Annotated in this window: 57 protein-coding genes and 3 tRNA genes (2 of these 60 only partly in view); 16 read left to right on the top strand and 44 right to left on the bottom strand. The window is 72.6% G+C overall.

Annotated elements, in window-relative coordinates; all coding sequences use genetic code 11:
• Positions 1-539, top strand: the end of a protein-coding gene (locus DV701_RS16790; protein ID WP_114930022.1) for a pyridoxal phosphate-dependent aminotransferase. Its footprint begins 694 nt before the window's first position; only the last 539 of its 1233 coding nucleotides appear in the window; its start codon lies beyond the left edge, outside the window; the stop codon is at positions 537-539.
• A 177-nt stretch (positions 540-716) separates the two neighbouring features.
• Here DV701_RS16790 and argG read toward each other — a convergent pair whose 3' ends face one another.
• A complete protein-coding gene (gene argG / locus DV701_RS16785) occupies positions 717-2171 on the bottom strand; it encodes an argininosuccinate synthase (RefSeq protein ID WP_114930021.1) in 1455 nt (484 codons plus the stop codon).
• A 388-nt stretch (positions 2172-2559) separates the two neighbouring features.
• Here argG and DV701_RS16780 point away from each other — a divergent pair, with 388 nt between their 5' ends.
• On the top strand, positions 2560-3060 hold the full coding sequence (locus DV701_RS16780; RefSeq protein ID WP_114930018.1) for a hypothetical protein: 501 nt from the start codon (positions 2560-2562) through the stop codon (positions 3058-3060).
• An 81-nt stretch (positions 3061-3141) separates the two neighbouring features.
• Here DV701_RS16780 and DV701_RS16775 read toward each other — a convergent pair whose 3' ends face one another.
• From DV701_RS16775 to DV701_RS16730, 10 genes are all read right to left on the bottom strand, one after another.
• Positions 3142-3798 carry a hypothetical protein gene (locus tag DV701_RS16775; protein WP_162803108.1) on the bottom strand — a complete coding sequence of 219 codons (657 nt, stop codon included), beginning with the start codon at positions 3796-3798 and terminating at the stop codon, positions 3142-3144.
• Positions 3795-4895: an ABC transporter permease gene (locus DV701_RS16770; protein WP_114930014.1), complete on the bottom strand. Its 1101-nt coding sequence runs from the start codon at positions 4893-4895 to the stop codon at positions 3795-3797. The genes DV701_RS16775 and DV701_RS16770 overlap by 4 nt, the downstream gene beginning before the upstream one ends.
• The gene (locus tag DV701_RS16765; RefSeq protein ID WP_114930012.1) at positions 4892-5557 is read right to left on the bottom strand and encodes an ABC transporter ATP-binding protein; all 666 of its coding nucleotides are present in this window, start codon (positions 5555-5557) and stop codon (positions 4892-4894) included. The genes DV701_RS16770 and DV701_RS16765 overlap by 4 nt, the downstream gene beginning before the upstream one ends.
• 3 nt (positions 5558-5560) lie before the next feature.
• Positions 5561-6712: a peptidoglycan-binding domain-containing protein gene (locus tag DV701_RS16760; RefSeq protein WP_114930010.1), complete on the bottom strand. Its 1152-nt coding sequence runs from the start codon at positions 6710-6712 to the stop codon at positions 5561-5563.
• Positions 6713-7215: 503 nt separating this feature from the next.
• On the bottom strand, positions 7216-8583 hold the full coding sequence (locus tag DV701_RS16755; RefSeq protein WP_114928255.1) for an IS1380 family transposase: 1368 nt from the start codon (positions 8581-8583) through the stop codon (positions 7216-7218).
• A gap of 126 nt (positions 8584-8709) precedes the next feature.
• On the bottom strand, positions 8710-9168 hold the full coding sequence (locus tag DV701_RS16750) for a hypothetical protein (RefSeq protein ID WP_114930008.1): 459 nt from the start codon (positions 9166-9168) through the stop codon (positions 8710-8712).
• Between the two features lie 803 nt (positions 9169-9971).
• Positions 9972-10679: an ABC transporter permease gene (locus DV701_RS16745; protein ID WP_114930006.1), complete on the bottom strand. Its 708-nt coding sequence runs from the start codon at positions 10677-10679 to the stop codon at positions 9972-9974.
• Positions 10676-11599: an ABC transporter ATP-binding protein gene (locus tag DV701_RS16740; protein ID WP_114930004.1), complete on the bottom strand. Its 924-nt coding sequence runs from the start codon at positions 11597-11599 to the stop codon at positions 10676-10678. Before DV701_RS16740 ends, DV701_RS16745 begins: the two co-directional genes overlap by 4 nt.
• Complete coding sequence (locus DV701_RS16735) at positions 11596-12477, bottom strand: ABC transporter permease (RefSeq protein ID WP_114930002.1); 882 nt, start codon at positions 12475-12477, stop codon at positions 11596-11598. Before DV701_RS16735 ends, DV701_RS16740 begins: the two co-directional genes overlap by 4 nt.
• Positions 12474-13412, bottom strand: a complete 939-nt coding sequence (locus DV701_RS16730) for an ABC transporter ATP-binding protein (RefSeq protein ID WP_114931311.1) — start codon at positions 13410-13412, stop codon at positions 12474-12476. Before DV701_RS16730 ends, DV701_RS16735 begins: the two co-directional genes overlap by 4 nt.
• A gap of 94 nt (positions 13413-13506) precedes the next feature.
• On the opposite strand from DV701_RS16730, the gene DV701_RS16725 reads away from it, so the two are divergent.
• Entirely contained in the window at positions 13507-14568 is a 1062-nt protein-coding gene (locus tag DV701_RS16725; protein ID WP_114930000.1) for an adenosine deaminase, read from the top strand.
• A 62-nt stretch (positions 14569-14630) separates the two neighbouring features.
• Here DV701_RS16725 and DV701_RS16720 read toward each other — a convergent pair whose 3' ends face one another.
• The 10 genes from DV701_RS16720 to DV701_RS16675 form a co-directional block, all read right to left on the bottom strand.
• Complete coding sequence (locus DV701_RS16720; RefSeq protein WP_114929998.1) at positions 14631-15068, bottom strand: hypothetical protein; 438 nt, start codon at positions 15066-15068, stop codon at positions 14631-14633.
• A 433-nt stretch (positions 15069-15501) separates the two neighbouring features.
• On the bottom strand, positions 15502-16596 hold the full coding sequence (locus tag DV701_RS16715) for a UDP-N-acetylmuramate dehydrogenase (RefSeq protein WP_114929996.1): 1095 nt from the start codon (positions 16594-16596) through the stop codon (positions 15502-15504).
• Positions 16593-17003: a MaoC/PaaZ C-terminal domain-containing protein gene (locus tag DV701_RS16710; RefSeq protein WP_114929994.1), complete on the bottom strand. Its 411-nt coding sequence runs from the start codon at positions 17001-17003 to the stop codon at positions 16593-16595. The genes DV701_RS16715 and DV701_RS16710 overlap by 4 nt, the downstream gene beginning before the upstream one ends.
• Complete coding sequence (locus DV701_RS16705) at positions 17003-17449, bottom strand: FAS1-like dehydratase domain-containing protein (protein ID WP_114929992.1); 447 nt, start codon at positions 17447-17449, stop codon at positions 17003-17005. Before DV701_RS16705 ends, DV701_RS16710 begins: the two co-directional genes overlap by 1 nt.
• 115 nt (positions 17450-17564) lie before the next feature.
• Positions 17565-17735, bottom strand: coding sequence for a 50S ribosomal protein L33 (gene rpmG, locus DV701_RS16700; RefSeq protein WP_114929990.1), 171 nt, complete (start codon positions 17733-17735; stop codon positions 17565-17567).
• 45 nt (positions 17736-17780) lie between these two features.
• Positions 17781-17854, bottom strand: a tRNA-Met gene (locus tag DV701_RS16695).
• Between the two features lie 34 nt (positions 17855-17888).
• A tRNA-Thr gene (locus DV701_RS16690) sits at positions 17889-17961 on the bottom strand.
• A 111-nt stretch (positions 17962-18072) separates the two neighbouring features.
• Positions 18073-18972 carry a MaoC/PaaZ C-terminal domain-containing protein gene (locus tag DV701_RS16685; protein WP_162803107.1) on the bottom strand — a complete coding sequence of 300 codons (900 nt, stop codon included), beginning with the start codon at positions 18970-18972 and terminating at the stop codon, positions 18073-18075.
• A 2-nt stretch (positions 18973-18974) separates the two neighbouring features.
• A complete protein-coding gene (locus tag DV701_RS16680; protein ID WP_114929985.1) occupies positions 18975-20393 on the bottom strand; it encodes a 3-oxoacyl-ACP reductase in 1419 nt (472 codons plus the stop codon).
• A 2-nt stretch (positions 20394-20395) separates the two neighbouring features.
• Complete coding sequence (locus DV701_RS16675) at positions 20396-21688, bottom strand: acetyl-CoA C-acetyltransferase (protein ID WP_114929983.1); 1293 nt, start codon at positions 21686-21688, stop codon at positions 20396-20398.
• A gap of 104 nt (positions 21689-21792) precedes the next feature.
• Between DV701_RS16675 and DV701_RS16670 the strand changes: the two genes are divergently transcribed.
• Positions 21793-22521, top strand: coding sequence for a TetR/AcrR family transcriptional regulator (locus DV701_RS16670; protein WP_114929981.1), 729 nt, complete (start codon positions 21793-21795; stop codon positions 22519-22521).
• A gap of 43 nt (positions 22522-22564) precedes the next feature.
• The gene (locus DV701_RS16665; protein WP_114929979.1) at positions 22565-24595 is read left to right on the top strand and encodes an acyl-CoA dehydrogenase family protein; all 2031 of its coding nucleotides are present in this window, start codon (positions 22565-22567) and stop codon (positions 24593-24595) included.
• 374 nt (positions 24596-24969) lie between these two features.
• On the opposite strand, the gene DV701_RS16660 is transcribed toward DV701_RS16665, so the two are convergent.
• The 3 genes from DV701_RS16660 to DV701_RS16650 are packed head-to-tail and all read right to left on the bottom strand — an operon-like array spanning position 24970 to position 27169.
• On the bottom strand, positions 24970-25770 hold the full coding sequence (locus DV701_RS16660; RefSeq protein WP_114929977.1) for a sulfite exporter TauE/SafE family protein: 801 nt from the start codon (positions 25768-25770) through the stop codon (positions 24970-24972).
• 17 nt (positions 25771-25787) lie between these two features.
• On the bottom strand, positions 25788-26387 hold the full coding sequence (locus DV701_RS16655) for a DinB family protein (RefSeq protein ID WP_114929975.1): 600 nt from the start codon (positions 26385-26387) through the stop codon (positions 25788-25790).
• On the bottom strand, positions 26384-27169 hold the full coding sequence (locus tag DV701_RS16650) for an alpha/beta fold hydrolase (protein ID WP_114929973.1): 786 nt from the start codon (positions 27167-27169) through the stop codon (positions 26384-26386). The genes DV701_RS16655 and DV701_RS16650 overlap by 4 nt, the downstream gene beginning before the upstream one ends.
• A 62-nt stretch (positions 27170-27231) precedes the next feature.
• Here DV701_RS16650 and DV701_RS16645 point away from each other — a divergent pair, with 62 nt between their 5' ends.
• Positions 27232-28188, top strand: coding sequence for a helix-turn-helix transcriptional regulator (locus DV701_RS16645; protein WP_114929971.1), 957 nt, complete (start codon positions 27232-27234; stop codon positions 28186-28188).
• Between the two features lie 123 nt (positions 28189-28311).
• Here DV701_RS16645 and rocD read toward each other — a convergent pair whose 3' ends face one another.
• The 5 genes from rocD to DV701_RS16620 all read right to left on the bottom strand — a co-directional run bounded on the left by rocD (position 28312) and on the right by DV701_RS16620 (position 32729).
• Positions 28312-29535: an ornithine--oxo-acid transaminase gene (gene rocD, locus DV701_RS16640; RefSeq protein WP_114929969.1), complete on the bottom strand. Its 1224-nt coding sequence runs from the start codon at positions 29533-29535 to the stop codon at positions 28312-28314.
• A gap of 144 nt (positions 29536-29679) precedes the next feature.
• Positions 29680-30138, bottom strand: coding sequence for a hypothetical protein (locus tag DV701_RS16635; RefSeq protein ID WP_162803106.1), 459 nt, complete (start codon positions 30136-30138; stop codon positions 29680-29682).
• 283 nt (positions 30139-30421) lie between these two features.
• Positions 30422-30751: a hypothetical protein gene (locus DV701_RS16630; protein WP_114929965.1), complete on the bottom strand. Its 330-nt coding sequence runs from the start codon at positions 30749-30751 to the stop codon at positions 30422-30424.
• Positions 30752-30827: 76 nt separating this feature from the next.
• Positions 30828-32168 (bottom strand): MFS transporter, encoded by a 1341-nt coding sequence (locus tag DV701_RS16625; RefSeq protein WP_202863571.1) that lies wholly within the window; start codon positions 32166-32168, stop codon positions 30828-30830.
• 63 nt (positions 32169-32231) lie between these two features.
• On the bottom strand, positions 32232-32729 hold the full coding sequence (locus tag DV701_RS16620) for a YajQ family cyclic di-GMP-binding protein (protein ID WP_114929961.1): 498 nt from the start codon (positions 32727-32729) through the stop codon (positions 32232-32234).
• 82 nt (positions 32730-32811) lie between these two features.
• Here DV701_RS16620 and DV701_RS16615 point away from each other — a divergent pair.
• From DV701_RS16615 to folP, 4 genes are all read left to right on the top strand, one after another.
• Positions 32812-32894 (top strand) — tRNA-Tyr (locus DV701_RS16615).
• Positions 32895-33061: 167 nt separating this feature from the next.
• The gene (locus DV701_RS16610; protein WP_114929959.1) at positions 33062-33604 is read left to right on the top strand and encodes an RNA polymerase sigma factor; all 543 of its coding nucleotides are present in this window, start codon (positions 33062-33064) and stop codon (positions 33602-33604) included.
• A 73-nt stretch (positions 33605-33677) separates the two neighbouring features.
• The gene (locus DV701_RS16605) at positions 33678-35129 is read left to right on the top strand and encodes a hypothetical protein (protein WP_114929957.1); all 1452 of its coding nucleotides are present in this window, start codon (positions 33678-33680) and stop codon (positions 35127-35129) included.
• A gap of 65 nt (positions 35130-35194) precedes the next feature.
• A complete protein-coding gene (gene folP / locus DV701_RS16600) occupies positions 35195-36133 on the top strand; it encodes a dihydropteroate synthase (RefSeq protein ID WP_114929955.1) in 939 nt (312 codons plus the stop codon).
• A gap of 12 nt (positions 36134-36145) precedes the next feature.
• On the opposite strand, the gene htpX is transcribed toward folP, so the two are convergent.
• Both htpX and DV701_RS16590 read right to left on the bottom strand, forming a co-directional pair.
• A complete protein-coding gene (htpX, locus tag DV701_RS16595; RefSeq protein ID WP_114929953.1) occupies positions 36146-37021 on the bottom strand; it encodes a zinc metalloprotease HtpX in 876 nt (291 codons plus the stop codon).
• Positions 37022-37062: 41 nt separating this feature from the next.
• Positions 37063-37491 carry a hypothetical protein gene (locus DV701_RS16590; protein ID WP_162803105.1) on the bottom strand — a complete coding sequence of 143 codons (429 nt, stop codon included), beginning with the start codon at positions 37489-37491 and terminating at the stop codon, positions 37063-37065.
• 86 nt (positions 37492-37577) lie between these two features.
• Here DV701_RS16590 and DV701_RS16585 point away from each other — a divergent pair, with 86 nt between their 5' ends.
• Positions 37578-39461 (top strand): sensor histidine kinase, encoded by a 1884-nt coding sequence (locus DV701_RS16585; protein WP_162803104.1) that lies wholly within the window; start codon positions 37578-37580, stop codon positions 39459-39461.
• Positions 39458-40120, top strand: coding sequence for a response regulator (locus tag DV701_RS16580; protein ID WP_114929947.1), 663 nt, complete (start codon positions 39458-39460; stop codon positions 40118-40120). Before DV701_RS16585 ends, DV701_RS16580 begins: the two co-directional genes overlap by 4 nt.
• Positions 40121-40171: 51 nt before the next feature.
• On the opposite strand, the gene DV701_RS16575 is transcribed toward DV701_RS16580, so the two are convergent.
• The 8 genes from DV701_RS16575 to DV701_RS18370 form a co-directional block, all read right to left on the bottom strand.
• A complete protein-coding gene (locus tag DV701_RS16575) occupies positions 40172-41680 on the bottom strand; it encodes a proton-conducting transporter transmembrane domain-containing protein (protein ID WP_114929945.1) in 1509 nt (502 codons plus the stop codon).
• Entirely contained in the window at positions 41677-43284 is a 1608-nt protein-coding gene (locus tag DV701_RS16570) for a complex I subunit 4 family protein (protein ID WP_228255093.1), read from the bottom strand. Before DV701_RS16570 ends, DV701_RS16575 begins: the two co-directional genes overlap by 4 nt.
• Positions 43281-45317, bottom strand: a complete 2037-nt coding sequence (locus tag DV701_RS16565; protein WP_228255092.1) for an NADH-quinone oxidoreductase subunit 5 family protein — start codon at positions 45315-45317, stop codon at positions 43281-43283. The genes DV701_RS16570 and DV701_RS16565 overlap by 4 nt, the downstream gene beginning before the upstream one ends.
• Positions 45314-45649, bottom strand: a complete 336-nt coding sequence (gene nuoK, locus DV701_RS16560) for an NADH-quinone oxidoreductase subunit NuoK (RefSeq protein ID WP_114929943.1) — start codon at positions 45647-45649, stop codon at positions 45314-45316. The genes DV701_RS16565 and nuoK overlap by 4 nt, the downstream gene beginning before the upstream one ends.
• On the bottom strand, positions 45646-46155 hold the full coding sequence (locus tag DV701_RS16555) for an NADH-quinone oxidoreductase subunit J family protein (protein WP_114929941.1): 510 nt from the start codon (positions 46153-46155) through the stop codon (positions 45646-45648). The genes nuoK and DV701_RS16555 overlap by 4 nt, the downstream gene beginning before the upstream one ends.
• Positions 46152-46700 carry a 4Fe-4S binding protein gene (locus tag DV701_RS16550; protein WP_114929939.1) on the bottom strand — a complete coding sequence of 183 codons (549 nt, stop codon included), beginning with the start codon at positions 46698-46700 and terminating at the stop codon, positions 46152-46154. The genes DV701_RS16555 and DV701_RS16550 overlap by 4 nt, the downstream gene beginning before the upstream one ends.
• On the bottom strand, positions 46697-47671 hold the full coding sequence (gene nuoH, locus DV701_RS16545) for an NADH-quinone oxidoreductase subunit NuoH (protein WP_114931304.1): 975 nt from the start codon (positions 47669-47671) through the stop codon (positions 46697-46699). Before nuoH ends, DV701_RS16550 begins: the two co-directional genes overlap by 4 nt.
• 101 nt (positions 47672-47772) lie before the next feature.
• Positions 47773-47934, bottom strand: a complete 162-nt coding sequence (locus DV701_RS18370) for a hypothetical protein (protein ID WP_162803103.1) — start codon at positions 47932-47934, stop codon at positions 47773-47775.
• Positions 47935-48061: 127 nt separating this feature from the next.
• Here DV701_RS18370 and DV701_RS16540 point away from each other — a divergent pair, with 127 nt between their 5' ends.
• Together DV701_RS16540 and DV701_RS16535 are read left to right on the top strand one after the other, a co-directional pair.
• Positions 48062-48586 (top strand): hypothetical protein, encoded by a 525-nt coding sequence (locus DV701_RS16540; protein ID WP_114929937.1) that lies wholly within the window; start codon positions 48062-48064, stop codon positions 48584-48586.
• 15 nt (positions 48587-48601) lie between these two features.
• A complete protein-coding gene (locus DV701_RS16535; protein ID WP_114929935.1) occupies positions 48602-49456 on the top strand; it encodes a DUF4097 family beta strand repeat-containing protein in 855 nt (284 codons plus the stop codon).
• Between the two features lie 103 nt (positions 49457-49559).
• Here the strand turns inward: DV701_RS16535 and DV701_RS16530 are convergent, their stop codons facing one another.
• Both DV701_RS16530 and DV701_RS16525 read right to left on the bottom strand, forming a co-directional pair.
• Entirely contained in the window at positions 49560-49967 is a 408-nt protein-coding gene (locus DV701_RS16530; protein ID WP_114929933.1) for a VOC family protein, read from the bottom strand.
• Between the two features lie 70 nt (positions 49968-50037).
• A complete protein-coding gene (locus DV701_RS16525) occupies positions 50038-50598 on the bottom strand; it encodes an NADH-quinone oxidoreductase subunit C (protein WP_114931301.1) in 561 nt (186 codons plus the stop codon).
• Between the two features lie 72 nt (positions 50599-50670).
• Here DV701_RS16525 and DV701_RS16520 point away from each other — a divergent pair, with 72 nt between their 5' ends.
• Entirely contained in the window at positions 50671-51963 is a 1293-nt protein-coding gene (locus DV701_RS16520) for a glycoside hydrolase family 1 protein (RefSeq protein ID WP_114929931.1), read from the top strand.
• Positions 51960-53213 (top strand): MFS transporter, encoded by a 1254-nt coding sequence (locus DV701_RS16515; protein WP_202863570.1) that lies wholly within the window; start codon positions 51960-51962, stop codon positions 53211-53213. Before DV701_RS16520 ends, DV701_RS16515 begins: the two co-directional genes overlap by 4 nt.
• Here the strand turns inward: DV701_RS16515 and DV701_RS16510 are convergent.
• The 3 genes in view from DV701_RS16510 to DV701_RS16500 are tightly spaced (at most 52 nt apart) and all read right to left on the bottom strand, a layout consistent with a single transcriptional unit that may run on beyond the window.
• Entirely contained in the window at positions 53144-53824 is a 681-nt protein-coding gene (locus DV701_RS16510) for an NADH-quinone oxidoreductase subunit B (RefSeq protein ID WP_114929929.1), read from the bottom strand. The two genes, DV701_RS16515 and DV701_RS16510, sit on opposite strands and share 70 nt — an antisense overlap.
• Position 53825: 1 nt before the next feature.
• Positions 53826-54182 carry an NADH-quinone oxidoreductase subunit A gene (locus DV701_RS16505; RefSeq protein ID WP_114929927.1) on the bottom strand — a complete coding sequence of 119 codons (357 nt, stop codon included), beginning with the start codon at positions 54180-54182 and terminating at the stop codon, positions 53826-53828.
• Positions 54183-54234: 52 nt separating this feature from the next.
• Positions 54235-55416, bottom strand: partial view of a class I SAM-dependent methyltransferase gene (locus DV701_RS16500; protein ID WP_114929925.1) — the 3' portion only. The gene runs 102 nt beyond the window's last position; only the last 1182 of its 1284 coding nucleotides appear in the window; the start codon falls outside the window, past its right edge; its stop codon occupies positions 54235-54237.

The raw sequence follows: 55416 nt of genomic DNA, 5'->3' as shown, positions 1-55416 counted from the left end.
CGGTGGTCGTGCCCGAGCTGGCCGACACCTGCGTGGTGCTCAACGGGGTGGCCAAGACCTACGCGATGACCGGCTGGCGGGTCGGCTGGATGATCGGTCCGAAGGATGTCATCAAGGCCGCGACCAACCTGCAGAGCCACGCCACCTCCAACGTCGCCAACGTCTCGCAGCGGGCGGCGGTCGCGGCCCTCGAGGGGCCGCTGGACGCCGTGGACCAGATGCGCGCCGCGTTCGACCGGCGCCGCAAGCTCATCGTCGAGATGCTCAACGGGATCGAGGGCGTGCACTGCCCGGTGCCGCAGGGGGCGTTCTACGCCTACCCCTCGGTCGAGGGTGTCCTCGGCAAGGAGATCCGCGGCCAGCGGCCCCGGACCTCGGCCGAGCTGGCCGCGCTCATCCTCGACGAGGTCGAGGTGGCCGTCGTGCCCGGCGAGGCGTTCGGGCCGAGCGGCTACCTGCGGCTGTCCTACGCGCTGGGCGACGAGGACATCCAGGAGGGCGTCGGCCGGATCCAGAAGCTCCTGGGCGAGGCTCGCTGAAGGCCCCGGGACCTCCCGCAGAACGAAGAGCGTCCCGCAGAACAGCGTCCCGTGGAAGTGCTGCGTGCTGCAGCACTTCTGCGGGACGCTCTTCCACGGGGCGCAGCCCCACGGGCACCCGGCACGCGGCCTGTCCCCTGAAGCAGTCCGCGCGCCCGGTCGTCCGTGGCAAGCCCGTCAGTCGGTGCCGAACTCCATGGCCGCCCAGTCCAGGGCCTCCTCGTCGTCCTCGGTCGGGCCGACGCCGCCGGCGATCCGCTCGGCGCCGCCCTCCTCGAGCGCACCGACCAGCTTGGTCGTCGCCATGCCCAGGGCCGAGACGCCTGCGGAGTCGCCGTTGCCGAGCAGGCCCATCGCGACGTACTGCTCCAGCCGGGCGCGGGAGTCGGCGATGTCCAGGTTGCGCATGGTCAGCTGCCCGATCCGGTCCGTGGGACCGAAGGCGGCGTTGGCGACACGCTCCATCGACAGCTTGTCGGGGTGGTAGGAGAACCCGTCGCCGGCGGTCGACACGACCGAGTAGTCCTCGCCGCGCCGCAGCCGCAGGGTGACCGAGCCGGTGACCGCCGAGGACACCCAGCGCTGCAGCGACTCGCGGATCATCAGCGCCTGCGGGTCGAGCCAGCGACCTTCGTACATGAGGCGGCCCAGCGCCCGCCCCTGCTCGTGGTAGGAGGCGATCGTGTCCTCGTTGTGGACCGCGTTGACCAGCCGCTCGTAGACGATGTGCAGCAGGGCCATGCCGGGCGCCTCGTAGATCCCGCGGGACTTGGCCTCGATGATGCGGTTCTCGATCTGGTCGGACATGCCCAGGCCGTGCCGGCCGCCGATCTCGTTGGCCTTCATCACCAGCGCGACGGGGTCGGCGCCGAAGTCGTCACCGTCGATCGCGACCGGCCGACCGGCCCGGAAGGTGACGGTGACGTCCTCGGGCTCGATCTGCACCGAGGGGTCCCAGAACTTGACGCCCATGATCGGCTCGACGATCTCCATACCCGTGTCCAGGTGCTCCAGGGCCTTGGCCTCGTGGGTGGCGCCCCAGATGTTGGCATCGGTGGAGTAGGCCTTCTCCTTGCTCGCGCGGTAGGGCAGGTCGCGCTCGGTGAGCCACTGGCTCATCTCGTCGCGCCCGCCGAGCTCCTCGACGAAGGCCTCGTCGAGCCACGGCTTGTAGATGCGCAGCTGGGGGTTGGCGAGCAGGCCGTAGCGGTAGAAGCGCTCGATGTCGTTGCCCTTGTAGGTGGACCCGTCGCCCCAGATGTGGACGTCGTCGGCCTTCATCGCCTGGATGAGCATGGTGCCGGTGACGGCGCGGCCCAGCGGCGTGGTGTTGAAGTAGGTGCGGCCCCCGGACCGGATGTGGAAGGCGCCGCACGCGAGCGCGACCAGGCCCTCCTCGACGAGCGCCGGGCGGCAGTCGACCAGACGCGCGATCTGCGCGCCGTACTCCTGCGCGCGCCCGGGGACGCCGTCGATGTCGGGCTCGTCGTACTGACCGATGTGGGCCGTGTAGGTGCAGGGCACGGCGCCCTTCTCTCGCATCCACGCGACCGCCACCGAGGTGTCGAGACCGCCCGAGAAGGCGATCCCGACGCGTTCACCGACAGGGATGCTCGTCAAGACCTTGGACATGCGGACCAGTGTATGCGGTCATCTGCATAAATATTCAATCCGCTGGTCAGATGGGGTTGAGAGGGCCCCTCCTCGCGGTCCTGCCACTCCCGCACGAGGGCGATCAAGCCCAGGTCCGGCCGGAGGTCCAGGACCGTGACGACGGCTCACGGCTCCAGCAAGGATCTCGACGCTCTCACCGGAACGTACGCGGGCACTTCAGCTGAGTCTCGTCGAGCCCTTGACCCCCCTCATTCCTTTACGCTGCCTGCATCACGACGTGACCTCAGGGGCTCGCGCAGAGGGGCGCTGGCCCGAGGCATCGTCAGGGATGAGAAGGGAAGGGGCCATGAGCTCAGGACCGTCGGCTCAGAGAACTACTTCCTGGCCGAGGCACTCCGGTCGGCGGTTGCTCTGGCTGCTGGTGGCGCTGGGTGTGACGGCCTGTTCCCCGGCGAGCGACGATCCGCTGGCAACGGTCGACCGGCAGGCCGAGCAGGCCCTGGCCAGGGAGTTCTTCGCAGAGGTCGCCGACTGCATGACCGAGGACGGCTATCCGGCAGAGGTCATCGACGACGGGGACGGTGGGGTCGAGTTCGCTTCGCCTCCCGGCCAGGAGGCCGCGGCGGAGAGGGCCTACGCGTCCTGCGCCGAGGAGCACGGCGGCGAGCCCACGTCCGCGCCACTCACCGACGACGAGATCGCGGGGGTCTACGAAGAGCTGCTCCGGGTGCAGGAGTGCCTGGAGGTCGAGGGATACACCACCCCCGACCCGCCGAGCCTGCCGACCTTCGTCGAGCAGTACCGCAAGGCCGGACACGACCAGGAGATCGTGGCGTGGAGCCCCTACCCCGTCGCGGGCGGCATCGTGGACGTCGGGGCGCTGCAGGCCTGTCCAGGCGAGGAGTAGCACCTACCGCGCAGGTCTCCCCGCGCGTCATCGCTCAGTCGAAGGTTCGCCGGCCGCGGCTGTCCCTGCCCTGACGACGGCTCACTGCTCCAGCATCTCCAGCGGCATGTCCTGGGGGCACTGCTCCTCGACCTGCGTGAAGTCCTCGTCCTGGGCCTGCGACTGACGGAAGACCTCCTCGTTCGGGATCCACTGCGACCCTCCCGAGGCGAGGAAGGTCTCCAGCGTCGGCGGCTCGGAGATCTCGTAGCCCAGCGCCTCGACGCACGGCACGTAGGTCGTCGTGAGGTAGGTGTACCACCGCCTCAGGTGCTCCTCCGGCGACAGGCTGCGGTACCTCTCAGCCACCGGGTAGGACGCGTTGCAGATGTACCGGTCCAGGTCGAACGCCTCCTGCTGCTCCGGCGGGATGCCTTCGGTCACGATGCCGTCGCCGTCGAAGGTCGACGGCCAGCCGTGCTCGGCGTAGCACTCGGCGATGAGCCGCAGCCCGTCGTCGTCCTGCGCAATCTCCTGGACGATCTCGACGGGCGGCGGGTCCTCGATCCCGTGGATCTCGGCCAGCTCGGTGAGGTACTCCTCACGCGTCGCCGGCCCGTCCCACTCCCCGGGCGTCACGGCCGGGTCGCTCGGCGCGGCCGGCGGTTCTGTCCCGCTGCACCCGGTCACCAGCAGCGCCACCACGACCGTCAGGTATGCCGTGCGCCTCGCCACGTCCCGTGCGCCTGCGCCCCTCATGGGGTCCTGAGCACCCTGACGGGGTCGCGGGTGGCGGCGTAGAGGGCGGGCAGGACGGCGGCGACGACCGCGGCGAGCAGGGCCAGGACGGCGGTGCCGGTGGTGAAGTCCCAGGGCGGGACGGCGCCGAGGCGGCCGGTGATCGCCATACCCGCGGCGACACCGACCGCCGCACCGAGCAGGGCGGGGATGAGGGTGCGCAGGACGACGAGGGCGACGATGGTGGCACGGGTGGCGCCCAGCGCGCGGCGCCGGCCGAGGTCGGCGCGGCGCACGAGGACGTCGGCCAGGGTCACGATCGCCACCAGCAGCGCCCCGGCACCGAGCACGCCGAGCAGCAGGGTGCGCCCGAAACTGGCCAGGTCACCGGTCACCTGCTCCTGCAGCTGCGCCAGCGACACCGGCGAGGTGATCGTCACCGAGTCCGGGGCCGGGGGGTCGATGAGCCGCAGCACCTGCGCCTGAGCGACCTGGGCGACGTCGGCCTCGGTGAGCACGACGTGCACCGCATCGAGGGCCCGGCCCTCCGGCGCGACGTAGAGCACCCCGGAGGCGTAGTCGCCGAACGGGTCCCTCGGCTCGAAGCTCCCGACGACCGACCAGTCGTCGACCACCGTGGTGGAGGCCTGCGCGACCCACCCGACCGGGTCGTCCAGCCCCAGCCGGGTCATCGCCTCTTCGGTGACGACCGCCTCCCCCGGACCCGGCCAACGACCGGCGGTCAGCGTCGCGACCGCGGACAGGTCGCCGTGCACGCCCCACGCCGGCACCCGGGTCGCGCCCTGCCCGACGACCCCGTTGACCACGTCCACCGGGATCAGCGTGCCGACCGCCCGCTCGGAGGTCGACAGGCCCGCGACCTGGTCCACGACCGTCGCCGAGATCAGGTCGTCCCCGCGCGCGTCGGCCACCACCAGCACCCGCGACCCGGCCGAGTCCAGCCGCTCCAGCAGCTGCGCCTCGGCCGCCGCCGTGCGCCCCACCGTCGCGATCGTCGCCGCGCACATCGTCGCCACCAGCAGAAGCACCAGGCTCGAGGGCACCTTCGCCGCCCACGCCGTCGCCAGCGCCTCCCGCCAGAACAGCCACGGCCTCACAGCGCCAGCACCTCGTCGGCGTGCTCGAGCACGAAGGGGTCGTGCGTGGCCACCACCACCGTGCGCGGTATGCCGTCACCCTCGCCGTGGGTGCCGTGGCCGCCCGCCGCCGCGGACAGCGCCCGGAGCACGCCCTCGGCGTTGTCGCGGTCCAGGTTGCCGGTCGGCTCGTCGGCCAGCACCACGACCGGGTCGGTCACCAGCGCCCGGCACACCGCGACCCGCTGCGCCTGCCCGCCGGACACCTCGCCGGGCCGGTGGTCCGCCCGGGCACCGACGCCCATCTGCTCCAGCAGCACCCGGCCCCGCTCCCGCGCCCGGCCCAGCCGCCACCCGGCATAAAGGGCCGGCTCGACCACCGAGTCGAGCACGGTGCGGGTCGGGTCCAGCGCCGAGTCCTGGAAGACGAAGCCGATCCGGTGCGCCCGCACCCGGGAGCGCAGCGCGTCGGGCGCCGAGGACACCTCCTGCCCGGACAGCAGCACGTGCCCGCGGGTCGGCGTGAGCATCAGGCCCAGCACGTACAGCAGCGTCGACTTGCCCCGCCCCGACGGACCCGTCACCGCCGTCACCGCACCCGGGACGAACTCGTGGCACAGCCCGCCGAAGAGCTCCTCCCCGCCGCGCTCGTAGGCGAAGCTCAGGTCCTCCACCGCCAGCACGGCTCATCCCTCCTGGGTCGAGGCGGAGTCGTCTCCCTGCCCGGGCTCCGGCTCCGGCTGGGCCGGGGCGGGTTGCACCCCCTGGGTGCCGCCGAGGACCTGGACCCTGGTGCCGGGCTCGACCCCGTCGACCACGGCCACGCCCTGCCCGGACCCGCGCACGCCCACCTCGACCTCCCCGTCCTCGGTCACCAGGTATGCGGTGCCGTCGGGCCTCGTGCGCACCGCCGCCGCGGGCACCGTCGTGCCCTCCACCCTCGGCACGATCACCACGTCCGAGCGCAACGTCACCTGCGCGTCGTTGGGCAGCACCCCGCACTCCTCCCCGCACACCTCGCCGCCGCCGGGGGCGGTGAGGGTGAACGTGGTCGACCCGAACTCGTCCAGCTCCGACCCCGCGATCACCGCGGTCCACCTGTGGTCCTCGAACGTGATCTCCACGCTCGCCTCCGCCGGGATCAGCCGCGCCTGCTCCTGCGTCACCACCAGCACGAACTCGCGCTCACCCGTCGGCGCCAGGACCGAGTCCTCACCGCCGCCCAGGCTCCTGCCCACCACGATGCCCTCGCCGAGCTGCACCACCGCCGGCAGGTCACTGACCGCGACCAGCTCACCCAGGGCCACGACACCCGTCTGTTCCAGGCCCTGGTCCTTCTGCCACGCCTTGACCGCACGCTCCGTGTTCCACCCGAAGTCACCGTCCGGCTCCCCGCCCAGGTGACCCTCCTCGATCAGCAGCCGTTGCAAGGGCCTGACGTCCTCGCCCTTCACTCCCCGGGCCAGGTCCCGCCAGAACGGCGCGTCCGCCTCCACCACCCGCACCGGCGTCTCCCCCACCACATACACCACGTCGCCCTCGGCGACCTCCCCCGTCGAGACGCTCGTCACCACCCCGGGCAGGGCGTTCTGCGCCACCGGCACCGCCGGCTGCCGCAACGTCGTCGACAACGGCAACGACCGCCCCACCGACCCGCTGCTCGCCTCCGCCCACACCACCTCCGCAGCAGCCTGCTCCCCCGACGCCTCAGGCACCTGCGAGGTCAACGTCGCCCTCGAGGCCCACCACCCCGCACCGGCAGCAGCAGCCACCAGCAGCAGCACCAGCACCACACCCAGCACCCTGCGCGCCGGTGAGACCTTCACGGCGTCAGCCACGCCCCAGACCTCTCGTCGTCGAACGTCAGCAGGCTACAACACGCGGGCCGTGGCCGACGCCGAGTTTCGTCTGGCCACTGATCCGGCTCAGCCCTGATGACGATCCGGCCGCTCAATCTTGCTCACCGATCTAGATCGGCTCTCCTGAGTCGAAGCTTTGGTGAGTGTGCTGGTCAGGCCGCTCCGACGGGGGTGAGGGTGACGTCGTAGCCGAGGTCGCGGAGCTGGCGCAGGGCGCGGTTGTTGGCACGTTCGGGGTGTTGGCGGGTGTATCAGGCACCGCGTGCCCAGACACCTCGTCCTAGACGCCACCGCCACCATGACCACCTTCACGGTAGAATGGCGCGTTGTCTCAACCTCGATCCGCCGAGCGGGTTTTGTGAACGTCGTCCGGAATGTCGGAGAGCGGCCTGAGAGGTGGATCCGGGTTCGGGGCAGGGGGAATTCGCCGGTCTGCCCGGCTTTTCCACGTGGGTCGTTCCTCGAAGGGGCAGAAAGCGGGGTCAGGAGGGGGCGTAGGCGGCGTCGAAGAGGCCTTGCCAGGCGTCCTGCCAGGGCCAGTTCGTGGGCAGGTGCAGGTGGAGTCGCCTGGCGCGGTTGGCGATGCGGGCGGGGATCTTGATCAGCTCCTCCCGGATCGTCGCCGGGCGGGCTCGGGCGTGCGCGACCGAGGCCAGGACGCCGGCGGCGCGGGTCAGGTTGAACGCGATCGCGGCCAGCACCGTCCACGCACCGTTGGCGCAGAAGGACCCGCTGGGGGCGTGGGCGAGCGGACCGGACTTCAGATCCGCGATGACCTGCTCGACGATCGCGTGATCGCGGTGGCAGGCCTCCGCGGCCAGCATCGACAGGGGTGAGTCGGTGAACACGGCGTGGTAGCGGTAGGTGGCGAACAGCTCGTCCTGCCCTGCCTTGACCGCCTTGGGGTTGAGGCGTTTGACCCGGCGCACGATCAGCCGGGCGGTGACGTGCTCGGCCTTCTTCCGGGAGGTGAACGCGGTGTACTCGACCTCGGCCACCTGCGCATCGGAGATCCACCGTTGCTCTTGTTCGTCCCAGATCGCGTCGGTGTACTTGATGTCCACCCACGCCTGCTCGGGGATGCGGGAGATCGCGGCGGTCACGGCCGGGTCCATCCGGGCGGTCAGGGAGAACCGCGCGCCGGCCCGGCGGGCCGCGGCGACGACGTCGTGGTTGTAGTAGGCGGAGTCCGCCCGCACGGTCAGTGCGCCGGTGGCACCCGCCCGGCGGGCGGTGGCTACGGCGTCGGCGATCAACCGGGCCGCGCCGTGCGCCGAGGAGCTGTTGCCCTTGCGCAGCCTCGTGGCTGCGAGCACCGGTGCCGTCGTGGGGGTGGACAGGGTCGCGACCTGCACGTTCAGGCCCTTGACGCCGGTGTAGCCATACCCGGTGCCCTGCTTGGCGTACCCGTGGGTGGCGCGGATCGTGTCGTCGACGTCCAGGTAGGCGACCGCCCGGGCGCCGGCCAGCAGGCCCGGGACGACGGCGGCCAGGTTCACCAGGACACGGGAGGCGACGGCGTCCAGCTGGCGGACGTGGCCGAAGGTGTAGGCGCGCAGGTGGGTACCCAGCGTGGTCGGGGCCCGGTGCCCGGCGAAGACCCGGCCCATCCCGCCGTGCCGCACCAGGTCCATGTCCTCGATGCTGTCGGCACCGGCGACCATGCCCGCGACCAGGGAGCCGATCTTGAGGTCGGCGTTGGCGCCGGCCGAGCCGGCCACGGTGACGTGCTCGGCGACCAGGTCGGGCAGCCCGGCCTTCTCGGCCAGGCCCATCACCGGGACCAGGCCCGCCGTGCCGATCAGGTTCGGGTCATCGAAAACGGCGGAGATGTTGTGGCAGACTCGCACTATCGGGTGCTCCTGTTACCTGGTCGATCGGAACTGTCGCAAGTCCCATCGTCCCAGGTCACAGGGGCATTCGTGCGTTACGACCCGGCTTGGTCACCAATCACATCGGCGGATCGAGGCTCAATCCTATCTACCGGTGAAGATCTCCATCGGCAGTTCTCCACCACAGGCCTCGATCGCTTCCGGCGAGGCTTCACGACTCGGTGTCCAAAGATAACCCTGCTGCGTGTATTTTTCGACGAAAGTCTTGAGGGAGGGGGCCTCGATCGTTGAATATCCCGCCTGATGGAGGCACGGGATCTGCTCGTCGACGAAAAACGCGTGAAGTCTTGACAGCAGCGCCTCGTCGTATGGCTGGTAGTAGATTGGCTTCAGGGGATAGCGGGCCTCGCAGGTGTAGGCCGCCAGGCGATAGGCGTCTTCTTGCTCGCTGGGATACTCGGCCCCTAGGCTGCGCCCGCCGTCCTCACTCCGGGCTTCGAACCCGAACTCCGTCAGACACTCAACCATCACCCCGCCGTACTCGTCAGGGTTGATCTCGCGAACGACCTGGACATCAGGGGCAGCCTTCCCGTGCAGCCACACCTGGGCCTTCGCCGCCAGGTATTCTTCGCGGGTACGGTAACCGGCCTGTGAAGGGGTCCTGTCCGGTTGGCTCGACGCTGCAGTCTCTTCGCCTGGGGCCTCAGCGCTGGCACTGCCCGTTGGACCCGCAGTGCCTAAGGTGGGCCCGGGCTCCGACCTTTCATCGCCACCGGCGCACCCGGCGAGGGCCAGAGCGAGCACGACCGTCGTCAGCGGTGCTGCCTGCCGAGCAACGAGCGCCCCTAGAGAGGGTTGCGAGCGCACGACGGCTTGACGCCGCTGAACCATCCCTGAGTCTCAACGGTCCAGAGATCCACAGCGCGGTAGAAAATTGTGCTGCCGAAAGTGACGGCGGAGGGAGTCGATCTCGTCTTCGTCTGCCCACTCGTGCTGCGGTAGAAGTGGATGTGATTCTCGGACGAGGTCGTCGTGGTCGACATGGAGACGTTGTAGCCTGATGCACACGTCCGCGATCCAGTCCGATAGTCGTAAGCCTGTGCGGGGGCAGCAAGCCCGACGGCGAGCAACACAGCGAGTGCTGCACCTGTGATCTGCCGCTTCACGATGTCTCCTCCTCGAAAAGGCCGTCCCAAGAGCATGGCCGACGGCTCTGCGGGGTGTCAAGGGAGGAAGAGACTCATCTAACCTCGATCTTGCACTGGGCTCGGATGGCCAGCGGTGCCGACATACGCCGGCCTCGACCCGGAGAGCGAACCTGCACTACCCGTCGGCACCACGCAGCGGCACCCGCCGGCAGCACGCAGCAGCCTTGAAGCCTACCGGCCATCCGTGGGTGTGTCGGCCTACTCGTCGCCGCGCAGCTGGAAGTTCGCCAGCCGCCACCCGGCGAACGCGACGCCCGCCACGAGCACGACGGCCCCGGCGACCGCGGCATAGGTCAGCCCCATGTCGACCGGCATGTCCACGCCACCCACCACCTCGGCGATCCGCCGGGTGAAGGACTGCACCGACACGTAGCGCACACCCGACAGCAGCGAGCCCAGCGCCCGCTCCAGGATCAGCGCGTAGACCAGACCGGCGATCATCCCGTGCCGGGTCGCCGCCGACATCGCCGTGAACAACGCCGTGTAGAGCACCGCCCCGATCGCGCCGGCCACCGCCGAGGCGAGGATCCACCGGCCGCTCACGCCGCCCACCCACGCGGCGAGGGCCAGACCACCACCCCCCAGGACGACCGCCACACCGGCCGCGGTCACCCACTTGCTGGTGGCCACCACATACCTCGAGAGCGGCGTCGAGAGCAGGTAGACGACCGAGCCGTCGTCGATCTCCGGGCCGAGCACCCCGTTGGCCGCGAGCAACGCGACCAGCGGCACCACCACCGCCAGGCCGACCTCGACGAGCACCCCGCGCGCGCCGATCGGCTCCCCGGTGAGCAGCCGCACCACGACCGCCAGGAGCACCAGCACCACCGGCAGCGCGATCAGGACCAGACCGCGCCGCTGGCCGACGAGGGCGCGCAGGGCCAACCTGCTGATCGTGGGGTTCACGACTGCACCAGGTAGGTGAAGACCGACTCCAGCGACTCATCCGTCGGGCGCAGCTCGCGCACCGTGATCCCGGCGTCGCGAGCCAGGGCGGGCAGGGCACGGGCGAAGTCGCCCATGTCGGTCACCTCCACGTGGACCTCCTCGGTGCCGGTCGGCGCCGCGAGGGCCACGCTGCGCACGCTGGGCTGCCCCATGAGGGCGGCGGCGAGGCGGCGGTCGTCGCTGCTGCGGACCGTGTAGTGGGTGGGGCGGTCGGTCATCAGCCGCCGGATCGCGCCGAAGTCGCCGCTGGCCGCGTGCCGGCCGGAGACGACGACCTCGACGTGCCGGGCGATGTGCTCGACCTCCTCCAGGATGTGACTGGAGAACAGGACCGTGCGTCCCTGCTCGCCCATCCGCGTGAGCAGCTCCATCAGGTGCATCCGCTGCCGCGGGTCGACGCCGTTGAACGGCTCGTCCAGCAGCAGCACCCCGGGCTCGTGGACCAGGGCGCTGGCCAGCTTGGCCCGCTGCCGCATCCCCTTGGAGTAGGTGCTGATCGGCCGATCGGCGGCCTCGACGAGCGCGACCTCCTCCAGCGCGGCCTGCGTCGCGCCGCGGGGGTCGCGCAGCCTGTGCAGCTCGGCGCTGGCCGCGACGAACTGCCGTCCGGTCAGGTAGGAGAAGCTCACCTCCCGCTCGGGCACCAGACCGAGCTCCTTGTATGCGGTCACGTTGCGCCACACGCTCGCTCCCCCGAGCGTCACCGCCCCTGCGGAGGGCTCAAGGAAGCCGGCCATCATCGAGATGAGCGTGGACTTGCCCGCGCCGTTGGGGCCGAGCAGGCCGGTGACGCCGGGGCCGATCGCCATCGAGACGTCGTTGACGGCGACGACGTTGCCGTACCAGCGGCTGACGTCGGTCAGGACCAGGTCGGTCATCGCGACCCCTTCCTCTGGTAGCGGCGGACCAGCGCCAGGAGCGCGAGGCCGGCGGCGGCGAGCGCGACGACGAGCATCAGGACGCCGGTGGTCACGTCGTCCGGCGGCGCCTCGAAGGAGCTGGTGGCGTCGCCGAGGGCGTGCTGCAGGCCGTCGACGAGGACGAAGGGCGAGAGGAGCCCGAGCCAGGCGGAGGCCTGCTCGGCCCCCTGCTCGACGCCGACCTCCTGCAGCACGGCGGTGAGGCCGTAGCCGAAGAACAGGACGACGATCGAGCCGCCGATCGCCAGCCCGCGCCGCTGCGTCAGGCTCGCCACGGTCGCGCCGACGGTGGCGAGGAGCACGGCCAGCAGAGCCGCGCCGGCCAGGGCGACGAGCAGCTTGGGCAGCTGGTCGCCGAAGTCCGCCCCGGCCGAGAGCCCGCCGACGAACATCACCAGCAGCGGGGTGACGACGAAGGCCAGGACGGCCAGGAGCAGGGAGGCCCAGCGCACCAGGGCGAACGTCGCAGCGCCCAGCGGCCGGGCCAGGTAGAGGCTGATCGCCCCCGAGCGCAGGTCGCGGGTGAAGAGCACCGGTGCCTGCGCGGCGACGAAGAGGATGACGAACATCGAGGTCATCTGCTGGTAGCCGGCGTAGTTGAGCAGCTCGGCGTCCAGGCCCATCACGCTCATGATGCCCACGAAGACGATCGCCGGCACCAGGGTCATGCCGAGCAGCACGAAGGGCAGGATCTTGGCCCTGCCGGAGCGGCCGAAGCCGAAGGTCGCCAGGGTCCCGTGCCAGAGCAGGCTGCGGCCGATGGCACCCTGGCCGGCGCGCGGTCCGTCGTAGGTGCGGTAGCCGATGTCGTGGATGACACCCGTGCGCTCGGTCATGCCGGAACCTCCTCGCGGAAGACGTCCTCGAGCCGGCCGGTCTGCGGCTGGATCCGCACCAGGCCGAGCCCGAGGTCGGCGGCGGTGTCGCGGACGAGGTCGCGCAGGTCGTCGGGCCGGCCGTCGAGCGGGTCGACCTCGATGAGGCCGCCCACCGGGCGAGCGGTGAGCCCGCGCGCCGCGAGCGCCTCCCCCATGGCCCTCTGCGCGTCCGCCCCGTGGGCACCCAGGACCTCGACGAGGACCGTGCCGGTGTCGGCCATGAACGCCTGGGTGGCCTCCGAGCGCAGCAGGTGCCCGCCGTCGAGCACGACGACGTGGTCGCTGATCCGCTCCAGCTCACCGAGCAGGTGGGAAGTGACGAGGACGGGTATGCCGAAGTCGTGCCCGATCCTGCGCACCAGCGCGAGCATGTCGTCGCGGGCGGCGGGGTCCAGTCCGTTGGTCGGCTCGTCGAGCATGACCAGCCGCGGGTCGTGGACGAGGGCCTGGGCGAGCTTGGCGCGCTGCTTCATGCCGGTGGAGTAGGTGCCCATGAGCCGGTAGCGCTCCTCCGCCAGCCCCACGTGCCGCAGGACGTCGGCCGCGCGCTCGCGGGCGGCGGCCGGCGGCAGCCCGGAGACCCGCGCCATGTGGACGACGAAGTCGATGGCCCGCATGTCCGGCGGCAGGCAGTCGTGCTCTGGCATATAGCCCACGAGCGTGCGGATCTGCGTCCCGCCCGTCCGGATGTCGTGCCCGAGGACCGTGGCCTCGCCGGAGGTGGGCGAGAGCAGGCCGAGGAGCACCTTGATGAGGGTCGACTTGCCGGCGCCGTTGGCACCGACGAGGCCGGTGACGCCCTCGTCGACGTCGACGGTCAGGCTGTCGAGCGCCGCGGGCGAGCTCGCCCCGCCGTAGCGCTTCGTGAGCGTCTGGGTGTGGATGACTGGCACGACGACCACAGTAGGTGCCGCCGGACGCGACCCGCACGGGCGCTATCCCCCGGAGCGCGCGGCGGTCAGCCCCCGGCGGTATACATGTCTCTCGATGGCTACCACCCTGTCGCCCGGAGCGCCGGGCCGCGACCTGCGGGACCTGCCCAAGGCCCACCTGCACCTGCACTTCACCGGCTCGATGCGGGTGAGCACCGTGCGCGAGATGGCTGACCAGCACGGCATGCGGCTGCCGCCGGCGTTCACCACGCGCTGGCCGCCGGAGCTCTCCGGGATCGACGAGCGCGGCTGGTTCCGCTTCCAGCGCCTCTACGACGCAGCCCGCGCCTGCGTGCGCGGCGAGACCGACATGCGCCGGATCGTGCGGGAGGCGGCCGAGGACGACGCGGCCGAGGGCTCGCGCTGGCTGGAGATCCAGGTGGACCCGACGTCCTACGCCCCGTTCGTCGCCGGGATCACGCCGGCGCTTGAGATCGTCCTGGACGAGGCGCGGGCCGCGGCCGCGGCGACCGGGACACGGGTGGCGGTCGTCGTCGCCGCGAGCCGGATGCGTCATCCGCTCGAGGCACGCACGCTGGCCCGGCTGGCCGCCCGCTACGCGGGCGACGGCGCGGGCACGGTGGTCGGCTTCGGGTTGTCCAACGACGAACGACGGGGCACGACGAGCGAGTTCGCCCCGGCCTTCCGGATCGCCGCCAGGGCCGGTCTGGCGAGCGTGCCGCACGCGGGCGAGCTGCTCGGCGCCGACCATGTCGACGAGGCGCTGGAGCACCTGGGCCCCGACCGGCTCGGCCACGGCGTGCGTGCGGCCGAGGACCCGGAGGTGCTGCGTCGGGTCGTCCAGGAGCAGGTCACCCTGGAGGTGTGCCCCACGAGCAACGTGGCCCTCGGCGTCTACCCCACCCTGGCCGACGTGCCCCTACGCCGTCTGGTGGACGCCGGTGCCCGGGTGGCGCTCGGCGCCGACGACCCGCTGCTCTTCGGCAGCCGGCTGGTCGACCAGTACCTCAGCGCCCGCGTCGACCATGCCATGTCCGACGCCGAGCTGGCCGACCTGGCCCGCAGCTCGGTGGAGGGGTCCTTCGCCCCCGCGGCGGTCAAGCAGGAGATCCTCGCCGAGATCGACGCCTGGCTGGCAGCAGCAGTGACCCCGTAGACGGTCCCGTGAGAGTGGAGACATGGTCGCCACTTCCACGGAACCTCCGTACTTCCGCACGCTCAGCGGTCGGTGGCGTACAGATCAGGCTCTGGGCAGGTGGTCCTGGGGAGCCCTCCGGCCCGCTCGGGCGACTCGTAGGGCGACCAGGTCGGCTCGCCGCTCCGATAGACGCCGATGTAGGCCTCGAGACTGGGCGGCTGGACCGGGTCATAGCCCTGAGCCTTCAGGCACTCGTACGAGGCGACGTACTCGCCGTAGAGCCACTCCAGCTCGGCGTCGCTCAGCGGCAGAGCCGCCACGCCTGGATCGACCTGTTCGTCGCAAGCCTCGGACGCGGCCTGGTAGGCGGCCTGCTGGTCCGGGTTGACCTTCACCCGGATGTTGCCATCACTCTGAAGATCGGCTGGGAACCCAGCGTCCTGCAGGCATTGAACACGAGCCTCCTGCTCGGCACGGGCGGCGTCGGCGCGTGCCCTCCGGGACTCGTCGACGTTCATGCCCTCCAGAGACGAGGTGGAGGCTGGCGCCGGCTCCGTCGAACCGCTGCAAGCAGTGAGGGCCACGCTGAGCAGAAACAGTCCGGCTCTGAGCAGTCGCGGTGACCTTGTGTACTTCACGATGTCGGACGGAGTGCTATGGCGTTCCGTCACCGCAGTATGCGTACGTATCCGCTTCGTCCAGGTAGGGATTGCCGGTCGCGGCGATTCTCTTCCTCATCATGTCCTCCTTGACGAACGATGATGACACCACATGCACTAAAGGACGGAATCGCAACAGGGTTCATCCGAACGCCAGCGTTCCGCGGCGCGCCGGGACGAAGGACGCGGCGACCGTGACACCCGGGTGGACGCCCGGGAACCTCGCGGGTGCACCGGTTGCGCGCGCCTCGGAGCTGGTCCTCCTCCTGGTTCTACAGCTCCAGCCCGAGTTCTACAGCTCCAGCCCGACGAGCACCGGCTCGTTGACCAGCCGCACTCCGAAGGCCTCGGCGACGCCGTCGCGGACATCGCGCGCGACGGCGAGCACATCCTCTGCCCGGGCGGTGCCACGGTTGGTCAGCGCCAGCGTGTGCTTGGTCGAGAGCCCCGCCGGCCGGCCGTCGAGGGTCGCGTAGCCCTTGGCGAAGCCGGCCCGCTCGATGAGCCAGGCGGCCGACGTCTTGACCTTGCCCTCGCCCCCGCCGGCAAACTCCGGAGGCGTCGGCCCGTCCGGGCCGAGTCGGGCGGCGGCGCGCTCCCGCACCGCGGCCATCTGCCCGCTCGTGAGGATCGGGTTGGTGAAGAACGACCCGCAGCTCCACGTGTCGTGGTCGGCCGCGTCGAGCACCATCCCCCGGTCGCGCCGCTGCTGCAGCACCGCCTCGCGGGCGTCGCGCAGCGGCACACGGGTGCCGAGCTCGACGCCTAGACCGGTGGCGAGCGCGGCATACCTGACCGGCTGCGACAGCTCGCTGGGGCGCAGCGAGAAGGTCACCGTGAGCACCACGAAGCGCGGCGTCACCTCCCCCGCGCCGAGCATCGACCCCTTGAGGACCGAGTGCCGGTAGGAGAACTCCAGGTCGGTCGGGAACATCGTGCGCACGCGTCCCTCGAGCCGGTCCCAGACCCGCACCCGGGCGATCGTCTGGGCGACCTCCTGGCCGTAGGCACCGACGTTCTGCACCGGGGTGGCGCCGGTCGCGCCCGGGATGCCGGAGAGCGCCTCGATGCCGGACCAGCCCTGCTCGACGGCGCGGACCACGACGTCGTCCCACGTCTCCCCCGCCGCGACGGTGACGGTCACGCCTCCGCACGCGGACGCCGAGGGCACCTCGATCCCGGCGGTGCGCACGAGCACGACGGTGCCCGGGAAGCCCTCGTCGGACACCAGCAGGTTGGAGGCGCCACCGACGACGAGCAGCGGCTCGCCGGCCCGGTCGACCTCCTGCACGGCCTCGACGAGCTCTTCCTCGGTGGTCACGCTCACCAGGCGACGCGGTGGCCCGCCGACGCGGATCGTGGTGAGCTCGGCGAGGGTTCGCGTCATGCGCGGACCACGGCCTGGCAGCGACCGAGGACCTTCTCTCCACCGCACGTGGCGCTGATCTCCAGGGTTTGGGTGCCGGCGGCCTCGTCCGACTTCTTGACCGCGCCCTCGACCTGGACCTCGACGGTCGCACCCTCGGGCACGACGACCATGCCGGTGAACCTGGTGGCGCAGGACAGGATCCGCCCGGGGTCCCCGCCGACGTAGGCGGTGACGACGTCCAGCGCCGCGCCCATCGTCCACATGCCGTGCGCGATGACGTCGTCGAGGCCGACGGAGCGGGCGAACTCCTCGTCCTGGTGGATCGGGTTCTGGTCGCCGGAGGCGTCGGCGTAGGCGACGAGCCGGGACCGGTCGACGGTGACGGTGCGGCTCAGCGCCTCCGGGTAGGTGATCGGCCCGCTCATCAGCCCTCCCCCCTCACGACGATGGTGGAGTTGACGGTGGTGACCGGACGTCCGCCTTCGTCGGAGAGCTCGACCCGGGTGGACACCATGCCGTGGCCGCCGGCCTCGCGCATCCGGTCCACGTGCAGGACGCCGGTCAGGACGTCGCCGGCGACGATCGGCCGGTGGTGGGTGAAGCCCTCCTCGCCGTGGACGACCCGGGAGAAGTCGATGCCCGCCTCCGGGTCCTGCACGAGCTGCGCCTCGCACCGCTGCGCCAGGCGCACCGCGAAGGTCGGCGGGGCGACGACGTCGGCGTAGCCGAGGGTCTGCGCCGCCTGCGGGTCGCGGTGGGCCTCGACGGTCGAGCCGATCGCACCGGCGAAGTCGACGACCTCCTGGCGGGTGATCGGGAACGGCCCGGCGGGCGGGTACTCCCGGCCGGCGAAGTCGGTGTTGAGCGGCATGCGGCTCAGCCTAACGCCGGGGCGCGAGCCGCCAGCGCCCGACGGGACAGGGCCCCGGCGACGACGAAGGACCGCCACCCGGCTCGGGTGACGGTCCTGCGCGGGAGGTCTGGCCTCAGCGGGTCTCGCGGTGGATCGTGTGCCGGCCGTCGCGCGGGCAGAACTTGAGCAGCTCCATCCGGTCGGGGTTGTTCCGGCGGTTCTTCTTGGTGATGTAGTTGCGCTCCTTGCACTCCGTGCACGCCAGAGTGATCTTGGGGCGGACGTCGGCGCTCTTGGTGGCCACTGGTGCAACCTACTCTCGAAATGGTGGTGGTACGACGGTGCTCGGTAGCGGGAGCGGGGCTCGATCCCGCGACCTCACGATTATGAGTCGTGCGCTCTAACCAGCTGAGCTATCCCGCCTCGGGAGGACGACCCTGGAGGGCCGGCCTGCCAGAGCCCCCAAACGGAATCGAACCGTTGACCTTCTCCTTACCATGGAGACGCTCTACCGACTGAGCTATAGGGGCGGGCCGTGGTCCTGCCGGTCCGCACGGGACCCGCAGGCAGCGAGAAGCAACTTTACATGAGGGTGCCGGGCTGGACCAAAACGGTGCTCCCGGCACCCCCACGGTGGCCGTTCAGACCTGGCTGACCTGCACGGACATGTGGAAACGGGAGCCGTCGCGGGAGGTCACGGCCAGCGCCATACCCTCCGCCCGGTCCCCGCGGAGCACGACGGTGGAAGGGAGCAGCACAGGCTGGACGAAGCGCACGTCGGCCCGGAACGCGCCGGGCAGCCGCGGCGCGACCGCCGCCAGCGCGCGGGCGTGCGTCCACATCCCGTGCGCGATCGCCCGCGGGAAGCCGAAGGCCTTCGCCGCGAGGGCCGACAGGTGGATCGGGTTGGCGTCCCCGGCGACCGCGGCGTACCGCCGGCCCAGGTCGGACGGCAGCCGCCAGGTCGCCAGCTCCTGCTCCGGTATGGCCGGCCCGGTCCGGACCGCGGACGCCTCGCCACGGTCCGTGGCCGGCTGCGCGCCGCCGACCTGCCCCGAGCCGTCCTTGTCCCTGGCCAGGTAGGTCGAGCGACCCTGCCAGACGACCTCCTCGCCGACCCTGGCCTCACCGACGAGATCGACGGTGTGGCCCCTGCGGTGCGGGGCGAGGTGCTCGGCCCAGGAGCTCAGCACGAGCTCCTCGGCGACGCGGACCGGGCGGTGCTGGGTCATCGAGTTGGCGACGTGCACCATCCCGAGCATCGGGAAGGGGAAGTCGCGCCCGGCCATCAGGCGGGCCTGCAGCGGGAAGGTGAGCACGTGCAGCCAGGTGACCGGCACGGCGTCACCGAGCACCCCGCCGGTCAGGTCGCAGTAGTCGGCCAGCCGGCGCACGTCCTGCTCCACCCCGGCCAGCACCAGCCGGTGCCGCGGCAGCGAGCCGGAGGCACCCGGCCGGCCCAGACCGGTCGCCACGCCCCGGGCGAGGGTGGCCGGCAGGCTCGGCGCGGCGTCGAGCAGCCGCACGTCGAGGTCGCTCACGCTCACGCCCCGATCTGGCTCTGGCCGCAGACCCGCAGCACCTGGCCGCTGACCGCGCCGGAGGCCGGCGCCGCGAGGTAGCCGATCGCCTCGGCCACGTCGACCGGGCGCCCGCCCTGCTGCAGCGAGTTGATGCGGCGGGCGACCTCGCGGGTGGCCATCGGCATCTTGCCGGTCATCTCGGTCTCGATGAAGCCCGGCGCCACGGCGTTGACCGTGATGCCCCGGGCGGCGAGCGCCGGGTCGGCCGCCATGGCGCGGACCAGGCCGATCACGCCCGCCTTGGAGGCGGCGTAGTTGGCCTGCCCCCGGTTGCCGGCGATCCCGGAGGTCGAGGCGACGCCGACGATGCTGCCGCCGTCGTCGAGACCGCCGGGCAGCGCCGGGTCGAGCAGGACGGCGTTGATCCGGGTCTGCGCGGCGAGGTTGACCTCGAGCACGCTGCCCCAACGCTCCTCGTCGGTGTTGACGAGCAGCTTGTCGCGGGTGATGCCGGCGTTGTGCACGACCGTGTGGATCCGGGCCGCCTCGCCGAAGCGCTGGGCCACGTGCGCGGCGATCCGCTCCCCCGCGTCGGGCGCGGTGATGTCGAGCTGGAGCGCCTGCCCGCCGATCCGGTTGGCGACAGCGGCCAGCCCCTCACCGCCCGCGGGGACGTCGACGGCGACGACGAGCGCCCCGTCCCGGGCGAAGGTCTCCGCGATGCTCGCGCCGATCCCGCGCCCCGCTCCGGTGACGACGACGACCTGACCCTCGAACGGCCGGGAGGACACCTCGGCGGCGTGCGCGGCGGCGCCGTGCCCCACGTGCAGCACCTGCCCGGAGACGTAGGCCGAGCGCCCCTCGAGCAGGAAGGACATGGTCGAGGCCAGGTCGGCGGCCGTGGTCGGGGCGTCGGTCAGCAGGTCGACGCGGACCAGGTTGGCCGTGGCGCCCTTGCGGAGCTCCTTGCCGACGCTGCGCACGATGCCCTCCAGGGCCTGCTGGGCAGCGACGGCGGTGGGCGCGCCGGCGGTCTCCGGCTCCACGCCCAGCACGACCACGCGGCCGGAGGGCTCCAGCGCCTTGAGCGCCGGGCGCAGCGCGCCGCGCACGCCCTCGAGGTCCTCGATCGTGGTCAGCGCGGTCGCGTCGAGCACGACGGCGCCGATCGTGGACGGGTACGGGGTGGGCACCTCGCGGGTGCGCCCGTCGTCGTCGGTCTGCGTCACCCGGGTCTGCGGGGTGTCGACGAGCGCGTCCTGCGGGGTGAGGCCGAGCAGCTCGACGGCCTCGCGGGCGAGGGCGCTCGCGCCGCCGGCGGTCGCCAGCACGACCGGGCCGGAGGGCAGCTCGCGCCCGCGCCGCAGGTTGGTCGGCTGGGGCACGCCCAGCTGCCGGGCGATCGGGTTGGAGGTGAGGATCTGCATCAGGTCTGCCATGGTCAGCACCCTTCCAGGATCGCGACGACGCCCTGCCCACCGGCAGCGCAGATGGACACCAGGCCACGGCTGCCCGCGCCCTTCTCGTGCAGGAGTTTAGCCAGCGTCGCCACGATGCGGCCGCCGGTGGCGGCGAACGGGTGGCCGGCGGCGAGCGAGGAGCCGTGCACGTTGAGCTTGCTGCTCTCGATCGACCCCAGCGGCGCGTCCAGGCCCAGCCGGTCGCGGCAGAACTCCTTTGACTCCCACGCCTTCAGGGTGGCCAGCACGGTGGAGGCGAAGGCCTCGTGCAGCTCGTAGTAGTCGAAGTCCTGCAGGGTCAGCCCCTGGCGGGCGAGGAGGCGCGGCACGGCATACGCGGGTGCCATGAGCAGACCCTCGTCGCCGGAGACGTAGTCGACCGCGGCGACCTCCGCGTCCACGAAGCGGGCGAGCGCGGGCAGGTTGCGCTCCTGGGCCCACTCCCGCGAGGAGAGCAGGACGAGCGCGGCGCCGTCGGAGAGGGGTGTGGAGTTGCCGGCGGTCATCGTGGCGCCCTCGCCCTTGCCGAAGACCGGCTGCAGCGTGGCGAGCTTGTCCACCGAGGTGTCCGGACGCAGGCCCTGGTCGCGGGAGAGCCGCAGGAAACCGGTGGCGAGGTCGTCGAAGAAGCCGGAGTCCCAGGCCTGCGCGAGGTGGTGGTGGCTGGCCGCCGCCAGCTCGTCCTGCGCCTCGCGGGTGATGCCCCACTCCTTGGTCGTGCGGGCCTGGTGCTCGCCCATCGACAGCCCGGTGCGGGGCTCGGCGTTGCGGGGCGACTCGGGCGCCAGGTCGCCGGGGCGGATGCCGGCGAGCGCCTTGGCCCGCTGCATCGGCGTCCTGGCGTGGTTGGCCTTGAGCAGCGCCTTGCGCAGCCCCTCGCCGACGGCGATCGGGGCGTCGCTGGCGGAGTCGACGCCGCCGGCGATGCCGGAGTCGAGCTGGCCGAGCTGGATCTTGTTGGCGACCTGGATGACGGTCTCCAGGCCGGTGCCGCAGGCCTGCTGCAGGTCGTAGGCCGGTGTGGTCGGCGCCAGCGCGGATCCGAGGACCGTCTCCCGGGTGAGGTTGAAGTCGCGCGCGTGCTTGAGCACGGCACCGGCGGCCACCTCGCCGACCTGCTGGCCGGCCAGGCCGAAGCGGGCGACCAGGCCGTCGAGCGCGGCGGTGAGCATCGCCTGGTTGGACGCGGCGGCGTACGCCCCGCCGGCCTTGCCGAAGGGGATGCGGTTGCCGCCGACGATCACGGCGTCACGGGGGTTGGGACTGTCGGGCACGCGAGTCTCCTCATCGGTGCGCCCGCCGCGGGGCGGCGGGAGGGGGAAAGGATATCCGGTACCGACTGTAGCCGATACATGACGTACGCGATACCCTGTCGGGCATGACCCCAGCCTCCCGCACCCCGCGCGGCCCGTCGACCGACGGACCCGAGCGCCGCGACGGTGCCCGCGAGATTCCTCGCGGCGGCGTCCGCGACGGTCGCGACATGCGCTGGGAGGCGCACCGTGCCAGGCGCCGCCGGCAGCTGGTCGAGGCTGCGCTGCGGGCGATCCGCCACCGCGGCGCCGGCGTCGGCATGGACGAGATCGCCGCCGAGGGGGCGACGAGCAAGACGGTGCTCTACCGGCACCTGGGCGACCGGGCCGGGCTGCACCGGGCGGTCGTCGCAGCGGTGGACGAGACGATCCTGGCCGACCTCGCCGAGGCGGCGGCCGCCGGCGGCGACGTCGTCGAGCGGATCTCGGCGATGGTCCGCTCCTACCTGGCGCTCGTCGAGCGCGACCCGGAGATCTACCGCTTCGTGGTCAACCGGCCGCTGGAGAGCGGTGAGGCGGGCGAGGCCGGCGACCCCGTCCACGAGATCACCGACCGGATCTCCGAGCAGCTGGCCGCGACGCTGCACGAGCACCTGGTCGCCGCCGGCCGCGCCGACGAGGCCGACGTGCTCTCGCTCGTGTGGGGCCAGGGCATCGTCGGTCTGGTCCGCTCGGTGTCCGACCGCTGGCTCACCGCCCGGGCCAACGGCACCGGCGCCCTGACCGTGGACGAGGTCACCTCGGCCGTCGTGGCGCTCATCGACCCGGCCCTGGCGACCACCGACCACCCCTGACCACCACCCGCGAACGCGAACCCCATACCCGCTGGAGGATCCGATGACCACCGAGAGCCCCACCCACGTGCCCACCCCCGACGCCGACCTGGCGATGCCCGCCGCCGCGACCGACGAGGCCCGGACGCAGCGCACCCGGGAGCGGCTCACCGAGCTCGGTGCCGGGCTGCGGGCCGCGACCGGCGGCCGCTACGGCCCCGTGCGCGACCAGGCCCGCGCCAGCCTGCCCGCCACGATGATGGTGCGCGACCCCGCACAGACCGTGCCCGAGGCGCGCGAGTGGACCCGTCGGGCGCTGCGCGACGTCGTCGAGACCGGGCAGGCCGGCAGCGGCTTCCCCGCGGCGCAGGGCGGGCTCGACGACGTCGGCCGCTCCTGCGTCGACTTCGAGATGATCGCGCACGGCGACCTGTCCTTGACCGTCAAGAACGGCGTCCACTTCGGGCTCTACGGCGGGGCGGTCACGGCGCTGGGGACGCCGCGCCACCACGAGCAGTTCCTCCCGCCGCTGCTGTCCCTGGAGCAGATCGGCTGCTACGCGATGACCGAGTTCGGGCACGGCTCGGACGTGGCCTCGCTGGAGACGACCATCACCTACGACAAGGAGACCGACGAGCTCGTCGTGCACTCCCCCACGCCGTCGGCGACCAAGACCTACATCGGCGCGGCCGCCGAGGACGCACGGATGGCGGCGGTCTACGGCCAGCTCGTCGTGGACGGCACCGGTCACGGGGTGCACGTCGCGCTCGTGCCGGTGCGCGACGAGACCGGGCGGCCCGTGCCGGGGGTGACCCTCGGCGACAACGGGGCCAAGGGCGGGCTGGACGGCGTCGACAACGGCACGATCTCCTTCGACCAGGTGCGGGTGCCGCGCTCGATGCTGCTGGACCGCTACGGCGGGATCGACGACGACGGCACCTACGTCTCGGACATCGAGAGCGACAGCCGGCGCTTCTTCACCATGCTCGGCACCCTGGTCCGCGGGCGCATCTGCGTCGCCGCGGGCGCCGCGGCCTCCTCGCGCAAGGCGCTCTCGATCGCCACGAGGTATGCCGTGCGCCGCCGCCAGTTCGCCGCCCCCGACGGTGCGGACGTGGTGCTGCTGGACTACCTGACCCACCAGCGCAAGCTGATCCCGGCGATCGCCACGGCCTACGCGCACACCTTCGCGGTCAACGAGGTGGTCGAGCGGCTCCAGGAGCTGCACGAGCTGCCGCAGAAGGACCAGGAGGCCCAGCGCGAGCTGGAGACCCGCGCCGCGGGACTCAAGGCGCTCATCACCGCGTTCACCAACGACACCGTCCAGGTCTGCCGCGAGGCGTGCGGCGGCGCGGGCTACATGGCCGAGAACGGTCTGACCGTGCTGCGCGGCGACGCCGACGTCTTCGCCACCTTCGAGGGCGACAACACGGTGCTGCTGCAGCTGGTCGCCAAGGGCCTGCTCACCGGCTACAAGGAGATGTGGGGCGACATGGACACGGCCGCGATGGTCGCGGCCGGGGCCCGGATGCTCGGCCAGCAGGTCCTCGAGGCCACGTCGGTGCGGCCGCTGGTCGACCGGCTCATCTCGGCTGCCGCGCGACGCTCCGAGGACCAGACGCTGCTCGACCGCGGGTGGCACCTGTCGATGTTCACCGACCGGGAGCGCCACGTGCTGGAGACGCTCGCCGGGCGGCTGCGCAAGGCGCAGGGCGACGACGCGTTCGCCACCTTCAACGCCGCGCAGGACCACGTGCTGCTCGCGGCCCGGACCCACATGGACCGGGTCGTGCTCGAGGCCTTCGTCGCCGGGATCGACGCCTGCGAGGAGGGCGCGGTCCGCGAGACGCTGGAGCGGCTGTGCTCGCTCTACGCGCTGAGCTCGATCGAGGCCGACGCCGGCTGGTTCCAGGCCCACAACCGGATGTCCGCCGCGCGCGCCAAGGCGGTCACCGCCCAGATCAACCGGCTGTGCGGCGAGCTGCGACCGGTGGCCGTCGAGCTGGTCGAGGGCATGGGCGTGCCGCAGACCTGGCTCGGCTCGGCGATGCTCGAGGACGTCGAGCGATGGACGCCGGGGGCGCAGGAGGCCTGAGAGCCCTCACCCTCCGTAGAGCACGTCGTCCTCGGGCGAGGCGGGGCAGCGCCGCAGGAGCTCCTCGTCGGGAGCGCCCTCGACGTCGAAGTACGGCATCCAGTCCCGACCCGTGGCCCGGTCGTGCAGCCAGCGCTCCTGGGAGGGTAGGACGCCCAGCAGATGTACCAGGACTCCTTCAGCCGCCTCACCTGCTGGTCCGGGACGAAGGCGACCACCCCTCCCTCCGGGTCGACCTCGACAGGCCATCCACGCTCCTCCCTGCAGGCGCCGACGAGCGCCGACTGCTCCCGCCAGATCCGCATTGCCGGTACGGAACTGCGGTCGCAGCGCCTCCATGGCACAGCAGCCTGAGGCCAAGCCCGCCCGTCCGCTCAGAGCAGGACGGTGCTGGCAGCGGTATAGACGCCCACGAGCAGCAGCATCACGGCGAAGCCGCGCTGCAGCAGGGCCGGGTCGACGTGGCGGCCGACCCGGCCGCCGACCAGGCTGCTGAGTACCGCCGCGACGGTGAAGACGACGATGAGCGACCAGTCGAGGTGCAGATCGGTGCCGAGCCGTCCCAGCACTCCCGTCACCGAGTTGAGGGTGATGACGAGCAGCGAGGTGCCGACCGCGAGCGCCATCGGCATGCCGAGCACCAGCGTGAGCGCCGGGACGATCGCGAAGCCGCCCCCTACCCCGAAGAAGCCGGTGAGCACGCCCGCGGCGCTGGCCACGACGAGGACGAGCACCCCACGCCTCGGATCCACCGAGAACGGTCGCCACGTCAGCCAGCGGTCGGGCTCGCGCTCGTCGGGGTCGGTTCGCTCCTCGGTCCTCGACCGGTGCCACATCACCGAGGCGGTGATCACCAGCAGCACCGCGAAGAGGCCCAGGGTCAGGCGCGGGTCGGCGACGGTCGCTACCCTCGAGCCCAGCAGCGCCCCGCCGGCCCCCAGGACGCCGAAGGCACAACCGTCCACCCAGGCGACGTTGCCGGCCCGGCCGTGCTGGACGACCGAGAAGACCCCGGTCGTGCCGATGATCACCAGGGACGTCGTCGTCGCGACGGCGGGCGGCTGACCGAGGAGGAAGACCAGGGCCGGCACCGAGATGATCCCGCCGCCGGCCCCGAGCGTGCCCATGACGAGGCCGACCACGACCCCGACGACGACCTCGAGCACGACCTCCATCACAGGTCATTGTGCCCTCAGTGCACGGAACCCTCCTGACCGAGGCGGAGCCACAGGTCTCGCAGCAGCGCGACCTCGGCCAGGTGGTGGATCACCTCCCTGTTGACGTGCAGCACCAGGGTCAGCATCGGGTGGTCCTGCCACGGCCCCTCGGCCGGCCCGACGGGGCGGGCCAGCGTCTCGGCGGTCAGCCCGCGCACGCCGGAGCTCCAGGCGTCGTAGGCCGCGTCGAGCTGGGCCAGCGCGTCGTCGGCCGAGCCCGCGTAGACCCAGCTCTGGTAGTCGCAGGGCGGCCCGCCGAAGTGGGCGTGCGCCCGCGCGCCCAGGACGCCGACGATCACGTGCGCGAGGCGCCAGGCGATGGTCGTCACGGGCGCCGGGTCGGGCTCGGGATGGGCCCAGTCGCACAACCAGTCACCCCCGCCGACGCGGAGCGTCACCAGGCCCGGCGCAGCCTCGTCCCGGTGCCGGACGCTGAGGCAGTCGGGGACGGGCTCCCAGAGGTACTCCTCGTCGGTCAGACCCTCCAGGCGTGCCCGTGCCTGGTTGCTCCAGATGAAGTCCAGCTGGTCGACCAGCTGCGGGACGAGGTCTGCAGAGGTGGGTGTCCCGGTCATGAGTCCTCCCCGACGGCAGCCGGGCGGCCCCCGTCGGCGGTCTCCGGCGTGCCCGCCGACGCGATCAGCCCCGCCAGCCGCTCCGGCTCGCTCCACATCGGCCAGTGCCCGGTGGGCAGGTCGACCATCGTCAGGTTGCGGAACTCCTTGAGCCCGGCCAGGAAGGGGACGCCGTGCTCCGCGCCGGAGCGGTACTCGGTGCTCGGGAAGGCGGTCGCCACCAGCGTCATCGGCGCGTCCAGGCGACGCTCGTCGGTCAGGTGCGCGGCGTCCCGCATCGAGCCGGTCGGCTGCGGGACCGCACGCTCCTGGAAGGTCGCGAGCTGCTCCTCGGAGAGCCCGACCATCGAGCCGCCCTCGAGCTCCTCGTCCCACTGCGCCGACAGGGGATACTCGTCGCCCTCGACGTCGACGTTCATCGCGAAGCCGTCGACGACCGGGGCAGTGTCGACCCAGACGACGTGGTCGACGGCGTCAACGTGCCGGTCGAGGGCGACGGTCGCCGGGATGGCCGCGCCGCTGTGCGCGACGAGGACGACCCGGACGCCCTCCGGGGCCGCCGCGATCGCCTCCTCGATCGCGCGGACGTGGTCCTCGAGCGTCACCGACCCGCGGTCGGCATGGTCCGCCTCCAGGCCGGGCAGCGTGAGGGCGACGGCATCGAGACCGCGCTCCCGCAGGTGGGGCAGGACGTCGTCCCAGGCCCAGGCGCCGAGCCAGAAGCCCGGCACGAGCACGACGTGGACGGCAGCGGTGGTCGCGGACGGTGAGGTGTTCTCCATACCTGTCATCGTGGCACCCCATGCGGACAGGAGCGGTCCTCAGACCGTGGGAGGCTGTCCGCATGACCGACACGACCGGGCGCGTCCTGCAGCTGCTCGGGCTGCTGCAGGGCCGCGCGATGTGGACCGGGCCGGAGCTGGCGGAGCGGCTCGGCGTGACGACGCGGAGCGTTCGGCGGGACGTGGAGCGGTTGCGCAGGCTGGGCTACCCGGTGCGGGCGAGCACCGGTGTCGGCGGGGGCTACCAGCTGGGGGCGGGCGGCAAGCTGCCCCCGCTGCTGCTCGACCCGGAGGAGGCGGTCGCGGTCACCGTCAGCCTGCGGCTGGCCGCCGGCGGCTCGGTGAGCGGCGTCGAGGAGTCGGCGCTGCGCGCGCTGGCCAAGCTCGACCAGGTGCTGCCCGCGTCGCTGCGGGGCGAGGTGGACGCGATCAGCCAGGCCGTGGTCGCCGTCGAGGGCGTCAACGTGCCGGTCGACGCGCGGCTGCTCAGCACCGTCGCCCGGGCCTGCCGGGACCGGGTCCTGCTCTACTTCGCCTACCGCGCGCGGGACGGGGCCGCGAGCGAGCGCCGGGTCGAGCCCTACCGGGTCGTGGCGATGGGGCGGCGGTGGTACCTGCTGGCCTTCGACGTCGGCAAGGCCGACTGGCGCTCCTTCCGGCTGGACCGCGTCGAGGTCGGCCGGGTGCACGCCACGACCTTCCGCTTCGCCCCGCGGGAGGCTCCCGACCCGGTCGACTACGTGCGCGACTCGGTGATCCGCTCCCCCTACCGGTATGTCGCGCGCCTGCGGATCCGTGCACCGCTCGACGACATCGCCGCACGGGTCCCGCAGAACGCCGGGACGTTGACCGACCTGGGCGACGGCACGTGCGAGCTGGAGACGGGGGCGGAGACCCTCGACTACCTGGCGATCGAGGCGCTCTGGCTCGGGGTGGACTTCGAGGTGCTGGACCCGCCGGAGCTGCGGGGCAGGGTCCGCGAGCTGGCCGCCCGCCTGCGCTCCGCGGTCGGCGGCTGACCCGGCCGCGGGTGCCCGAAGCAGGACGTCCCGCAGTTCTCGTCACGTGGAAGTCGGGAACGGTGCCGACTCCCACGCTGACGAGACCCACGGGACGGGACTGCTGTGAGGCGTGGGCCGGCGTCAGCCCTCGCGCGCCTCGGTGACGACCTCGGTGAGGGCGTCAGTGATGATCTTCAGCTCGTCGGAGGTGATCGTCAGCGGCGGGGCAAGCCTGATGGTCGAGCCGTGGGTGTCCTTGGCCAGCACACCCTTCTTGGCCAGGCGCTTGCACGCCTCCTTGCCGGTCATCAGGTCGGGGTCGATGTCGACGCCGGCCCAGAGCCCGCGGACGCGGACCTCCTCGACGCCCTGGCCGATGAGAGCCTCGAGCGCCTCGCGGAACTGGCCCTCGAGGGCCGCGGCGTTCTTCTGGTGCTCGCCGGTCGCGAGCAGGTCGCAGACCGCCTTGCCGACCGCGGCGGCCAGCGGGTTGCCGCCGAAGGTCGACCCGTGGGTGCCGGGCGTGATGACGTTCATGACGTCGGCGTCGGCCGCGACAGCGGAGACCGGGACGATGCCGCCGCCGAGCGCCTTGCCCAGCGTGTAGATGTCGGCCTCGACGTCCTCGTACTGGCAGGCAAGGGTCGTGCCCACGCGGCCCAGACCGGCCTGGATCTCGTCGGCGATCATCAGCACGTTCTTGCTCGTGCACAGCTCGCGCAGCCCTGGCAGGAAGCCCTCCTTGGGGATCTTCACGCCCTGCTCGCCCTGGATCGGCTCGACCAGCACCGCGACGGTGTCGTCGGTGATGGCGGCCTCGATCGCGGCCAGGTCGCCGTAGGGCACGGAGGTGAAGCCCGGGGTGTAGGGGCCGTACTCGTCGTGCGCCTCCGGGTCGTCGGAGAAGGAGATGATCGTCGTGGTGCGGCCGTGGAAGTTGCCCTCCATGACGACGATGTGCGCCTGCTCGTCCGTGACGCCCTTGACCTGGTAGCCCCACTTGCGGGCGATCTTCAGGGCCGTCTCCACGGCCTCGGCCCCGGTGTTCATCGGCAGGATCATGTCCTTGCCCACGAGCTCGGCCAGTGCGGCGCAGAAGGGCCCGAGCTGGTCGTTGTGGAAGGCCCGGCTGGTCAGCGTCGACCGGTCGAGCTGGTCCTTGGCGGCCTGCACGAGCGCCGGGTGGCGGTGGCCGAAGTTGAGGGCGGAATAGCCGGAGAGCGCGTCGAGGTAGCGGTTGCCCTCCACGTCCGTCACCCAGATGCCCTCGGCCTCCTCGACCACGACGGGCAGCGGGCTGTAGTTGTGGGCGGCGACCCGGTCCTCGAGGTCGATGTAGTCCTGGTTCGTGGAGAGCTCTGTCATGCGGTCATCCTAGGGTCGCGGGCCGGAGGTACGGCTGGGTGGAGGCGGCGCTCCGTCGCGCCGCAAGGTCATGCATGATCGAGTATAACTATGCGCAGTGGGACATGCAGGTATGCGACGTGCGGCGGTCGGCGACCAGCCGCGCTACGAGGACGGGTAGAGAATCTCCTCCGGCGGTGTGTCGGGGCACCCCTCGGAGATGATGTCCTCCTTCTCCGGCGGGACCACGAGCTCGGGCGCGGTTCTCGGGCTCCACGTCTTGTAACCGGTGGACCGGTACTCGGCGACGAACGCCTCGAACGACGGGGGGTCGGGGGGCTCGAGTCCGTGGGACCGCAGGCATGGCATGTTCGTCTTCACCCGCCAGTCGTACAGCGTCCGGAGCTGCTCGTCGGTATACGGGTCGTAATACTTCTGCTCCAAGGGGTACTTCGCCTCGCAGATGTACGAGGCGAGCTCGACGTCGGCCTCGTGCTCCCGCTCGAACTTGATCCACGGCTGGCCGAACTGGTCGGTCGAGGTGGGGAAGCCCTGCTCCTCCATGCACCCCGGCCAGATCTCGTTGTACTCCGCGCTCGTCACCACCCGGACCACGTCGACCACCGGGGGATCACCGGGGAGGCCCGAGTACTCCCATCTGTCCCTGAGTGCGTCGGCCGCGCTGCCGGGACCCTGGTATCCGCGGGTGCCGTCCTGCGCGGTGGGTAGGTCCTCCCCCGTCTCGACGGACAGGCCCCTGGCGGACCCGCTGGGCGACGCATCTGCAGACGGGCCTGCTCCGCCACTCTCTCCCTGGGCCGAGCGCGAGTCCTCACAGGCCGTGAGGAGCGTCGCGCACACCACCGCTGCCGCGAGGAGCCGTGTCCTTGCCACTGGACGGATGGGGTCAGGGAGCGAGTACCGGACGGGGGGCGCACGTCCGCTGGAAGATCTCGAACGCCTCGTAAGTTGTCTTGTTGGTGGCGCTCCACGTTCCTGTGACATACGGGGACTTCGTCTTGAAGTCGTGGAGCGTCTTCTTCTCCCAGTACACCCCCGTCCCACTCGTCGGGTAGTAGGTGTGTCGGTGCGTGAGGTCGGAGTAGGTGTTTGTGTGCAGGTGCGTGTAGTACTGGCTCGCACAGTTTCCCCCGCTCCGATAGTCGGCTTCCGCTGGGGGCGCCATCCCAACAGCAGTCACAAGCCCTGCGAACAACGAACTCGCGATACGTGCCATGAGAACCTCCTGGGTTCAGGACGCTACATCGCGCCCCCCTAGGTGCCGCTGTGTCCGGGGCAGGATACTCGGAGCCTTACCCGACGTCAAGTACCTCGCCTGCCTGCTCCGGCAGCAGGAGGTATGCCGCGAGCGCGCCGGCTGCGAAGGTTGCACCGAAGACCGCGAAGAGCCCCGCGTCGCCCCACCAACCGAGGACGAAGGGCACCGACAGCGGCGCGATGATGGAGGCCAGTCGGCCGAACCCGGCCGCCGCGCCGGCCCCGGCGCCGCGGATCGACGTCGGGTAGATCTCCGGGGTGATCGCGTAGAGGGCACCCCAGGCGCCGAGGTTGAAGAAGGACAGCGCCATGCCGGACGCGATGAGCTGGCCGACGCCGCCGGCCATCCCGAAGAGCGCCGCGGAGATGGCGGAGCCGACCAGGAAGGTCGCCAAGGTGGCCCTGCGGCCCCAGACCTCGACGAGGAAGGCGGCCACGGCATACCCGGGCAGCTGGGCGAGGGTGATGACCAGGGTGTAGCCGAAGGAGCGCACCATGTCGTAGCCCTGGGCGTGCAGCAGCGTCGGCAGCCAGATGAAGGCGCCGTAGTAGGAGAAGTTGACGCAGAACCAGACCAGCCAGATCCCGGCGGTGCGCACCCGGTAGGCGGGCGACCACAGCTGGCCCGGGGTGCGCGCGGCGGCTGCGGGCAGCGGCGCACTCTCCTGCGGCTCGACGCCGGCCGAGGCCTCGAACCGGCGGACCACGGCCTCGGCCTCCTCGACCCGGCCGCGCCGCTCGAGGAACAGCGGCGACTCCGGCAGTCCCCAGCGGACGACGACGGCGTAGAGGGCCGGGACGAGGCCGAGGGCGAAGGCCCAGCGCCAGCCCGCGTCGGAGACCGGCACCACGAAGTAGCCGATGAGCGCGGCGAGCAGCCAGCCGACGGCCCAGAACGCCTCGAGCACCACGACCATCCGGCCGCGGATGCGCGTCGGCGACATCTCGCTGACGAGCGTGGAGGCCACCGGCAGCTCGGCCCCCAGGCCCAGGCCGACCAGGAAGCGGAGCACGAGCAGCGCGGCGAGGCCGGTGACGAGCGCGGAGGCCCCGGTCGCCACGCCATACACGAGGAGCGTCAGCGCGAAGACCGTGCGCCGGCCGTAGCGGTCCGCGAGCAGCCCGCCGACGGTGGCGCCGATCGCCATGCCGACGAAGCCGACCGACAGCAGCCACGACTGCTCGGTGCGACTCAGGTCCCACTGGGTGGCGACGGCCAGGCCGACGAAGGAGATGAGGCCGACGTCCATGGCGTCCAAGGCCCAGCCGGTCCCCGAGCCGAGCAGCAGGCGCAGGTGCTCACGGGTCAGCGGCAGCCGGCCCATCCGCTCGGGACGGCTGGGGCGGGCGTCGACGGCAACCCTTATGTTCGGCATGAGCATAATGCTAGCGCGGGGTGCCGCGGCGATGGACATGCACCGTCCCGCGGCGCTACCCGGTCACCTGTAGTTGGTGAACTGCAGCGCGACGTCGAGGTCCTTGCCCTTGAGCAGGCGCTGCACCTCCTGCAGGTCGTCGCGCGACTTGGAGGTGACGCGGAGCTCGTCGCCCTGGATGGTCGGCTTGACCCCCTTCGGGCCCTCCTCGCGGATGATCTTGGAGATCTTCTTGGCGTTCTCGCTGGAGATGCCCGACTGCAGGGCGGCCTCGAGCCGGTACTCCTTACCGGAGAGCCTGGGCTCGCCGTCGTTGCTGTAGTCCAGGTGCTTGAGCGAGACGCCGCGCTTGACCAGCTTGGTCTGCAGCACGTCGAGCACCGCCCGGCAGCGCTCCTCGCTGCTGGCGGTCATCCTGATGGTCTCGCCGGAGAGCTCGACGCTGGCGCCGACGTTCTTGAAGTCGTAGCGCTGGCTGATCTCCTTGGCTGCCTGGTTGACGGCGTTGGCGACCTCCTGCTGGTCGACCTTGCTGACGATGTCGAAGGACGAGTCGGCCATGGCGGCATACCTCCAGTTGCTCGGTTCGGACGTGCGCGACAGGACTGTTATCCTTTCATCCGCGCGCCGCGCTGCGCGCACTGGCAGGTTGTCCGAGTGGCCAATGGAAGCGGACTGTAAATCCGCCGGCGTACGCCTACGCAGGTTCGAATCCTGCACCTGCCACCCTCCGACGGGCACCGGGACGATCCTGGTGCCCGTCTCCGCGTCTGCGGCCCCCTCGGGCCCGCACCGTGCCGAAGAGGTGCAACACCAGGACGCCTGCGGACATAGTGAGGTTGTCGGCGCCCCACCCCGGGGCGCCGCCACCAACCAGCGGCAGGAGGGACGGCATGGCGCTTCGTCTGGCGGGCGAGGGTGGGCCGGCGACGGTGACCACCGACGCGCGGGACGCCACCTGGTTCGACGGATTCTTCGCCCAGCACGCCACCTCGGTCCACCGCTACTTCGTCCGGCGTGCCGCGCACGTGGACGTCGAGGACCTCGCGGCCGAGGTGTTCGCCACGGCCTGGCGGCGCCGGGAGAAGATCCCGCACGGCTTCGAGCTGCCCTGGCTCTACAAGACCGCCTCCTACGTGCTGGCCAACCACCGTCGCAAGCCCACCCTGACGCTCCTGTCGGACTACGGCGGCCACGAGGAGGGCAGCGCCTCGCGCAGCGTCGACCCCGCCGATCTGGTGATGACCGACGACGTGGTGCGGCGCGCCCTGTCCAGGCTCAGCACCCGCGACCGGAGCGTCCTGATGCTCCACGCCTGGGAGGACCTGGACGGCGAGGGGCTGGCCGCCGCGCTCGGGCTGACCCGCGGCGGGGCCGCCGCCGCGCTCTCCCGGGCCAGGGCCCGGCTCCGCGAGGCCTGGGACGAGGAGCACTGATGATGTCCGCTCCCCCGCTCCCGCACTCCCGAACGGCACGACTCATCAGCACCACCCGGCAAGGAGGACCATCATGGTCGACCACGACGACGAGGCACTGAACCGGCTGCGGGCCACGGACCCTGCCACCGGCTCCCACCCTGACCTCCACACCCTCCGCAGGCGGATCGCCCAGAAGGCGCCCGCCAGCCAGGCCGACACGGCGACCGCCCTGCACGACGAGATGTTCGCCGGGCCGACCATCCGCGCGCCCTGGATCGCCGCCGCGGCGGTGCTGGCCCTGGGGTTCGGCGCCGGCGGCTACGCCATAGGCGCGCAGCAGGCGTCGCCCGCGGGCGGCACGGTCGCCGCCGGCCAGGGCGAGGAGAGCGCGTCCGACCGGGGGGGCGACAGCGAGGACCCGCTGGTCGGGATCGGCGGCCGCGCCGTGGATGCCGGCCCCGACTCGGCCAGCACCACGATGAATGCCGACTCCGCCGCGGAGTACGCCGGCGGGGACGGGCAGGCCTGGGACCCGGGGCCGGTCCGGCTGGTCGCCGGTGCCGGGCTGCCGACCGGCCACACCACCGGGGAGGTCCGGGCGCTGATGTCGGACGAGGACCCCGACGCCTTCCTCACCGCCTGGGCCGAGCGCCTGTCCTTCGAGGGTCTGCGTCCCACGACGCCGGACGAGCAGGGCTGGTTCGGTGATGACGTCATCTACGACCCGGACGGCGCCCGGATCCTGGCGGCCAACGTCGACGGCACCGGAGGAGCGCTGAACTTCAACTACTCGGACCTGCTCGCCGACCCGTACTGCGCGGACATGTACACCGAGCTGCCGGACGGGGAGATGGAGCAGATGCGCAAGGAGTTCACCGACGCCTTCGGTGCGGACGTGGCGCTGCCCGATGCCTCCCGGTGCAAGGACGTCTCCGGCCCGGCGCCGTCGAAGGACGACGCCATCGCCCAGGCGCGGGACTTCCTGGCCACGACGGGGCTCGACGTCTCGGCCTACGAGCTGCGGGTGCCCGACTACCAGGACGACTCGGTCAACCAGGTCATGGTCGAGGGCTGGCCGGTGGACGGGCCGCGCAACGGTCAGCTCAACGTCAGCGTCACCATCAGCCAGCAGGGTGTGACCAACGCCTACGGCATGCTCGGCGAGATGCGCTCGCTCGGCGACTACGCGCTGATCTCCGCCACCGAGGCGGTCGAGCGCTACGGCCAGCGGGAGTTCGGCATGGAGTACGGCATCACCCTGGACGAGGACGTGGAGAGCTGGGCCACGGACGCGACGACGATGCCGGTCGAGCCCGATTTCACGATGCCCGAGCCCCTCCCGGTGGAGCCCGGCATGAAGATCCCGCTGCTGCTCAAGGAGAAGGTCGTCACCGGCGCCGAGCTGACCCGGGGCACGATCTGGGGCAACACGGGCGGCCCGCTGGAGGTCCCGGCGTGGAAGCTGACCACCGAGGACGGCATGCACTACGCGGTCCTGGCTCTCGCGGACGAGTCGATCGACTGGCAGAGCTGGGGCGACTGACCCGGGAGCGGACAAGCGCGGGTGCCACCCGGTGCGGCGACGCACCGGGGTGGCACCATGCGCCCATGAGGTCAGTCGTGCTTCCCGGCCCCGTGCAGCTCCCGCGCGCCGCCGCGCTCGTCCTGCGGGGACAGACCTTCGACTCCTCGCGCCCCGCGGTGATGGCCATCCTCAATCGCACCAGCGACTCCTTCTGGGCCGGCAACCGGCACGTCGCGCTCGACGACGCGCTCGCGGCCCTGCACGAGGCGGTCGCGGACGGCGCGGACATCGTGGACGTCGGCGGGGTCCGGGCCGGGCAGGAGGGCGAGCAGGTCAGCGCCGCCCAGGAGAAGGACCGGGTGCTGCCTCTCCTCGAGGCGGCGCGCACCGCATACCCCGACCTCGTGCTCTCGCTCGACACCTGGCGCAGCGAGGTGGCCGAGGCCGCCGGCGGACTCCTCGACCTCGTCAACGACACCTGGGCCGGCGCGGACCCCGAGCTCGTGCGCGTCGCCGCCCGCACCGGCGCGGGCGTCGTCTGTTCGCACACCGGTGGCCTGCCGCCGCGGACCGACCCGGTCGCCGTGCGCTACGCCGACGAGGAGGGCGACGACGAGCTCGCGGTGGTCCGCGACGTGCTGCGGGTGCTGACGCGGGGTGCGCACACGGCCCTGGACGCAGGCGTGCCGGCCGAGCGGATCCTCGTGGACCCCACCCTCGACTTCGGCAAGACCACGCGGCACTCACTGACCACGCTGCGGCACACGGCCGACGTCGCCGCCCTCGGCTTCCCCGTGCTCCAGGCGCTGTCGCGCAAGGACTTCGTCGGCGAGACCCTCGACCTGGAGGCCGACGAGCGGCTCGAGGGCACCCTCGCCGCGACGGCCGTGGCCGCCTGGCTGGGCACGACGGTCTTCCGCGCCCACGACGTGCGCGCGACCCGCCGCGTGGTGGACATGGTCGCCAGCATCCGCGGCGACCGCCCGCCCGCGCTCAGCGTGCGGGGCGTGCCCCCGGGCTGAGGGGCCGGCCGCTCAGAGCCGCTCGATCCCGGGCTGGTTGCGGTCCGCCATGCCCTCGAGCCGGGCGATGCGCTTGTCCATCGGCGGGTGGGTCGCGAACATCCGGGTGACGTCGCGGGCGCGGAACGGGTTGGCGATCATCATGTGGCTGGCGTTGACGACCGCCGGCTCCGGCGCGAGCGGCGCACGTGCCGTGCCCTGCTCGAGCTTGCGCAGTGCGGACGCGAGCGCGAGCGGGTCGCCGGTGAGGGTGGCGCCGTCCTCGTCGGCGTCGAACTCCCGGGAGCGGCTGATCGCCAGCTGGATGACGGTGGCGGCGAACGGCGCGAGCAGCGCCATCGCCAGCATCGCGATCGGGTTGCCGCCGTTGCCCCGGTTGCCCCCGCCGAAGAAGAGCATCATCTGCGCCACCGAGGTGATGATCCCGGCGACCGCGGCCGCGACCGAGCTGGTCAGGATGTCGCGGTTGTAGACGTGCATCAGCTCGTGGCCGAGGACGCCGCGCAGCTCGCGCTCGTCCAGCAGGTGCAGGATGCCCTCGGTGCAGCAGACCGCCGCGTGCTGCGGGTTGCGGCCCGTCGCGAACGCGTTGGGCGCCGCCGTCGGGCTCACGTAGAGCCGCGGCATCGGCTTGCCGGCCTTCTGCGAGAGCTCCTCGACGATGCGGTACATCCCCGGCTGCTGCTCGCGCGTGACCGGGTAGGCGCGCATGGCGCGGATCGCCAGCTTGTCGGAGTTCCAGTAGCTGTAGAACGTCGTCGCGACCCCGAACAGCGCGAACAGCCAGAGGTAGCGACCACCCCCGACGACCGCGCCCAGCCCGAGGAACAGCGCCCAGATCGCGCCGAACAGGACGACCGTCTTGAGCCCGTTGAAGTGCCTGTGCATGCCCCGTCAACGACGACGGGCGGCCGGCTTGTTCCGGCTGGTCAGCCGGCGGGCCGGCGCACGCGCGAGGTCCTCGGACGCCGCACGCTCTCGCGCCGGACCACGAGGGCGGCGCCGAGGACGGCCGCCGCGACCGCCCAGAGGCTCAGCTCGGACCAGACCCAGCCGGGGCTGCTCGGCTCCACCAGCCGGACCACCGACTCGATCGCCGACACGAGCAGGAAGAGGGCGGGCACGCCGGCCAGCGCGGTCAGCAGCCGCACCCCGGGCGACCTGCCGCGCGTCCAGGTCAGGAGAAGGGCGGTGACCGCCACCAGGCTCGCGACCAGACCGAGGACGAACAGCGGGGTCTCGGCCGGGCTGCGGTCCAGGCCCCCGGCCACGCCGATGGCGACGGACTTGGCCGTCCAGAGTGCGGCCGACGCCGCCGCGGCGAGTCCCGTGCGTGCTGTAGCAGATGTGGAGTCCATGCCCTGAGCGTGGCGCGCCTCCGCCGGCGAGATCGTCACTCCCGGGAGTGATGTGCGGATGACTCCCGCGTGCCTAGGCTGAGAGGGTGAGAGCGCTTCGGCGGTGGCGGTCGGCCCTGGCGGCCGTGGTCCTGGTGGCCGTGTGCGCCCTCGCCCTGGCCGAGGCGCTGGCCGGTGGACGCCTCCTGGCGGACACAGGTGTGCTCCTGGTCGCGGCGGCCGCGCTGGCTGCCGGCGTCTGGTCCCGCACCGTCCCGACCTGCGCCGCGGTGCTCGTCGGGGCGGCTCTCATGACGGTGACGAGCCAGGTCACCGACCCTGGCGACTACGCCGTGGCCGACGACGCGGTCTTCTGGATCGTCGTCCTCGGCTGTCCGGCGCTCGTCGGCGCGGGGTGGGCGGCCCGTGGGCGCCAGGTCCGCGAGCTGCGTCGGCTCTCCGTCGTCCGCGCCGCGCAGCTGGCCTCCGAGGTGGAGGCCGCACGCATCGCCGAGACCACCAGGGTCGCGGCGCGGGTCCAGGAGGACGTCGTCCAGACCCTGGGGGCGATCCTCGTGCTGGCGGAGGGGGCGGCGGGAGCCGGACCTGATGAGCGGGGGGCGACCCAGCAGGCCGCGCTCGTGGAGATCGAGCGGTCCGCGCGGCATGCCCTCGACCAGCTGCGGGAGCACATCGGCTGGCTCAGGGGCGGCCCGGCGCCGGGGCGAGGACCGGCGTCGCCGGACCAGGACGGCAGCCGGCCTGAGCGGGCGGTCGGCGCCGTCCCCGTCGTCACGGGCCCCGCACCGCGACCCGGGACCGGCGCGATCGACCTGCTCGCCGCCCTCGCCGCGGTCGGGGTCTCGGTGGAGGTGGCGGTGACCGGACACGCCTTCGGGCCCACCTGGGCCGCAGTCCTGGCGCCGCTCGCGCTCACCTGGCCGCTGGCGCAACGACGCCGCCGTCCGCTGGTCGCGGTGGTGACCTTCTTCGCGGTCACGCTGGTGGTCAGTCACCTGCTCGTGCGCCTGGACGACATGGTGACGCCGATCCTGCCGATGGTGCTCGTCGGGTTCGCGGCCGGTGCGTACGTGCGCTCCTGGACCGGCCGCCTGACCGCCGCCCTCCTCCTCGCGACGGGCTCCGCCGCTGTCGCCGCGACGGACCCCGCGGGGATCGACCGCGAGTCGCTGACCGCGACGCTGGTCGTGCTCGCGCTCGCCGCCGCGGCCGGGACGGTCGCGGCCGCCAGCCTGGCGCGGGTTCAGGTGCTCGACGACCTGCTCCGCACCATCGAGCGGCACCGTGACGACGAGGTCACCCTGGCCACCGCGCGGCAGCGGCAGGCGATCGCCCGCGACCTGCACGACACCGTGGCCTCGGCGGCCACCATCATCTGCCTGCAGGCGGGCGCCGCGCAGACGGTGCCGGCGCAGGACCCAGTCGTGCACGAAGCCCTGCAGACCATCGCGTCCACCGCGCGCCAGGCCGTCCGGGAGATCAGGATCAGCCTCGACCTGGTCGACCGTGCCGCCGCGGCCGGCACCCCGGGGGGCAGCGGCGCGGGAGGTGTCCAGGAGGTCGTCGCGACCGCCCGCCGCACGGGGGTGGACGCACAGCTGCGCACCCCCGTCCCTCCCCTGCCCGCGAGCACCGAGGAGCTGGTGGTCAGGGTGGTCCGGGAGACCGTGGTCAACGCCTCCCGCTACGCGCCGGGCGCCCACGTCGTGGTCGCTGTGCACCGGGACGGAGACGACGTCCTCGTCCGGGTGAGCGACGACGGTCCCGGACTGGCCTGCGCCCCGGCGGCCTGGTCGCGTGGGGGCACGGGCACCGGGCTCGCCGGCCTGACGGAACGGCTCACGCTCCACGGCGGCACGCTCACCCACGGTCCGCTCGGCGCACGGGGGTACGAGGTCCGTGCCCGGCTCCCCGTGCCCGCCGCGGAAGGGGCCGCAGCGGCTCACGCAGGCCTGGCGGTCACCTCGTGATCTCCGTCCTGATCGCCGACGACCAGGCGCTGGTGCGCACCGGTCTGCGGATGATCGTCGAGGCAGAACCGGACCTGACCGTGGTCGGGGAGGCCGCCGACGGGGTCGAGGCCGTCGCCCTGGCGCGCCGCCACGACCCGGACGTGGTCCTGATGGACATCCAGATGCCGGCCCTCGACGGCATCGCGGCGACCCGGTCGGTGGTGCGGGACTGCCCCGGCACGCGGGTCCTCGTGCTCACCACCTTCGACCGCTCGCAGCTGGTGTACGACGCCCTCGTCGCCGGTGCGAGCGGCTTCCTGCTCAAGGACGCCCCGCGCGAGTCCCTCCTCGCCGGTCTGCGTGCCGTGCACCGGGGCGAGGAGCTGCTCGCCCCCTCGATCACGCGCCGTCTCATCGAGGAGTTCACCCGCCTCGACCGGCTGCCCGCGGCGCCGGAGCTGGACACCCTCACCGACCGCGAGCACGAGGTGCTCCTCCTGGTGGCCGCCGGCCGCTCCAACGCCGAGATCGCGCAGGACCTGTTCATCACGGTGCAGACGGTCAAGACGCACGTCGCCCGGATCCTGGCCAAGCTCGGTGTGCGGGACAGGGTGCAGGCCGTGGTGCTGGCCTACGAGTCGGGCCTCGTCCGGCCGGCCGGTCGGGCCAGGACCTGAGGAAGCCGGCGCTCGCGTCCCGCCATCACCCGCACGGGCGACCGGGCGGCCCTACACGACGCCGACGGGGCTGACGCTCCAGACCACGACGAGCAGGCTCAGCACGCCGACCACCGTCCACACCCGGACGGGGGTGCGACCTGCAGCCGTCCCCCCGGGCACCGCCTGCGCGTCGGCGGCCGGGACTGGTCCGGACGCGGGCGCCGAGCCGAGCGGCGCCGGCCCCAGGACCCGCACCAGCCAGCGGACGTAGACGGCGACGCCGAGCGCGACGTTGAGCGCCGCGACGACCGCCAGCCACCAGGTGCCGTCGCCGGCGACGGGGCGCAGCGCCACGACCTTGGCCACGAGCCCCACGACGGCCGGGGGCAGCCCCGCGAGCGTCAGGAGCGCCAGACCCAGCGGCAGCCCCAGCAGGGGGCGCCTGCGCAGCAGCCCGGCGTGCGCCTCGAGCGAGGTGCCCGCGGCCCCGCCGTCGGGTCCGTGGTACTCCGCGACCGCGACCACCACCGTGAAGGCGAGCAGCGTCCCCAGGACGTAGACGACCAGGTAGGACCCCGCGGCGTGCACCGCGCGCGAGGACAGCGAGGCGAGCGGCAGCAGCACCCAGCCGGCCTGGGCCACGGTCGACCAGGCGAGCAGCCGCACCGCGTCGGTCTGGACGAGGGCGACGACGTTGCCGACGCTCATCGACAGCGCCGCCATCAACGCGATCGCCAGCAGCGAGGTCTGGTCGACCTCGCCGACGGCGCGGACGAGCACCACCGCGGCGCCGACCGCCGCCGCCTTGGACACCGTGGCCAGGTAGGCCGTCACCGGCAGCGAGGCCGTGGTGTAGGTCACCGGCGTCCAGGCGTGGAAGGGCACCGCGGAGAGCTTGAAGCCCAGCCCGGCGAGGATGAAGACCGAGGCCAGCAGCAGCAGCACCGGGTCGTGCGTGGCCGGCAGCGACAGCAGCGCGGTGCCGGTCGCGGCCACCCACAGCGCGGCGCCGAGCGCGACCAGCCCGAAGGACACCAGGGAGGTCATCAGCAGCGCCACCGCACCGTCCACGCCGCGGGCCCGCCGCTCGGCCGACCACCGCGGGTCGGCGAGCGCGACCAGGCCCACCGCAGGCAGCGTGGCCAGCTCGAGCGCGACGAGCAGGGTGCCGAGATCACCGGCGGCCGGCACGGCCGCCGCGCCGCCGGTCGCACCGAGGACGAGCGCGGCCATGACCGGCGCCCGGCCGGTGCGCGAGGCTCTGCCCCAGTCCTGCCAGGCCAGGGCCAGGACGACCCCCGCGGCGGCCAGTGCGGTCAGCTGCAGGACCGAGGTGAGCCGGTCGGCGGTGTAGAGGCACTCCCCCGTCGGCAGGCAGAACGCCCCCCGCGCGTCGCCGGACCGCTGCGGCAGGCCCGGGACCACCGCGAGCGCGCCGCCGACGAGCCCCGCCGCCGCCAGCCAGAGGTGCACCTCGCGCTCCCCGGGGACGGCGGCGTCCGCCACGAGCACGACCACCGCCGCGAGCAGGGGCGTCAGGACCGGCAGCGTCGCCACCAGGTTGAGGTCGAGGGTCATCGGCCGACCACCATCTGGCTGACCGGGGCGGTGACCGCCAGCAGCAGCATCGGCAGCACCCCGACCGCGAGAACGAGCGCGCCGAGGGTGCGCAGCGCGAAGCGCTCGGTGCGCACCGCGTCGGGGATGCGGGGCTCGAGACGGTCCCCGCTCCATACCTCGTGCAGGACGCGGGTGCTGTAGGCGACCGCGAGCGCGCCGCCGGTCGCGGCGAGCACGGAGTAGAGACGGAACCAGCCCTCGGGCCGGTCGGCCGCCGGCGCCCAGGCGGAGTAGATCGCGCCGATCTCGGCCCAGAACCCGGCGAGCCCGGGCAGGCCCATCGAGGCGGCCATGCCCAGGACGAGCGCGGCGCCCAGGTGCGGGGAGGTCTCGCGCAGGGCGGCCCGCGCGACGGTGAAGCGGGCGCTGCCCCAGCGGTGCTTCAGGCCACCGACCACGACGAAGAGGAACGCCGAGATCAGCCCGTGCGCGACGTTGCCGAAGAGCGCGGCCTGCAGGCCGGTCTGCGTGCCGGTCGACAGTCCCAGGACGACGAAGCCCAGGTGGGCCACCGAGGACCACGCGATCAGCCGTTTGAGGTCGTCCTCGACGAGGCACGCGAGCGAGGCCCAGACGATGCCGACGACGCCCAGGCCGCCGAGCAGCGGCGCCAGCACGGAGAAGCCCTCCGGGACGACCGGCACCACGAGACGGACCATGCCGTAGGTGCCGAGCTTGAGCAGCACCGCGGCGAGCAGGACGGACGCGGCGGTGGGGGCGGTCGAGTGCACCCACGGCAACCAGGTGTGCAGGGGGAAGACGGGCACCTTGATGCCGAGGCCGACGAGCAGGATGCCGGCGAGCGCGACCTGGGTGCGCGGCTCGATACCCGCGCCGCGCTGCGCCGCCCAGACCGACAGGTCGCTGGTGCCGGTGACGGTGGCCACCCCCAGGAGCCCGACGACCATGAGGGTCGAGCCGACGACGGTGACGAGCAGGAAGCGCAGCGCCGCGCCCTCGCGCCTCGCGTCGGGGTCGCCGTAGCGCGCCACGAGCACCCACATCGGCACCAGGACCAGCTCGAGGCCGATGAAGAAGAGGATGGCGTCGCCGGCCAGGAAGGCCACGAGGGCGCCCAGGACCACCAACAGCAGGCACGCGTGGTAGGTCGCGAGGCCGGGGACGTCGGTCCCGCGGACGACGGGGATGGGCGAGGTGGTCGCGATCCCCGCCTCGTCCGGGGCCTCGGGCCGGTGGGGCGGCGGGACGTGCAGGTGCAGGGTGACGGCGACGACGCCGACGAGAGAGGTGAGCAGCAGCAGCGGGATGCTCAGTCCGTCGGCGCCGAGCCGCAACCACACCCCCAGGCCCTGGATCCACGGCACCTCGATCTGCGGGCGGTGCAGCGTGGTCCCGGCCACGCCGACGGCCGAGAGGACCGCGGCACCCACGGAGGTCGCGCGTACTGATCGGTAGCCGGGCGCCGTGCCCCACCGGTCGGCGGTGAGCAGCGTGGCGACCGCCAGCAGCAGCGGCGCGAGGGCCAGGACCAGCCACCAGGTGCCCAGGTCGGGCACGAGGTCCACGGCCTGCCGGACGGCGGTGCGCAGCGAGTCCGTCACCGGGTCACCACCCCCAGCGCCGCGAGGACGAGCACGCCCCCGAGGACCAGCGCGAGGGCCGGGGTGGCGCGGCGGGGCGTGAGCAGCTCGCCGGCCCGGCCCAGCAGGCGGGCACCCGCGCCGGCCCCCCTGACCCAGGCGTCGAGCACCTCCCGGTCGAACCACGTGACGGCGCGGGCCAGGGCGACCACCGGCGTGGCGACCAGCAGCCGGTAGGCGTAGTCGGCGCCGAGCCCGCGCTCGGCCGCCAGGCTCGCCCGGGCGGGGATCCGCGCAGCGGCGTCACGGGTGCGCACCCCGCGGGCAGCGAGCTTGACCGCGAGCGCGGCGACGACCATGAGCAGTAGCGTCGCCGCCAGCAGCTGGAGGTTGAGGTGGACGTCGCTGCGCCAGATGGGCAGCAGCGCCACGACGCTGCCGACCAGCGTCATGGCCGCGAGCAGCGTGGTCCCCGACCGGGCCGAGCTGCTGATCGCCGCCTCGGCGCGCTCCAGGCCCTCGGCCTCGTGCACGACCTGGGGCTCGTCGAAGAAGTCGTCGATGCGCTCCACCGGCTCCTGCTGGTAGATCACCGCGAGCTGCTCGACCTGGGTGGGACGGTCCAGCACCAGCCACGCGCGCATGCAGTAGGCGGCCGTGAGCGGCGCGGAGGCACCGACGGCGGACAGCACGAGGACGGAGGCGATCCCCCCGCCGCCGGTGGCCGCGCTCTCGGCGGTGCCCAGCACCAGCTCCTTGGAGAAGAACCCGACGAACGGCGGCACCCCGGCCAGCGCGAGCAGGCCCCACGCGAAGCGCCGGCGCAGCACCCGGTAGCGGCGCGCGCCGGAGGCCACGGTCGCCATCGCGGTGCCCCCGACCAGCACGGCCAACCACCCGGTGGCCAGGAAGAGCAGTGCCTTGAACCAGGCGTGCGCGACGAGGTGCTGGGCCGCTGCGTCGGGGCCGGTCTGGGGGGTGGCCGCGGCCAGGACGGCGAGCATCAGGGCGACCTGGCTCACCGTGGACCACGCCAGCAGCCGCTTGAGGTCGGCCTGCGCGAAGGCCATGACGGCGCCGCCGAGCAGGCTGACCGAGGCGAGCACCGCGAGCAGCACCCGGGCCGGGTCGGTCACCGCGAGCAGCTCGAAGAGGTGGATGAGCACCACGCTGCCCGCGGCGACCATGGTCGCCGCATGGATGAGGGCGGAGGCCGGTGTCGGCCCCTCCATCGCGTCGGGCAGCCAGTCCTGGAAGGGGAAGACCGCCGACTTGCCGGCGACCCCGACGATCACCAGGACCAGGGCCAGCACCAGGCCGCGGGTGGGGGCGGCGGCCGACCAGTGCTCGACGATGCCCGCGACCGAGGTGGTGCGGGCGCCGGCGGCGAGCATCGCCATACCGAGCACGAACCCGATGTCGGCGCTGCGCGTGACGACGAGCGCCTTGAGCGCGGCCCGCCGGGCGGCCGGCTTGGTGGAGTGGTGGCCGATGAGCAGGTAGGAGCACCAGCCCATCACCTCCCAGCCGACGACGAGCAGGATCACGTCGTCGGCGAGCACGGTGAGCAGCATCGCGGCGGTGAACACCGAGACGGTGGCGGCGAAGGCCGGGTAGCGGGGGTCGTACCAGAGGTACCAGCGGGAGTAGACCTGGATGACCAGGGCCACCGTGGCGACCGTGGCCGCGACCAGCGCGAGCGGCCAGGTCGCCACGAGGCCGAGGGGCACGTCGAGCTCGCCGAACGGCAGCGCGCCGACGGATCCGGAGGTATGGCGCCCGTCCACCGCGAGCAGGACGCGCAGCTGCCAGACGGACGCCAGCCAGGTGACGATCCCGCCGCCGACCGCGATCCAGGCGGCGAGCCGGTTGGACGGGACGGAGAGCGTGATGCCGGCCAGCGCGGCGAGCGCCGGGACGAGGACCATCCACTGCATCGGGGTGCCCCAGAAGTCGGGGACGGACAGCCCGGGCACGGAGATCTGCGGCAGGTCGGGCAGCGACGGCAGCTGCAGGTCCGACCAGGACAGGTCGGGCCAGTCGATCACGTTCACCGGGCTGCCTCCTCGCCGCGCGGGTCGAGGTCGGCGTGCAGGTCGACGTGCCCGCGGGCCCGGTAGAGGGCGAGGACGAGCGCCAGGGCCAGGACGACCTCGGCCGCGGCGATCGTGATGACGAAGAGGGTGAGGACCTGCCCCGAGGTCGCAGCGGCCTGGTCCGCGGCGGGCGTCGTCTGGCCGACGGTGACGAGGAGCAGCCCGGCGGCGGCGAGCAGCAGCTCCACCCCGATGAGCATGAGGATGGCGTGCCTGCGGGCGAGGATGCCGTAGACGCCCAGCCCGGCGAGGACGGCGACGAGCAGGTAGGGAAGGGCAGGGCGGATCATCCGTCGCCCTCCCGTCCGCCGGCCGGGCCGCGGGCGATCGCCACCGCCGCGACCAGCGCGAGGAGCAGCAGCCCGGAGAGCAGCTCGAAGGGCCAGACGTAGGTGCCGAGGACCCCCTGGGCCACCTGCGTGTTCGTCGGACCGGCCAGCTCGACCGCCGACCAGCCGGACCCCGCGACCAGGGTGCCGCCGAGCAGCACCGTCGTGCCGGCCCCGACGAGCGCTGCTGCCCCCCGCTGCGCCGGCCCGGTCACCACCGGCACGCCGCCGCTGCGGGTGAGCATGAGCGCGAAGAGGATCAGGACGACGATCGCCCCGACGTAGACCAGCAGCTGGACCAGGCCGACCAGCTCGGCGCCGAGCACCAGGTAGCAGCCGGCGACGCCGCCGAGCGCCACCACCAGCCACAGGCCGGCGTGCAGCACCTGGTGGGAGGTGACCGCGAGCAGGCCGGAGCCTGCGGTGAGCAGGCCGACGGCCACGAAGAGCACGTCGAGACCGCTCACTCCTGGCTCGCCTCGGTGGTCGTCGCCTCGTCCGCCGGAGCCACCGGGGGCCCGCCGGGGGACGCCGTCGCCGGACCGGCGTCGTACCCGTGGTAGTTCTTCGGCCACGTCGACTCGGGCACGTGCTCCATCCAGGTGCCCAGCCGCTCCTTGTCGTGCAGCAGGTTGCGGATGTCGCCCTCGGCGTAGGCGAAGTCCGGCGCCCAGAAAAGCGCGTCGAAGGGGCAGACCTCCACGCAGATGCCGCAGTACATGCACAGCGAGTAGTCGATCTCGAAGCGGTCCAGCTCGTTGCGCTGCCGGGCCCGGCCACCACTACCGGGCGGCACCTCCTCGACCACTTCTTTGTGCGAGTCGATGTAGATGCACCACGACGGACACTCCCGCGCGCAGAGCATGCAGGAGGTGCAGTTCTCCTCCAGGAGCGCGACCACGCCGCGGGACCGCTCGGGCAGGTCCGGTTCGACGTGCGGGTACTGCTGCGTGTGCGCCCCGCGGGCGAGCACCTTGGCCGTCGTGGCCATCCCTTTGATCAGGTTCTTCATGACACCACCACGATCCCGACACCGGTCAGCGCCAGCTGGAGCAGGGCCACGGGGAGCAGCACGAGCCAGGCGATGCGCTGGAGCTGGTCCTCGCGCACGCGCGGCCACGCGACGCGGAACCAGAGGAACAGGGCGCCCACCGCCGTCGCCTTGAGCAGCGTCCACAGCGCCCCGACGGCGCCGACGTCGCCCCAGGGGCCGCGCCAGCCGCCGAGGAAGAGCACCGTGAACAGCAGGGCCATGACGACCATGCCGGCGTACTCGGCGAGGAGGAAGAAGGCGAAGCGCAGACCGGTGTACTCGGTCAGCGGGCCGAAGACGAGCTCGGCGTCGGCGACCGGCGCGTCGAACGGGGTGCGCGCCAGCTCGGCGACGCTGGCGGTCAGGAAGACGAGCGCCCCCGGCAGCTGCCAGAAGAACCACCACCAGGACCAGGCCTCGACGACGCCGGTGAGCGAGAGCGTGCCGGCGGCCATCGCCACCGACGCGGCGGCGAGCACCATGGGCAGCTCGTAGGAGACCAGCTGCGCACCGACGCGCATGCCGCCGAGGAGGGAGTACTTGTTGCCGCTGCCCCAACCGGCCATGAGGGTGCCGATGACGCCGACGCTGGTCACGGCCAGGACGAAGAGCAGCGAGGCGGGCACGTCGGCGGCGACCCAGGTGGCGCTGAACGGGACGGCGGCGAGCGCCACCAGGTAGGGCAGCAGCGCCACGGCCGGCGCCAGCCGGAAGACGGGACGGTCCGCCGCCGCGGGCGTGACGTCCTCCTTCTGGGCGAACTTGATGCCGTCCGCGACCAGCTGGAGGATCCCGTGCGGCCCGGCCTCCATCGGGCCGAGCCGTCCCTGCATGTGCCCCATGAACTTGTGCTCGAGCTGGCCCAGGCCGAGGGGCAGCACGAGGAAGGCCGCCAGCACCACCACGGCCTTCAGCGCGACCTCGATGACGAGGGGAAGCTCGGGAACCATCGTCGCCACACTAACCAAGTCCGACCACGCACCGCTGCCCCCGCGCCGGGACCGGGAGATCGGCCTCCCGGCCCGGGACGGGGCAGCGGTGCGTGGTCGGGTCAGGCGCGGGCCGCGACCGGCGTGCCGCGGGAACGACGCCGGAGCGGGCGCAAGCCCTGGGGGCGGCCGGGCCGGACCCGGCCGCGCCGTCGTTCGGGCGTGGCGGGGGTGGCTCCGCGGTCACGCTCCCGCAGGATGCTGCGGCTGACGAGCTCGTTCATGAGGTGGTGCATGGTGGGTCCTCAGCTGGAGTGGTGGACGTGAGTGACGCCATACTGACATCACCTTGATGTCTCAGTCAAGGACTGTGACTTGCGGATGATGTCAATAGAGCGTCATACTGCTGTCATGGACCTGCATCCCTATCTCGACTCCGTGGCCCGGGACCTCGACCACGCCACCTCCCTCGCCGACGACCACGTCCGCGACATCGCCGGACGGCTGGCGGCCGCGCTGGAGCCCGGCCTGAGGCTCGCGCTCGTGCGGGCCATGTCCGACACCGCTGCACTGGTCAACACCGAGCTGGACGACGCCGTCGTCACCGTGACGATGGGCGGCAGCGAGCCGGTCGTCACGGTCACGCGCACCGGGCACGGCTCCGGGGCTCTCGCCGGGCCCGTCCTGCCCACCCCGCCCGCACCGCCGGCCCCGCCGGAGGTCGAGATCGAGGGTGGAGACACCGCCCGCATCTCGCTGCGGCTCCCGGAGCAGCTGAAGGTGCGCGCCGAGGAGCGGGCCGCCCAGGCCGGCCAGTCGCTCAACACCTGGCTCGTCCACACGGTGCGCGCGGCCACGTCCGGCGACGCCACCGCCCCCGACCCCACGACCACCACTGCCGTCACCGGGGCCCGCCGGGTCACCGGCTGGGCCTGACCCCCAGGAGACACCATGAGCACCCAGATCATCCCCACCTCCCACGACTTCACCGGCTGCACCTCGGTCGTGGTGCGCAACCATCACGGGGACGTCGCCCTCACCCACCGCGCGGCCGGAGCCCCCGGCGGGCCGGACGACGGCCTGGCCACGGTCCGACTGCTGCACCGCGACGACGTCCACCCGACCGGGATCACCGTCCGCGTCGACGACGGCGTCCTGCTCGTCGACGTGCCCTCGCAGGCCGTGGGATCCGACGGCCGGCGCCGCGGTTTCTCACTGGGACCCCTCACCATCGGCACGGGCACGGGGCACTTGGTGGACGTCGAGGTCGAGGTGCCCGGCGGCGTGCCCGTCGAGGCCTCGACGAAGTTCGGCACCATCACGGTCGTCGGCACGAGCGGCGAAACGCGGGTGCGCTCCGGCGCCGGCGACGTGCGGGTCGACCGCTGCCTCCGCCTCACGGCCAGCACCGGGGCGGGCGCCCTGCGGGTCGGCTCGTGCACCGGCGGGTCGGCGACGACGGGCACCGGCACCGTGACCGTCGACTCCAGCGAGGGAGCGCTGCACGTGCGCGCCGGCGCCGGCGACGTGCGGGTCCGGGAGAGCAGCGGCGGCGAGGTCACCGGGTCGACCGGCGCGGGCGACATCTTCGTCGGGCTGCTGTCCGGAAGCTGCCAGTGCAAGACCGGCGTCGGCGACGTCACCGTCACGGTCCCCCGCGGCGAGCCGGTGTGGCTCGACCTCAACGCCGGGCTCGGCAGCGTCCGCCAGGACATCGAGCCGGTCGGCGCCCCGGCCGAGGGCCAGCCGCACCTGCGGGTGCACGCCCGCACCGGGCTGGGCGACGTCACCGTCCGCCACCCCTGAGCGGACCTGCGTGCGCAGGCCACTCACCTGAGTGCGTCAGGCGGACGAACGCGTCGTCCGGCGTGCACGAGCCACTCACGTGAGTGCGTCGCGCGAGCGGCTCTCAGGACGTGAAGAGGCAGAACGGGTGGCCGTGCGGGTCGAGCATGACCCGCACGGTCTCCTGCGGCTGCACCCCGTGCCGCCGGGCGCCGAGCTCGACAGCCCAGGCCTCCGCCGCGTCCAGGTCGTCCACCCACAGGTCCAGGTGGGCCTGCGGTTGCTGGGCCGCCGGCTCGCTCGGCCAGGTCGGCTTCTCGTAGTGCGGGTCGTACTCCAGGTTGACCGTCATCCGCAGGTGCCCCTCCGAGCGCCGCAGCTGCGCCCAGCCGGCGCCCGGGGGCTCTCCCGGTCGCGGACCCTCCTCGGCGTGCACCGCCACCCCGAGCAGGTCGGCGTAGAAGCGGGCGAGCTCGCGCGGCCGGTCGGTGCTGATCGACACCGACGTCGCCTCGATCCGTGGGCGCCGCATGCTTCTCAGGGTATGCCCGGTCAGGCCGCGAGCGCCCGGTAGTGCATCCCGAGAACGCCCGGCACCGGCGTCAGTCGCCGCGCGGGCCCCACGAGGGGTCCGGCACGGCCGGCGGCAGCAGCCGGCGCCGCGACGGCGCCCGCCTCGCGGTGGCCCCGCTCCCCTCGCCCGGCTCCTTCGCGCCGGGCCACGGCTTGGATGCTCTCGCCGCGAGCTGGAAGGACTTGCGCAGCGGCGTCCCCTCGAAGCCGTCGGGCAGCAGGAGGGGGCGCAACCCCATACCCGTCCCGTCCTCGAAGCCGTCGACCGCGAGCCCGAACATCTCGTGCACCTCCCGCTCGTGCCACCCGGCGCCGGCGAACAGTCCCGTCAGCGAGCCGAGGGCGGTCCCCTCGGGCACGCGGGTGCGCAGAAGCAGCCGCCGCAGCGGGCGGCCCCCGACGTGGCGCACGTCCATCAGATGGCACACCACCTCCAGACCGGGCCCCGGCTCGGCGTCGTCCGGCGCGTCCGTCTCGTCCACCGCCGAGAGCCAGTCGAAGAACCCGTAGCCCTCCTCCCTCGCCGTGCGCGCCGCGTCCACCCACTCCCCCGGCTCGGCGCGACGCTCCTCGACGTTCGGCTCGCTCATGACCGCCACCCTACGGTCCGCGCACGGTCGACCGCCGTCGGCCGGGTCGCACCATGCGGCACACTGTGCGCCATGGCCGACGACGACCTGCTGGTGCGCACCTCCGACCTTCTTCTGGGCGTGGCGACCGCCTCCCTGCAGATCGAGGGCGGGGACCGCAACAACAACTGGTACGACTGGGCGCAGCTGCCCGGCGCGGTCGCCGACGGGTCGACGCCGCTGCGCGCGACCGACCACTGGAACAGGTGGCGCGAGGACACCGCGCTGATGGCCGACCTCGGGCTGCAGACCTACCGGATGTCGGTGGAGTGGTCCCGGATCGAGCCCCGCCCCGGGGAGGTCGACCGGGCGGCGCTGGAGCGCTACCGCGAGGAGCTCGCCGCGGTGCGCGCGGCCGGGATCCTCCCGCTGGTCACCCTGCACCACTTCTCCCACCCGTCCTGGTTCTCCGGGCTCGGCGGGTGGACCTCTGCGCACTCGCCCGACCTCTTCCTGCGCTTCGCGCAGGTGGTGGTGGAGGCGCTGGCCGACGTGGTCACCGACTGGGTGACGATCAACGAGCCCAACGTGTATGCCGTGCAGGCGCACCTCTACGACGAGGCGCCGCCGGCGCGGCGGTCCTGGGCGGCGGTGCGCTCCACCCTGCGGCACATGGCGACCGCCCACTGCCGGGCCTACCACCTGATCCACCAGCTCCAGGCGGACGCCAGGGTCGGCTTCGCCCACCACGCACGCGTCTTCGCACCGCTGGACCGGCGCAACCCGCTGCACCGCGCCGCGAGCGTCCTCGACCGGGCGCTCTTCCAGGACCTCCTCGCCGACGCGATGCTGGGCGGACGCTTCCCCCGGCTGCTCGGCCGGCAGCCCGCGGACGTCGTGCCCGGTCGCCACTACGACTACCTGGGCCTCAACTACTACTCGCGCAGCGCCGTCCGCGGCCTGGCCGACGGCACCTTCCCCGGCGCCCCGGTCAACGACCTCGGCTGGGAGGTCTACCCGCAGGGTCTCGTCGAGGTGGCGCGCGGACTGCATACCCGTCACCCGGGCCCGATCTGGGTCACCGAGAACGGCACCGCCGACGCCGCCGACGCCTTCCGCGCCCGCTTCGTGCACGAGCACCTGCGCGCGATGGCCGGCAGCGGGCTGCCCTTCGAGCGCTACCACCACTGGTGCTTCGTCGACAACTGGGAGTGGGCGCAGGGCGAGGTGCCGCGCTTCGGCATCGTCGAGCTGGACTACGAGACGCAGGAGCGGACCGTGCGCGATTCCGGCCGTTTCCTGGCCGCGGTGATCCGCGACGGCGGCGTGACCCGCGCGACCTACGAGCAGTTCGTCGCCGACCAGGCCTACCCGGTGGGCCCGTGAGCGAGGCCGTGACCGGACCGCGCGCCGGCCTGGTCGCCGCCGACCCCGACGACCGTCCGCGCAGGTCCGGCGGCTGGGTCGGCCGCTACGGGCTGGCCTACCTCGGGATCAACCTCGCCTGGGCGGCGCCGTCCCAGCTGCTCGTCGCGCTCCAGCTGCTCGACTGGAGCCCCGACGTCAAGGAGGCGCGCCTGGCGGTGATCATGGGCGTCGGCGGCTTCGTCAGCCTGGTCTCCACGCCGCTGGCCGGCGTCCTGTCCGATCGCACGACCTCGCGCTTCGGGCGGCGACGCCCCTGGATCCTGCTCGGCACGCTGGTCTCGGCGGCCGCGCTCGTGGTGATGGCCTACGCGCCGGGATATGCGGTGCTGCTCGCCGCCTGGCTGGTGTTCCAGTTCTTCATCGCCTTCGCCGTCACCTCCTCGCTCGCGGTGGCGCCCGACCAGGTGCCTCGGAGGCAGTACGGCCTGGTCTCCGGCGTGCTCGGCCTGACCTACACGATGGGCCTGGTGCTCGGCACGGTGCTCGGCGACCTGCTCGCGGTGCGGACGGCCTACCTGGTGACCGCGGGGCTCACCGTCGCCCTCGTCCTGCCCTTCCTCATGGCCCTGGACGACCCCCGGGTCGTGGCCGCGGAGCTGCCGGGAGCAGGTGGACGCGCGGAGAGCTGGGTGCCGTCGCCGCGGAAGCACCCCGACTACGCCTGGGTGTGGGTCACCCGGCTGCTGGTCACGCTGGGCAACACGGTCGCCCTGTTCTACCTGCTCTACTTCCTGCGCGACGAGGTCGGCCTGGCCGACCCCGAGGGCGGCGTGCTGACGCTCACCGTGATCTACGCGGGGACCGTCGTCGTCGCGAGCGTGGTGAGCGGCCGCTGGTCGGACCGCGTCGACCGGCGGCTGCCGTTCGTCTCCGGCGCGAGCCTGGGCGTCGCCGCGGCCTGCCTGATCATGGCCTGCGCCCGGGAGTGGCCCGTGATCGTGATGGCGGCGGTGGTGCTGGGGTTGAGCTGGGGCGTCTACATGGCCGTCGACCAGGCGCTCATCAACGAGGTGCTGCCGACGGCCGCGCACCGGGGCCGGGACATGTCGGTCATGCACCTGGCCGTGGTGCTGCCCAACGCCCTCTCCCCCGTCGTCGCCGCCGTGGCGCTGCTGCGACTCGGCGGCTACCCCGGGCTCTACCTGCTCGCGGGCGGCCTGTGCGTCGTCGGTGCCGTGCTCGTCCATCGGGTCCGCGGCGTGCGCTGAGCCTGCTGACCCTCCGGAAAGGCGACCAGGCCCCGGGTGACCTCGCCGGCGGAGACGGGGCGGTCGGCATACCGGTCCGCGTGCCGGGCACGCGCCCGCCCGGGCGTCTCGGTCGCGATCTGCTCCTGCAGCTTGACGATCCCGGCCAGCAGCGCCTCCGGGCGCGGCGGGCACCCCGGCACGTAGACGTCCACCGGGATCAGCTGGTCCACGCCCTTCGTGACGCTGTAGGAGTCCCAGTACGGCCCGCCGGAGTTGGAACAGGCACCGAAGGAGATGACGTACTTCGGCTCGGGCATCTGCTCGTAGAGCCGCCGGATCGCCGGCGCCATCTTGTCGGTCACCGTCCCCGAGACCACCATCAGGTCCGACTGCCGCGGCCCCGGCGCGAACGGGATGACCCCCAGCCGGATGAAGTCGTGCCGCGCCATCGAGGCACTGATGAACTCGATCGCGCAGCACGCCAGCCCGAAGTTGAACACCCACAGGGAGTACTTCCGCCCCCAGTTGAGCACCACCTGCACCGCGCGCGGCGCCCGCTCCACCGGCGCCCCCACGCGCGGCAGGGGCAGGTCGGTCGAGGTATGGCGTGCCGCCGGCTCGGGGGCCACCTCACCACCACCTCAGCAGGCCGCGGCGCCACACGTGCAGCAGCGCCACGACGATGACCCCGATGAAGATCGCCATCTCCACCAACGACGCCGCGCCGAGCTCGGTGCGGATCACGAGCGCCCACGGGAAGAGGTAGGCCGCGTCGACGGCGAAGACGACGTAGAGCAGCGTGTAGACCAGGTAGCGCACGCTCCCCTGCTCCCAGCCGCTGCCCACCGGGTCGACGCCGGACTCGTAGGTGGTGACCTTGGCCGCCGTCGGGTCGTGCGGCGCGAGCAGGCGCCGCGCACCCGTGGCGGCGGCCACGAGGGCCACGCCGGCCAGGACGACGGCGAGGACGACGAGGTAGTCAGGCATCGGGACTCACACTATGCCCTCGCGCGGCCGGGCCGGGGACGCTCCGCCGGCATCAGGCGAAGCTCGCCCGCAGCGGGTAGCCCGCCTCGCCCTCGGCGCTCGTCCGGGTGGCGAGCACCTGGTGCAGCTGGATGGTGTTGTGCTCGAAGTTCCAGACGGACCCGGCCAGGTAGAGACCCCATACCCTCGCGGTCGCCAGCCCGGCCTCGGCGACGCACTCGTCCCAGTGGGCCGAGAGGTTCTGGCACCACGCGGCGCAGGTGCGGGCGTAGTGCTGGCGGAAGTTCTCGTGGTGGTGCACCTCGAGGCCGACGCGCTCGATCTCGCTGACGATCGTGCCCGAAGCGGCCAGCTCGCCGTCGGGGAAGACGTAGCGGGGCACGAAGTCGCCCCGCCGCATCGGCACGTGGTCGGGGCTGCGCCAGGTGATGCAGTGGTTGAGCAGACGCCCCTCGTCCCGCAGCCGGTCGCGCAGGAAGGCGAAGTACGCCGGGTAGTTGCGCACCCCGATGTGCTCGGTCAGCCCGATGGAGGACACCGCGTCGAAGCCGCGCTCGGTGACGTCGCGGTAGTCGCCGTGCCGCACCTGCGCGCCGGTCAGCCCCTCCGCCTCGATCTTCTCCCGCGCCCACGCCGCCTGCGCCTGGGACAGCGTCACGCCCAGCGCGCTCACGCCGTAGTGCTTCACCGCGTGGCGCACCATCCCGCCCCACCCGCAGCCGACGTCGAGCAGCCGCATGCCGGGCCGCAGGTCGAGCTTGCGGCAGATCAGGTCGTACTTCTCCGCCTGGGCCTCCTCCAGCGTCGCGTCCTCGCGGGGCCACACGGCGCAGGTGTAGGTCATCGACGGGCCGAGCAGCATCTCGTAGAACCGGTTGGAGACGTCGTAGTGGTGCTTGATCGCCTCGGCGTCGCGCCGCTTCCCGTGGCGTATGCCGTGCGCCAGCTTGCGCAGCTCGCTGGGCGTCTCCAGATCGGGCAGCTCGGGCAGCTGGGTGAGCCTGACCCCTGCCTCTCGCACGACCCGCACGAGGTCCGGCAGCTCGCGCAGCGGCGGCAGCTGGAGATTGAACCCCTCCATGAGCGCGAGCTCCTCGTAGGGGTAGGCCTCGTTCATCCCGTCGACGGTCAGGTCGCCCTGCAGGTAGGCGCGGGCGAAGCCCACCTGCCCCGGGTGGCTGGCGATGTAGCTGATGGCCCGCGGACCGTGCAGCCGCATCACCCGCGCACCCTC

This window comes from Ornithinimicrobium avium (assembly GCF_003351765.1).
Taxonomy (GTDB): Bacteria; Actinomycetota; Actinomycetes; order Actinomycetales; family Dermatophilaceae; genus Ornithinicoccus; species Ornithinicoccus avius.
This window is presented reverse-complemented; position numbering and strand designations above follow the sequence as displayed.

Bases quoted from the DNA above. Each gene is read 5' to 3' on its own strand.
- argG (WP_114930021.1), bottom strand. From the start codon at position 2,171: ATGTCCAAGGTCTTGACGAGCATCCCTGTCGGTGAACGCGTCGGGATC.
- DV701_RS16520 (WP_114929931.1), top strand. From the start codon at position 50,671: ATGGCCGACGACGACCTGCTGGTGCGCACCTCCGACCTTCTTCTGGGC.
- DV701_RS16710 (WP_114929994.1), bottom strand. From the start codon at position 17,003: ATGAGCGGGCCGATCACCTACCCGGAGGCGCTGAGCCGCACCGTCACC.
- DV701_RS16535 (WP_114929935.1), top strand. From the start codon at position 48,602: ATGAGCACCCAGATCATCCCCACCTCCCACGACTTCACCGGCTGCACC.
- DV701_RS16620 (WP_114929961.1), bottom strand. From the start codon at position 32,729: ATGGCCGACTCGTCCTTCGACATCGTCAGCAAGGTCGACCAGCAGGAG.
- DV701_RS16645 (WP_114929971.1), top strand. From the start codon at position 27,232: ATGACCGACACGACCGGGCGCGTCCTGCAGCTGCTCGGGCTGCTGCAG.
- DV701_RS16715 (WP_114929996.1), bottom strand. From the start codon at position 16,596: ATGACGCGAACCCTCGCCGAGCTCACCACGATCCGCGTCGGCGGGCCA.
- DV701_RS16625 (WP_202863571.1), bottom strand. From the start codon at position 32,168: ATGCCGAACATAAGGGTTGCCGTCGACGCCCGCCCCAGCCGTCCCGAG.
- DV701_RS16670 (WP_114929981.1), top strand. From the start codon at position 21,793: ATGACCCCAGCCTCCCGCACCCCGCGCGGCCCGTCGACCGACGGACCC.
- DV701_RS16705 (WP_114929992.1), bottom strand. From the start codon at position 17,449: ATGCCGCTCAACACCGACTTCGCCGGCCGGGAGTACCCGCCCGCCGGG.
- DV701_RS16775 (WP_162803108.1), bottom strand. From the start codon at position 3,798: ATGAGGGGCGCAGGCGCACGGGACGTGGCGAGGCGCACGGCATACCTG.
- DV701_RS16680 (WP_114929985.1), bottom strand. From the start codon at position 20,393: ATGGCAGACCTGATGCAGATCCTCACCTCCAACCCGATCGCCCGGCAG.
- DV701_RS16660 (WP_114929977.1), bottom strand. From the start codon at position 25,770: ATGGAGGTCGTGCTCGAGGTCGTCGTCGGGGTCGTGGTCGGCCTCGTC.
- DV701_RS16655 (WP_114929975.1), bottom strand. From the start codon at position 26,387: ATGACCGGGACACCCACCTCTGCAGACCTCGTCCCGCAGCTGGTCGAC.
- nuoK (WP_114929943.1), bottom strand. From the start codon at position 45,649: ATGATCCGCCCTGCCCTTCCCTACCTGCTCGTCGCCGTCCTCGCCGGG.
- DV701_RS16735 (WP_114930002.1), bottom strand. From the start codon at position 12,477: ATGACCGAGCGCACGGGTGTCATCCACGACATCGGCTACCGCACCTAC.
- DV701_RS16665 (WP_114929979.1), top strand. From the start codon at position 22,565: ATGACCACCGAGAGCCCCACCCACGTGCCCACCCCCGACGCCGACCTG.
- rocD (WP_114929969.1), bottom strand. From the start codon at position 29,535: ATGACAGAGCTCTCCACGAACCAGGACTACATCGACCTCGAGGACCGG.
- DV701_RS16550 (WP_114929939.1), bottom strand. From the start codon at position 46,700: ATGAAGAACCTGATCAAAGGGATGGCCACGACGGCCAAGGTGCTCGCC.
- DV701_RS18370 (WP_162803103.1), bottom strand. From the start codon at position 47,934: ATGAACGAGCTCGTCAGCCGCAGCATCCTGCGGGAGCGTGACCGCGGA.
- DV701_RS16605 (WP_114929957.1), top strand. From the start codon at position 33,678: ATGGTCGACCACGACGACGAGGCACTGAACCGGCTGCGGGCCACGGAC.
- DV701_RS16540 (WP_114929937.1), top strand. From the start codon at position 48,062: ATGGACCTGCATCCCTATCTCGACTCCGTGGCCCGGGACCTCGACCAC.
- DV701_RS16575 (WP_114929945.1), bottom strand. From the start codon at position 41,680: ATGACCCTCGACCTCAACCTGGTGGCGACGCTGCCGGTCCTGACGCCC.
- DV701_RS16630 (WP_114929965.1), bottom strand. From the start codon at position 30,751: ATGGCACGTATCGCGAGTTCGTTGTTCGCAGGGCTTGTGACTGCTGTT.
- htpX (WP_114929953.1), bottom strand. From the start codon at position 37,021: ATGCACAGGCACTTCAACGGGCTCAAGACGGTCGTCCTGTTCGGCGCG.
- folP (WP_114929955.1), top strand. From the start codon at position 35,195: ATGAGGTCAGTCGTGCTTCCCGGCCCCGTGCAGCTCCCGCGCGCCGCC.
- DV701_RS16505 (WP_114929927.1), bottom strand. From the start codon at position 54,182: ATGCCTGACTACCTCGTCGTCCTCGCCGTCGTCCTGGCCGGCGTGGCC.
- DV701_RS16590 (WP_162803105.1), bottom strand. From the start codon at position 37,491: ATGGACTCCACATCTGCTACAGCACGCACGGGACTCGCCGCGGCGGCG.
- DV701_RS16720 (WP_114929998.1), bottom strand. From the start codon at position 15,068: ATGAACGTCGACGAGTCCCGGAGGGCACGCGCCGACGCCGCCCGTGCC.
- DV701_RS16650 (WP_114929973.1), bottom strand. From the start codon at position 27,169: ATGGAGAACACCTCACCGTCCGCGACCACCGCTGCCGTCCACGTCGTG.
- nuoH (WP_114931304.1), bottom strand. From the start codon at position 47,671: ATGGTTCCCGAGCTTCCCCTCGTCATCGAGGTCGCGCTGAAGGCCGTG.
- DV701_RS16525 (WP_114931301.1), bottom strand. From the start codon at position 50,598: ATGAGCGAGCCGAACGTCGAGGAGCGTCGCGCCGAGCCGGGGGAGTGG.
- DV701_RS16725 (WP_114930000.1), top strand. From the start codon at position 13,507: ATGGCTACCACCCTGTCGCCCGGAGCGCCGGGCCGCGACCTGCGGGAC.
- DV701_RS16530 (WP_114929933.1), bottom strand. From the start codon at position 49,967: ATGCGGCGCCCACGGATCGAGGCGACGTCGGTGTCGATCAGCACCGAC.
- DV701_RS16610 (WP_114929959.1), top strand. From the start codon at position 33,062: ATGGCGCTTCGTCTGGCGGGCGAGGGTGGGCCGGCGACGGTGACCACC.
- DV701_RS16740 (WP_114930004.1), bottom strand. From the start codon at position 11,599: ATGACCGACCTGGTCCTGACCGACGTCAGCCGCTGGTACGGCAACGTC.